53 protein-coding genes (1 of these 53 only partly in view) are annotated in these 56,364 nt (G+C 62.9%); 24 read left to right on the top strand and 29 right to left on the bottom strand.

Annotation, left to right across the window (positions count from 1 at the left end):
* Positions 1 to 298: 298 nt before the first annotated feature.
* The 3 genes from GM676_RS22930 to GM676_RS22940 all read right to left on the bottom strand — a co-directional run bounded on the left by GM676_RS22930 (position 299) and on the right by GM676_RS22940 (position 3,131).
* Entirely contained in the window at positions 299 to 1,663 is a 1,365-nt protein-coding gene (locus GM676_RS22930; RefSeq protein ID WP_155466355.1) for a hypothetical protein, read from the bottom strand.
* 134 nt (positions 1,664 to 1,797) lie between these two features.
* Entirely contained in the window at positions 1,798 to 2,550 is a 753-nt protein-coding gene (locus tag GM676_RS22935) for a KfrB domain-containing protein (RefSeq protein WP_155466356.1), read from the bottom strand.
* A complete protein-coding gene (locus GM676_RS22940; RefSeq protein WP_155466357.1) occupies positions 2,547 to 3,131 on the bottom strand; it encodes a hypothetical protein in 585 nt (194 codons plus the stop codon). Before GM676_RS22940 ends, GM676_RS22935 begins: the two co-directional genes overlap by 4 nt.
* A gap of 141 nt (positions 3,132 to 3,272) precedes the next feature.
* Between GM676_RS22940 and GM676_RS22945 the strand changes: the two genes are divergently transcribed.
* Positions 3,273 to 4,337, top strand: coding sequence for a redoxin family protein (locus tag GM676_RS22945; protein ID WP_155466358.1), 1,065 nt, complete (start codon positions 3,273 to 3,275; stop codon positions 4,335 to 4,337).
* On the opposite strand, the gene GM676_RS22950 is transcribed toward GM676_RS22945, so the two are convergent.
* The 3 genes from GM676_RS22950 to GM676_RS22955 form a co-directional block, all read right to left on the bottom strand.
* Positions 4,334 to 4,825: an arsinothricin resistance N-acetyltransferase ArsN1 family B gene (locus GM676_RS22950; RefSeq protein ID WP_155466359.1), complete on the bottom strand. Its 492-nt coding sequence runs from the start codon at positions 4,823 to 4,825 to the stop codon at positions 4,334 to 4,336. The genes GM676_RS22945 and GM676_RS22950 overlap by 4 nt on opposite strands.
* Positions 4,826 to 4,929: 104 nt before the next feature.
* Positions 4,930 to 5,052, bottom strand: coding sequence for a hypothetical protein (locus tag GM676_RS32640; RefSeq protein ID WP_267875663.1), 123 nt, complete (start codon positions 5,050 to 5,052; stop codon positions 4,930 to 4,932).
* A gap of 46 nt (positions 5,053 to 5,098) precedes the next feature.
* Positions 5,099 to 5,365 carry a hypothetical protein gene (locus tag GM676_RS22955; protein WP_155466360.1) on the bottom strand — a complete coding sequence of 89 codons (267 nt, stop codon included), beginning with the start codon at positions 5,363 to 5,365 and terminating at the stop codon, positions 5,099 to 5,101.
* Positions 5,366 to 5,483: 118 nt separating this feature from the next.
* Here GM676_RS22955 and GM676_RS22960 point away from each other — a divergent pair, with 118 nt between their 5' ends.
* Positions 5,484 to 5,978 (top strand): hypothetical protein, encoded by a 495-nt coding sequence (locus GM676_RS22960; RefSeq protein WP_155466361.1) that lies wholly within the window; start codon positions 5,484 to 5,486, stop codon positions 5,976 to 5,978.
* 118 nt (positions 5,979 to 6,096) lie between these two features.
* Positions 6,097 to 8,079: a glycoside hydrolase family 97 protein gene (locus GM676_RS22965; protein WP_155466362.1), complete on the top strand. Its 1,983-nt coding sequence runs from the start codon at positions 6,097 to 6,099 to the stop codon at positions 8,077 to 8,079.
* A gap of 31 nt (positions 8,080 to 8,110) precedes the next feature.
* On the opposite strand, the gene GM676_RS22970 is transcribed toward GM676_RS22965, so the two are convergent.
* The 3 genes from GM676_RS22970 to GM676_RS22980 form a co-directional block, all read right to left on the bottom strand.
* Complete coding sequence (locus GM676_RS22970) at positions 8,111 to 10,207, bottom strand: putative bifunctional diguanylate cyclase/phosphodiesterase (protein ID WP_170304346.1); 2,097 nt, start codon at positions 10,205 to 10,207, stop codon at positions 8,111 to 8,113.
* A 100-nt stretch (positions 10,208 to 10,307) separates the two neighbouring features.
* Entirely contained in the window at positions 10,308 to 11,921 is a 1,614-nt protein-coding gene (locus GM676_RS22975) for an ABC-F family ATP-binding cassette domain-containing protein (protein WP_155466364.1), read from the bottom strand.
* Positions 11,922 to 12,034: 113 nt separating this feature from the next.
* Positions 12,035 to 12,469, bottom strand: a complete 435-nt coding sequence (locus GM676_RS22980; protein WP_155466365.1) for an ester cyclase — start codon at positions 12,467 to 12,469, stop codon at positions 12,035 to 12,037.
* Between the two features lie 94 nt (positions 12,470 to 12,563).
* Between GM676_RS22980 and GM676_RS22985 the strand changes: the two genes are divergently transcribed.
* The 4 genes from GM676_RS22985 to GM676_RS23000 all read left to right on the top strand — a co-directional run bounded on the left by GM676_RS22985 (position 12,564) and on the right by GM676_RS23000 (position 15,652).
* Positions 12,564 to 13,481, top strand: a complete 918-nt coding sequence (locus GM676_RS22985) for a LysR family transcriptional regulator (RefSeq protein WP_155466366.1) — start codon at positions 12,564 to 12,566, stop codon at positions 13,479 to 13,481.
* 110 nt (positions 13,482 to 13,591) lie between these two features.
* Positions 13,592 to 14,596 carry a M14 family zinc carboxypeptidase gene (locus GM676_RS22990; RefSeq protein ID WP_155466367.1) on the top strand — a complete coding sequence of 335 codons (1,005 nt, stop codon included), beginning with the start codon at positions 13,592 to 13,594 and terminating at the stop codon, positions 14,594 to 14,596.
* On the top strand, positions 14,593 to 15,357 hold the full coding sequence (locus GM676_RS22995) for an alpha/beta fold hydrolase (protein WP_155466368.1): 765 nt from the start codon (positions 14,593 to 14,595) through the stop codon (positions 15,355 to 15,357). Before GM676_RS22990 ends, GM676_RS22995 begins: the two co-directional genes overlap by 4 nt.
* Positions 15,358 to 15,370: 13 nt before the next feature.
* On the top strand, positions 15,371 to 15,652 hold the full coding sequence (locus tag GM676_RS23000) for a YkgJ family cysteine cluster protein (RefSeq protein ID WP_155466369.1): 282 nt from the start codon (positions 15,371 to 15,373) through the stop codon (positions 15,650 to 15,652).
* A 24-nt stretch (positions 15,653 to 15,676) separates the two neighbouring features.
* Here the strand turns inward: GM676_RS23000 and GM676_RS32645 are convergent, their stop codons facing one another.
* Entirely contained in the window at positions 15,677 to 15,799 is a 123-nt protein-coding gene (locus GM676_RS32645) for a hypothetical protein (protein ID WP_267875664.1), read from the bottom strand.
* A 123-nt stretch (positions 15,800 to 15,922) separates the two neighbouring features.
* Here GM676_RS32645 and GM676_RS23005 point away from each other — a divergent pair, with 123 nt between their 5' ends.
* Together GM676_RS23005 and GM676_RS23010 are read left to right on the top strand one after the other, a co-directional pair.
* Positions 15,923 to 16,819 (top strand): LysR substrate-binding domain-containing protein, encoded by an 897-nt coding sequence (locus GM676_RS23005; RefSeq protein ID WP_155466370.1) that lies wholly within the window; start codon positions 15,923 to 15,925, stop codon positions 16,817 to 16,819.
* The gene (locus GM676_RS23010) at positions 16,816 to 17,523 is read left to right on the top strand and encodes a substrate-binding periplasmic protein (RefSeq protein ID WP_371866346.1); all 708 of its coding nucleotides are present in this window, start codon (positions 16,816 to 16,818) and stop codon (positions 17,521 to 17,523) included. Before GM676_RS23005 ends, GM676_RS23010 begins: the two co-directional genes overlap by 4 nt.
* Here the strand turns inward: GM676_RS23010 and GM676_RS23015 are convergent.
* The 4 genes from GM676_RS23015 to GM676_RS23030 all read right to left on the bottom strand — a co-directional run bounded on the left by GM676_RS23015 (position 17,497) and on the right by GM676_RS23030 (position 24,507).
* Positions 17,497 to 19,716 (bottom strand): glycoside hydrolase family 3 N-terminal domain-containing protein, encoded by a 2,220-nt coding sequence (locus GM676_RS23015; RefSeq protein ID WP_155466371.1) that lies wholly within the window; start codon positions 19,714 to 19,716, stop codon positions 17,497 to 17,499. The two genes, GM676_RS23010 and GM676_RS23015, sit on opposite strands and share 27 nt — an antisense overlap.
* Positions 19,713 to 21,614: a glycoside hydrolase family 2 protein gene (locus GM676_RS23020; RefSeq protein ID WP_155466372.1), complete on the bottom strand. Its 1,902-nt coding sequence runs from the start codon at positions 21,612 to 21,614 to the stop codon at positions 19,713 to 19,715. Before GM676_RS23020 ends, GM676_RS23015 begins: the two co-directional genes overlap by 4 nt.
* Before the next feature lie 10 nt (positions 21,615 to 21,624).
* A complete protein-coding gene (locus GM676_RS23025) occupies positions 21,625 to 23,445 on the bottom strand; it encodes a hypothetical protein (protein ID WP_211923281.1) in 1,821 nt (606 codons plus the stop codon).
* A 66-nt stretch (positions 23,446 to 23,511) separates the two neighbouring features.
* On the bottom strand, positions 23,512 to 24,507 hold the full coding sequence (locus tag GM676_RS23030; protein WP_155466373.1) for a LacI family DNA-binding transcriptional regulator: 996 nt from the start codon (positions 24,505 to 24,507) through the stop codon (positions 23,512 to 23,514).
* An 86-nt stretch (positions 24,508 to 24,593) separates the two neighbouring features.
* On the opposite strand from GM676_RS23030, the gene GM676_RS23035 reads away from it, so the two are divergent.
* The 3 genes from GM676_RS23035 (at position 24,594) to GM676_RS23045 (ending at position 30,121) form a co-directional block, all read left to right on the top strand.
* Positions 24,594 to 25,406, top strand: coding sequence for an NAD-dependent epimerase/dehydratase family protein (locus tag GM676_RS23035; RefSeq protein ID WP_155466374.1), 813 nt, complete (start codon positions 24,594 to 24,596; stop codon positions 25,404 to 25,406).
* Between the two features lie 72 nt (positions 25,407 to 25,478).
* Entirely contained in the window at positions 25,479 to 27,620 is a 2,142-nt protein-coding gene (locus GM676_RS23040) for a glycoside hydrolase family 88 protein (protein ID WP_229262831.1), read from the top strand.
* Positions 27,621 to 27,733: 113 nt separating this feature from the next.
* Positions 27,734 to 30,121 carry a TonB-dependent receptor gene (locus tag GM676_RS23045; protein WP_155466376.1) on the top strand — a complete coding sequence of 796 codons (2,388 nt, stop codon included), beginning with the start codon at positions 27,734 to 27,736 and terminating at the stop codon, positions 30,119 to 30,121.
* Between the two features lie 69 nt (positions 30,122 to 30,190).
* On the opposite strand, the gene GM676_RS23050 is transcribed toward GM676_RS23045, so the two are convergent.
* Complete coding sequence (locus GM676_RS23050; protein WP_170304348.1) at positions 30,191 to 30,451, bottom strand: DUF4351 domain-containing protein; 261 nt, start codon at positions 30,449 to 30,451, stop codon at positions 30,191 to 30,193.
* A gap of 76 nt (positions 30,452 to 30,527) precedes the next feature.
* Positions 30,528 to 30,749, bottom strand: a complete 222-nt coding sequence (locus tag GM676_RS23055; RefSeq protein ID WP_155466378.1) for a hypothetical protein — start codon at positions 30,747 to 30,749, stop codon at positions 30,528 to 30,530.
* A gap of 187 nt (positions 30,750 to 30,936) precedes the next feature.
* Here GM676_RS23055 and GM676_RS23060 point away from each other — a divergent pair, with 187 nt between their 5' ends.
* Both GM676_RS23060 and recQ read left to right on the top strand, forming a co-directional pair.
* Positions 30,937 to 31,776: an undecaprenyl-diphosphate phosphatase gene (locus tag GM676_RS23060; protein ID WP_155466379.1), complete on the top strand. Its 840-nt coding sequence runs from the start codon at positions 30,937 to 30,939 to the stop codon at positions 31,774 to 31,776.
* A gap of 23 nt (positions 31,777 to 31,799) precedes the next feature.
* Entirely contained in the window at positions 31,800 to 33,620 is a 1,821-nt protein-coding gene (recQ, locus tag GM676_RS23065) for a DNA helicase RecQ (protein ID WP_155466380.1), read from the top strand.
* Here the strand turns inward: recQ and GM676_RS23070 are convergent, their stop codons facing one another.
* The 3 genes from GM676_RS23070 to GM676_RS23080 form a co-directional block, all read right to left on the bottom strand.
* Positions 33,621 to 34,073, bottom strand: a complete 453-nt coding sequence (locus GM676_RS23070) for an STY0301 family protein (RefSeq protein WP_155466381.1) — start codon at positions 34,071 to 34,073, stop codon at positions 33,621 to 33,623.
* 2 nt (positions 34,074 to 34,075) lie between these two features.
* Positions 34,076 to 34,465, bottom strand: coding sequence for a BPSL0067 family protein (locus GM676_RS23075; RefSeq protein ID WP_155466382.1), 390 nt, complete (start codon positions 34,463 to 34,465; stop codon positions 34,076 to 34,078).
* A gap of 82 nt (positions 34,466 to 34,547) precedes the next feature.
* Entirely contained in the window at positions 34,548 to 35,474 is a 927-nt protein-coding gene (locus GM676_RS23080; protein WP_155466383.1) for a helix-turn-helix domain-containing protein, read from the bottom strand.
* 103 nt (positions 35,475 to 35,577) lie between these two features.
* Here GM676_RS23080 and GM676_RS23085 point away from each other — a divergent pair, with 103 nt between their 5' ends.
* The gene (locus tag GM676_RS23085; protein ID WP_155466384.1) at positions 35,578 to 36,498 is read left to right on the top strand and encodes a DMT family transporter; all 921 of its coding nucleotides are present in this window, start codon (positions 35,578 to 35,580) and stop codon (positions 36,496 to 36,498) included.
* Here the strand turns inward: GM676_RS23085 and GM676_RS23090 are convergent.
* On the bottom strand, positions 36,463 to 37,296 hold the full coding sequence (locus tag GM676_RS23090; protein WP_155466385.1) for an oxidoreductase: 834 nt from the start codon (positions 37,294 to 37,296) through the stop codon (positions 36,463 to 36,465). The genes GM676_RS23085 and GM676_RS23090 overlap by 36 nt on opposite strands.
* A 101-nt stretch (positions 37,297 to 37,397) precedes the next feature.
* On the opposite strand from GM676_RS23090, the gene GM676_RS23095 reads away from it, so the two are divergent.
* Genes GM676_RS23095 through GM676_RS23110 form a run of 4 tightly spaced genes read left to right on the top strand, consistent with a single transcriptional unit; the run spans position 37,398 to position 41,148 of the window.
* On the top strand, positions 37,398 to 38,282 hold the full coding sequence (locus tag GM676_RS23095; protein ID WP_155466386.1) for a LysR substrate-binding domain-containing protein: 885 nt from the start codon (positions 37,398 to 37,400) through the stop codon (positions 38,280 to 38,282).
* Between the two features lie 32 nt (positions 38,283 to 38,314).
* The gene (locus tag GM676_RS23100) at positions 38,315 to 40,195 is read left to right on the top strand and encodes an amidohydrolase (RefSeq protein ID WP_155466387.1); all 1,881 of its coding nucleotides are present in this window, start codon (positions 38,315 to 38,317) and stop codon (positions 40,193 to 40,195) included.
* Between the two features lie 30 nt (positions 40,196 to 40,225).
* Positions 40,226 to 40,735 carry a hypothetical protein gene (locus tag GM676_RS23105; RefSeq protein WP_155466388.1) on the top strand — a complete coding sequence of 170 codons (510 nt, stop codon included), beginning with the start codon at positions 40,226 to 40,228 and terminating at the stop codon, positions 40,733 to 40,735.
* A complete protein-coding gene (locus GM676_RS23110; protein WP_155466389.1) occupies positions 40,732 to 41,148 on the top strand; it encodes a hypothetical protein in 417 nt (138 codons plus the stop codon). Before GM676_RS23105 ends, GM676_RS23110 begins: the two co-directional genes overlap by 4 nt.
* Here the strand turns inward: GM676_RS23110 and trmB are convergent, their stop codons facing one another.
* Positions 41,149 to 41,829, bottom strand: coding sequence for a tRNA (guanosine(46)-N7)-methyltransferase TrmB (gene trmB / locus GM676_RS23115; protein WP_155466410.1), 681 nt, complete (start codon positions 41,827 to 41,829; stop codon positions 41,149 to 41,151).
* A 210-nt stretch (positions 41,830 to 42,039) separates the two neighbouring features.
* Here trmB and GM676_RS23120 point away from each other — a divergent pair, with 210 nt between their 5' ends.
* Entirely contained in the window at positions 42,040 to 43,380 is a 1,341-nt protein-coding gene (locus GM676_RS23120) for a GH1 family beta-glucosidase (RefSeq protein WP_155466390.1), read from the top strand.
* Between the two features lie 193 nt (positions 43,381 to 43,573).
* Positions 43,574 to 44,857, top strand: coding sequence for an MFS transporter (locus GM676_RS23125; protein ID WP_155466411.1), 1,284 nt, complete (start codon positions 43,574 to 43,576; stop codon positions 44,855 to 44,857).
* Here GM676_RS23125 and GM676_RS23130 read toward each other — a convergent pair.
* Positions 44,823 to 45,869: an acyltransferase family protein gene (locus GM676_RS23130; protein ID WP_155466391.1), complete on the bottom strand. Its 1,047-nt coding sequence runs from the start codon at positions 45,867 to 45,869 to the stop codon at positions 44,823 to 44,825. The two genes, GM676_RS23125 and GM676_RS23130, sit on opposite strands and share 35 nt — an antisense overlap.
* 137 nt (positions 45,870 to 46,006) lie before the next feature.
* On the opposite strand from GM676_RS23130, the gene GM676_RS23135 reads away from it, so the two are divergent.
* Both GM676_RS23135 and GM676_RS23140 read left to right on the top strand, forming a co-directional pair.
* Complete coding sequence (locus GM676_RS23135) at positions 46,007 to 47,044, top strand: sensor histidine kinase (RefSeq protein WP_155466392.1); 1,038 nt, start codon at positions 46,007 to 46,009, stop codon at positions 47,042 to 47,044.
* Entirely contained in the window at positions 47,035 to 47,790 is a 756-nt protein-coding gene (locus GM676_RS23140; protein ID WP_155466393.1) for a LytR/AlgR family response regulator transcription factor, read from the top strand. The genes GM676_RS23135 and GM676_RS23140 overlap by 10 nt, the downstream gene beginning before the upstream one ends.
* On the opposite strand, the gene GM676_RS23145 is transcribed toward GM676_RS23140, so the two are convergent.
* The 5 genes from GM676_RS23145 to GM676_RS23165 all read right to left on the bottom strand — a co-directional run bounded on the left by GM676_RS23145 (position 47,787) and on the right by GM676_RS23165 (position 53,546).
* Complete coding sequence (locus GM676_RS23145) at positions 47,787 to 48,020, bottom strand: hypothetical protein (protein WP_155466394.1); 234 nt, start codon at positions 48,018 to 48,020, stop codon at positions 47,787 to 47,789. The two genes, GM676_RS23140 and GM676_RS23145, sit on opposite strands and share 4 nt — an antisense overlap.
* 67 nt (positions 48,021 to 48,087) lie before the next feature.
* Positions 48,088 to 49,224, bottom strand: coding sequence for a TMAO reductase system periplasmic protein TorT (gene torT, locus GM676_RS23150; RefSeq protein WP_155466395.1), 1,137 nt, complete (start codon positions 49,222 to 49,224; stop codon positions 48,088 to 48,090).
* Positions 49,221 to 50,036 carry a substrate-binding periplasmic protein gene (locus tag GM676_RS23155; RefSeq protein ID WP_155466396.1) on the bottom strand — a complete coding sequence of 272 codons (816 nt, stop codon included), beginning with the start codon at positions 50,034 to 50,036 and terminating at the stop codon, positions 49,221 to 49,223. The genes torT and GM676_RS23155 overlap by 4 nt, the downstream gene beginning before the upstream one ends.
* A gap of 22 nt (positions 50,037 to 50,058) precedes the next feature.
* Entirely contained in the window at positions 50,059 to 50,964 is a 906-nt protein-coding gene (locus tag GM676_RS23160) for an alpha/beta hydrolase (RefSeq protein WP_155466397.1), read from the bottom strand.
* A 119-nt stretch (positions 50,965 to 51,083) separates the two neighbouring features.
* Complete coding sequence (locus GM676_RS23165; protein WP_155466398.1) at positions 51,084 to 53,546, bottom strand: TonB-dependent receptor; 2,463 nt, start codon at positions 53,544 to 53,546, stop codon at positions 51,084 to 51,086.
* Positions 53,547 to 53,782: 236 nt separating this feature from the next.
* Between GM676_RS23165 and GM676_RS23170 the strand changes: the two genes are divergently transcribed.
* Positions 53,783 to 55,357 (top strand): tryptophan halogenase family protein, encoded by a 1,575-nt coding sequence (locus GM676_RS23170; RefSeq protein WP_155466399.1) that lies wholly within the window; start codon positions 53,783 to 53,785, stop codon positions 55,355 to 55,357.
* Here the strand turns inward: GM676_RS23170 and GM676_RS32370 are convergent, their stop codons facing one another.
* Together GM676_RS32370 and GM676_RS23175 are read right to left on the bottom strand one after the other, a co-directional pair.
* Entirely contained in the window at positions 55,358 to 55,543 is a 186-nt protein-coding gene (locus GM676_RS32370; RefSeq protein WP_229262827.1) for a hypothetical protein, read from the bottom strand.
* Positions 55,513 to 56,364, bottom strand: the 3' portion of a protein-coding gene (locus GM676_RS23175) for an MFS transporter (protein ID WP_229262828.1). It continues 138 nt past the right edge of the window; 852 of the gene's 990 nt are visible here — the last part of the coding sequence; the start codon falls outside the window, past its right edge — the gene reads right to left on this strand; its stop codon occupies positions 55,513 to 55,515. Before GM676_RS23175 ends, GM676_RS32370 begins: the two co-directional genes overlap by 31 nt.

Genomic DNA, 56,364 nt, shown 5'->3' on the forward strand with positions numbered 1-56,364 from the left:
GCCTCCAGAGCAACCTTGGCCTTGAACTCCGCCGTGTGTACCCTGCGTTTTTTGCCTTCACTCATGCGCTATCATCCTTTCACGGACGACAGCTTAAACCACCGTCTCAAATTCGGGGGCCACTATATTGTAAGTGCATGATTTAGCTAACCTGCAATTGCCACTGTATTTGTCGCGCGACGATTGCGTGACCAATTGTCAAAATAAGCTCACAAATCATCAAAGTTGCCCCAAAAGATCTCCAGAAACTCCGTTCCGTCCTATCAGCAAACGAACAAGAGAGTTTTGGTAAAGGCTATCAGTGATCTATTTTGCGCTGATGCTGGCGACGAATTAGCCGAAAATAGATTCTGGCTTTTCTCATCTGACCCCGTCCCCAAACCATATATCGCCTCACTGCGCTGAAGCAGTAGCGAGACAGTAGCAATGCAAGGGACCGAAACTGCTTGAGCAAATACAGACTGCGGCGGGACTCTGTTTCTGTTCGCAGATGCATGGCCAACAGCTTAACCGTAGAGATGGCAATTTTCCCGCCCACCACCAGGGAAAACAATAAGTAGTAAATCCATCGATAATGCTTGGCATTGAGATCCTCACTGACCTTATTCAGCAATTTCTCCTGGCGTTCACGAAGGGCGACCAAAGCTGGAACAATACATTCACTGGAAAGAGCGGCGGTTTCGCCTATCTGATCACTTTTAATTTTTCCACGGAGCGGCTCAGGAAACGCAAAACAATACTCGGCCGGCGTCATAAGGCAACGTGCCGACTGAGTGAGTTGCCATACTCCCGGCCCAAGTTGCTTGATCGGACAGATTATTGCGTTATAGGACATAATCTCAGTTCTTATAGCGGCCACCTCCGTTGGCTCAACCCTGCGCCCATATACAGAATAAACATCCGAAGCCGATCTAGGCCCGAACTCGCGATAAAGCTTGGCGCCTTGTGTCGAATAATCCAGCAGCTTTTGCTGAACATTGGCGGCCCAACGACATGAAGCACTGTTTTGTTGTTGATTAGCGCTGCACCACTGATCATAAGTAATTGCTTGCCTCGACAAATACGCGCTAGCCTGTTGCACGGTACTCACACTGTCTTGCAAATCGCGGGAGTGCTCGCCGACTTGAGAGTCAGCCACAAAAAATATCGCCGCGACAACACCGGACACACACCAAAAATGGTCGTACACATGGCCGAAATTTTCCCCCAATCGTAATAGATCGCTGAGAAGTATCAAACCGCTCCAACCAGCAAGCACCCCTAAACCAAGCAGTGGCGAAATCCCCCAGCCGCTCCCCAATACGCCATTGCCACTAATGACAAACGTATCCGGGATCAGGGGCATTACCGGCCATAACGACAGCAAATTCAGCACGCCGGGCAAACACAACAACAAAATCGCCAATGCAGCGCCAGTCTTGCGACGCAATATATAGCCAGCCAGGACTATCGACATGGACAACGCCAAGGTCAGCACGACCAACAAGCCCATAATTGGCAACAACGCCTGTCCGGGCGACCAATAGCTCGACATGACATGGCCACCACCATCATATTCGACAAAGCTGGACGACCTTATGCCCATGCCTTCGAGACTTTGCTGAACATTCCATGATGCTCCATAAATCAGCAAAAAATATGGATAGAAGAAGGTTGTCAACATAGGCTATCCCGCCCATTCACTCGTGGTCCAAACTGCTCAAAGATATACAGACAAGCCACTGGGACGGTGTCAATTTAATCGCGTGCCGCGAAACCGGAGCGTTCAACGCCCGGCTCCCTTGCCGCTACCGTCTGCTAGCTCTTGTGCGTGACCACGTTGGCTCGCCCGCCCCGATATTGCACTGTACACAGGTCACCCAACGCTGGAACGTAGTCTATCTGTTTAGTCTGATGGGAGACGATTTCATCACCGGCCGTCATCTGCTGCACCACTGTGGCCGACACACCAACGATGTTCCCCGTATACCTGCCGTTCGCCACATCGATATGGGCAAGTTGATGTTCCGGCATCTCCGCATACAGGCTATCGATACACGCCACGATGCGGCGCGAGCGCAGTAAATCGTCGGCGGGATTCGGCACAGAGGCCGCCAGTTGCAGGACGCGGTTGCGGTCCACCATATAGTGCTCAATCATGGCACGCACAAACTCCATGTCTTTCTCACGGGCGGCGGCAACTTTGGAAACAAACAGATCATGCGGATCCAGACACAGGCCCGTCACCGTCTGCCCTGCTGTGCCGTATGCGACGATGTTGACCAAGCGGCCCTTCCAGCCTTTTGCCAATATCGCTGTATTTTCCGACACTGGGTCTGCGTAAATCCCATGCGTTTCATGGAATTGGCTGAGTTCACCAATTGAGTCCAGTTTATCCGTTTGCATCGGCTTATTCTTCGCGATCAAATCGGCTTCCGTGGACCACAGAAACTCTGCTGGAGCATTCGGATACTTGCCGAGGATGGACTGCGAGCCGATAACAATAAACTGATCATCGCCAACAATTTGCGCCGAGGCCCGCAACAGATGCTGGAGTTGTTCGATATTCAAATAGCCTCCACCTCTGCTTGCGTCAGCAACCCCGCATATGGGGCCGACTGGCGCAGGCGGTTCGATTTTTCATCCAGCCCCGTCAAGACCGCCAGCACCTGCTGGTCCGTCCCTCTGGTCAGCAACTCACGCCATTCCTCGAATGCAGATACCCAGACTCCATTTTTTTGCCAGCGCTCCATATTCTCCAGACTGCGTTGACGAATGACAGGCACCGCAAATTTTTCAGTAATGAGCCGGGCCATGACAAGTTTCCGGCGATCCTGAAGGTCCTGTTTGTTAGGCGTGCTGGACGGCATGCCAAGTTGCACAGTAATGCCGCCGATCGTCACCTCGCGACGCACACGACGTCCGAGACGCTGCTGTATCTGCTCGATACTCTTTTCCACTTCACGCACGGTCGGGCGCATATATAGCCCATACCCAGCACGCATCAGCACCTGCTCACGTTGCAGCTCACTCAGCGCGCGACTCAGTTGGCGGTAAGTGCCTCCAAGTTTCGCAAAATCGTCGCGAAGGAAAACGTCATGGCGGGATTTCTTGATCGTGTTTTTTAAACGCTCTTTTAGCGTGGTTTCCATGTCACACCTTGTCAACATAGGACGTTCGATGTCCCATGCTGACATAATGCGCTTTGCCGGTCAAGAATCTACCCGATCGGGAGATGGCAGGCCGCCAAGGCGAGACTACAATCGGCCAGACTCAACGAACCGCCATCCCCCATGCAAACCAAGAACATCCTCGCCGCCGCCTGCGCGGCCGTCATGCTGGCGATTGCCGGTGCGCCTACGATTGCCGCCGAGCCGCCCTACCGCAGCAACCTGCCGGTCGAAGGCCGCTTAGCCGGCTTCACTGGCGCTACCACTTGGCTCAACTCGGCGCCGCTGACGCCGCAGCAGTTGCGCGGCAAGGTGGTGCTGGTCGATTTCTGGACGTACTCGTGCATTAACTGCATCCGCACCGTGCCCTACATCCGCGCCTGGGCCGAGAAGTACCGCGAACGCGGGCTGGTGGTGGTCGGCGTGCACACGCCGGAATTCAAATTCGAGGAAGACCTGGTCAACATCAACACCGCCGTCGGCCGCTTCAAGATGGATTATCCGATCGCCGTCGACAGCCGCCAGCAGATCTGGCGCGCGTGGGGCAATCAGTACTGGCCGGCGCTGTATCTGGCCGATGCCAATGGCATGCTGCGCCATCACCAGTTCGGCGAGGGTGGCTACGACAAGATGGAGCGCGCCATCCAGTCGCTGCTGGCCGAGGCCCGTCCCGGTCCGGTCGACACCTCGCTGGTCAATCCCGTCGCCAACGACGAGCAAATGCTGCCCGACCTGGCCAGCCTGAATTCAGGCGAAACCTACGTCGGCTATCAGAAGGCGGAAAACTACCGCGCCACGCCCAAGCTGCGCGAAGACCGTTCGCAGATGTATGCGGTGGACAAGCTGCCCCTGAACCAGTGGGGTCTGTCCGGCCAATGGGTGGTCGGCGGCGAAAGTGCCGTCTCCGACGAGACCAATGCCGGTATCGCTTACCAGTTCAGCGCGCGGGACCTGCATCTGGTCGCCGGTCCCGGCGGCGCCGGCCGCAAGGTGCGGATCAAGGTCACGCTCGACGGCCGGGCGCCGGGCGCCGATCATGGCGCCGACATCGACGCCGACGGCAACGGCGTGATCGACGCCACCCGCCTGTATCAGCTGGTGCGCCAGTCGGGCAAGGTGCGCGAGCGCCGCTTCGAAGTGCGCTTCCTCGACAAGGGCGCCGAAGCCTTCGCCTTCACCTTCGGCTAATTTAACGTCTTTTGCCAGTAGCCCACATCCAGCCAGCGGCCGAACTTGAAGCCGACTTCGCGGAAGTGGGCCACCTTCTCGTAGCCCATCTTCTCATGCAGCGCGACGCTGGCGGCGTTCGGCAAGGCGATGCCGCCGATGACCAGATGGCAGCCGCACGCGGTCAGCCGTTCAAACAGCGCCGCGTACAGCGCGGAGCCCAGGCCCTGCCCCGCGCTCCCGGGCGCGAGGTATACCGAGCTCTCGACGGAAAAGCGATAGGCATGGCGCACGCGCCACTTGGTGGCGTAGGCGTAGCCCACCACCTTGCCGTCACGCTCGGCCACCAGCCACGGCAAGCCGCCGCCCTGCACATCGGCGATGCGCTGCGCCATCGCGGCATCGGTGACCGGCTCCTCCTCGAAGCTGATGGTGGTGTTGGCGATGAAGGGGTTGTAAATGGCGGCTATCGCCTTGGCGTCGTCGGCGACGGCGTCACGAATCTGCATGGCTGCTCCCGAGTTTTCTAGCATGCTAACAAAAATGGCCCGTCCGCACTGAGCGCGATTTTGAGCGCGCTCAGGCCGACGGGCCATTTTTCAGTCAGCGGCGCTTAGCAGCAGAGCAGCATCTTGATGCAGCAAAGCGCATCGCCGCAGCAACCGGCGTTGGCGGCCAGCGCCATGGCCGAACTCAGAAGCAGGCCGATGGCCACTACAAATTTGGTGGTTTTCATGATGTTTCCTTATTGAGTGAATGGGACGGTTGCGGGGATGACGTGGTCAGTCCGGCGGCGTCCACACTTCCTCATACGGATCGGACAAGCGCGTCGTCACCGGCAAGGCGTACACCGGCGCCGCGCCCAGCGGCAGCACCGCGGCCTGGCGATTGAAGGCCATGGCCGGCGCGGGGGGCGCGCAGCCCATGTCGATGCACTGGCTGATATCGCATGCCGCCGACGGACAGCACTTGTGCATCGAGGCCATCGCTTGGGCGGATGAACTCAACACAAATACCAGCAGCAGGAACAGGAAACGAAGTCGGCGCATGCCGGTATTGTACGCCGCGTTGCGCGAGCACGACTAAACATCTCCTCAAATGCAGAGTTTTATTGAAAAGCAATCTGCAAGTCAGTACATTTTTCAGAAAAATTCGAAAGGAGACATTATGCACACCCGTCGTAAATTCATCGCTTCCGTGGCCAGCCTGGCCGCCGCATTGCTGGCCAAACCCGCGCTGGCCCAAGCCCAACCCTTTGTCGTGTACGACGACGAACTGAAGAACGGCTGGCAAAGCTGGAGCTGGGCCAAGGTCGATCTGGCCGTGCCGGCTGGCGGCGTCAAGCCGATCAAGGTGCAGGGCGATCCGTGGAGCGCGCTGGCGCTGCACCACGACGCCTTCCCCACCGCCGGCTACACCAAGCTCACCTTCGCCATCAACGGCGGTGGTCAGGGCGGCCAGACGTTGATGGTGAAGGTCATGATCGACGGCAAACCGGTCGATTCCAACTTCACTATCCAGCCCAAGGCCAAGACCTGGACCCAGGTCGAAGTCCCGCTCAAGGAGCTGGCCGCCGAAGGCAAGACCATCGACGGCATCGCCTGGCAGGGACAGGCCAACGCCTACAGCCCCTACTACATCACGCGCATTCAGTTCGAGTGAAGCGTGCGGGCTGTTGCGTCACGGGTGAATAAACATACCGGCGCTTGGTAAATTTCATAATTGCGGCGCCGCGTTGCTGATTGCACAATGAGGGCATAAGTAAAATCCCGGAGACCCCATGTCAGATCACATCCGCGCCGCAAGCCTGCTGGCGCTTATCACTTTGGCCGCGTCGGCCCACGCGGAAACCGTCACCGTCAAATCGCCCGATGGGCGCAACGTGGTGGCGGTTGACAGCGACAAGCTGACCTACACTGTCAGCCGCGATGGCAAGCGCATCATCGAACCGTCGCCGCTGGGCCTCAATCTGGACATCGGCGCCATCGGACCGGGCGCGAAGCTGAGCGGACATGCGGAACGCAGCGTCAAGGATACGTACGACATCGTGGTAGGCAAGGCGCGCAGCGCGCCCGATCATTTCAACGAATCGCAACTGGCGTTTGCCGCCAACGGCAAGGCGCCGCAATTCCAGCTGCTGGTGCGCGCCTACGACAACGGCGTGGCCCTGCGCTACGTGGTGCCGGAGCAGCAAGGGCTGTCCAGCTTCAAGGTGATGAGCGAAGCCACCCAGTTCAACTTCGCCAAGGATTACGAGTGCTGGGGCGCCAACATGGGTCGCTTCGACACCAGCTTTGAAGCGGAATACGACAAGATCAAATCGTCCGGCATCCGCAATTTCCACAACTACATCGCACCGCTGGTGTGCAAGACCGGCGCCGGCGCTACCACCTTCGCCATCGCCGAATCGGATGTGAAGGACTATCCGGGCCTGTTCCTTTCCGGCCGTGGCGATGCGGGTCTGGGCGTGATGGTCACGCTGCCGCCGCGCTTCGACAATAACCGCGATTTCCGCTTCCGCCAAACCGTCTCCGCGCAAGTAGCCCTCAAGGGACAAGGCTTCCAGACGCCATGGCGCGTGGTAATGCTAGGCGAGGCGCCGGGCGACCTGACCGCGTCGTCGCTGATCCCGACACTGGCGGCGCCGTCGCAAATCAAGGACACCAGCTGGATCAAGCCATCCAAGACCTCGTGGGACTGGTGGAACGACTGGGCCGTCAACGTGCCGAATGCGGGCGTCAACACCGCCACCTACAAGGCCTTCATCGACTTCTCGAAGGAGATGAAGCTGGACGATATCCTGATCGACGAAGGCTGGTCGGTGGGCAGTGATGTCGAGCCGAATCCAAAAGCCGACGTCACCCGCGCCAAGCCGGAGATGGACATGCCGGCCCTGATGCAATACGCCAAATCGAAAGGCGTGGGCGTGTGGCTGTGGGTGCAGTGGCAGCAATTGGACAACCAAATGGATGCCGCCTTCAAGCAGTACGCCGCCTGGGGCATCAAGGGCGTGAAGGTGGACTTCATGAACCGCAACGATCAAGAGATGGTCGATTGGTATCACAAGGTACTGAGCAAGGCCGCCGAGCATAAGCTGATGGTCGACCTGCACGGCGCTTATCCACCGAATGGCCTCAACCGCACCTGGCCGAACTACATCACGCAGGAAGGCGTGCTGGGAGCAGAGAACAACAAGTGGAGCGCGCGCATCACCGCCACGCACAACGTCACGCTGCCGTTCACGCGCATGATCCTCGGCCCGATGGATTACACGCCGGGCGGCTTCCACAACACCACGCCGCCCACCTTCGCCCATCGCAACCACGAGCCGCAGGTGATGACCACGCGCGGCCAGGCCGTCGCCATGTACGTGGTGTACGACAGCCCGTTCCAGATGGTGTCCGACAGCCCGGCCGCGTACAAGAATGCCGACGGCTCGTGGGCCGATGGCGCGGAGTTCATCCAGACCGTGCCTACTTCATGGGACGAAACCCGCATCCTGTCCGGCGACATCGGCCAGTACATCGTCTCCGCCCGCCGTAAGGGCGACACCTGGTACATCGGCGCCATGACCAATGAAGCCGGCCGCACGCTGAAAGTGCCGCTGTCCTTCCTCGGCAAAGGCTCGTACCATGCCCGCCTGCTGCAAGACGGCGCCGACGCCAGCCACCTGAAATCCAGCGACGCCAAAGTCAACGCCACGCAGAGCATCACGCTCAAGCTGGCGCCGTCCGGCGGCGCGGTGGCGGTGATCAAACCGTAAGGATACAGCGCCAGCCGGGTCGCGCGCTCACTCAGGGCGCGGCGGCCGGCGCGGCCAGGAACATGCGCTCGAAGGTCAGCGCGTCGACCGCCCGGCTGTAAAAATAACCCTGGCCCTGCGGGCATCCGGCGTCGTTCAGGAAATCGGCTTCCTGCACGGTTTCCACCCCTTCCGCCACGGCGGCAATCGACAGGCTGCCGGCCAGCCCCAGCACCGCGCGCAGCAAGGTCTGGCGGCGCGACACGGCATGGTCGATGCCGTGCACGAAACTGCGATCGATCTTGAGTATATCGATCGGAAAATCGGCCAGATAACTGAGGCTGGAATAGCCGGTGCCGAAATCGTCTATCGCCAGCGACACGCCGATGCCTTTCAGGCGCTGGAGCAGGGCCTGGGCGCCCGGCATGTCGCGCATCAGCGCCGACTCGGTCAGCTCCAGTTGCAGCGCCGCAGGATCGAGCGCGGCGCGCCGCAAACAGTCGCTGAGATAGTCGGCAAACCCGGTCTGGCGCAATTCCAGCGCCGAGACATTGATTGCCACCGCGCCCGGCAGTTGCCCGGCGTGTTGCCAGCGCTGCGCCTGCCGGGTGGCCTGCCGCAGCACCCAGCGCCCCAGCGGAATGATCAAGCCCGACTCTTCCGCACTGCGGATGAAGCGGGTCGGATCAACCCAGCCCCAGGCGGGATGCTGCCAGCGCAGCAACGCTTCGCAGCCGCACAGGGCGCCGTCGCTGAGACGGATCTTCGGCTGGTAGAACAGCTCAAACTCGCTGGCGCCGAGCGCCTGGCGCAAGCCGTTCTCCAGTTGGCGCCGCTCGATCGCGTTACTCAGCAATTCGGGCTGGAAGAAGCGCCAGCCGTTGCGTCCGCCAGCCTTGGCGGCATGCAGCGCCGTATCCGCATGGCGCAGCAGCACGTCGCCACTGTCGCCATCGGCCGGGAACAGCGCCATGCCGATACTGCAACCGATATGGACTTGCTCGCCGTCGATCTCATGCGGCGCGGCCACGGCGGCACTGATGCGCTGCGCGGCGTGCGTCGCATCGAGCCGGCTGGTGCCGGGCGCCATCAGCACCACAAATTCATCGCCGCCCTGCCGGCTGATCAGGTCCACCACGCGAAAGCAGGCCCGCAACCGCGACGCCACCGACACCAGCAGCGCGTCGCCGGCGGCATGGCCCAGCGTGTCATTGACCAGCTTGAACTTGTCCAGGTCCAGATACATCACCGCCAGCGGCGCGTCATCCGCTCGCGCCTGCTCCAGGATCTGATTCAGGTGGCGCTGCGCGGCAAAGCGGTTAGGCAGGCCGGTCAAAAAGTCATGCCATGCTAGATGATCGACCTGGGCTTGCAGCTCGCGCGCCGTGGTGATGTCATGAAACACCATCACCACGCCGCGCACACGGCCGTCCGGGTCGGCAATCGGCGCGGTGGCGTCCTCGATCATCAGTTCGATGCCGTCAGGGCGGGTTAGCACGCAGTCCCCGCCGACCCGCACCACCTCGCCGCTGGCCAGCACCTGCAACACCGGATGCTCCAGCTTGCTCTGCGATTTGGCGTCGTGCAGCACCATCAGCTCATTGACCGGCATGTCGAGAATTTGCGCCAGGCTCAGATTCAGCAAACGGCGCGCCGCCGGGTTGCAGTAATCGACGCTGCCGCGCGCGTTGGTGCTGATGACAGCGTCGGCAATGGCGTCCAGCACGACTTTTCCATGGGCCTGGTCACCCATCTGGCGGCGGCACTGGCGCATGGCGGACACCACCGATGGCACCACTTGCCGCAACTGCTCCCGGCCGAGGGTGGAATTGACCAGATAAGCCACCGCGCCCAGCTTGAGCTCCTGCCGCGCCTGTAGCTGGGCGATATCGTGCGCAAGCACGATGACAGGGGAACCGCCACAAACAGCGCGCAGCGCCTCACCGAATTCCAACAGACTGTCTTGTTGCAGTGACGGACTAAGTAACACCAGGTCGGGCGGCGGGATGGCGGCACGGCCGAGCTCTGCCAGCGTGCAGGCAAACTGTAGCGTGATCACATCTTCAGCGCGGCACAGGGCGCCCAACGTCTGTTCAAGGTACGCGCGTTCGCTTGGGTCGCGTATCACGGCCAGCATATGGATGTCCATCTTGTTCCCTTCTCTCGCCGGTGTCCGCCACCTGCGATGACAGTAACACATTGGACCGCGCGTTTTCTCATGTATGCTGTATCGAACCGACAGTAAGCGTTCACTCCGAAACTGTTGTCATATGCCATCCGTCGGCGCCGCAGTGCAGGCGATGGCTCAGGCGCAGCGCCTGCATGAATACCTCATCGTGCGACACCACCAGCAACGCGCCCTGATACTGGCGCAGCATGGCTTCCAATGCTTCCAGCGAGGCCAGATCGAGGTGGTTGCTCGGTTCGTCCAGCAATAGCAGCTGCGCCGGCGGATGCGCGTACAGCGCGCAGGCCAACGCCACCTTCAAACGCTCGCCGCCACTCAGCGTGGCGACCGGCACGGCGGCCAGTTGCGCATCCAGTCCCATTTGCGCGAGGTGGGTGCGCAGTGCCGATTCGCCGGCCTCGCGGTTGGCGTCCAACAGATGCTGGATCGCTGAATGCCGCGGTACCAGTTGCGCCAGTTGCTGGTCCAGATAAGCCACCCGCGCGCGCACCTTGCAGCGCCCGGCCTGCGGCGCCACCTGCCCCGCCAGCAGCTTTAACAAGGTCGACTTGCCACAACCGTTCGGCCCCACCACACCGATGCGCTGCTGGCCAGTGATGGTCAGGCTGATATGGTGCGTGGCAGCGGGCGCATAGGGCAGCGCCACATCCTCCAGTTCCGCGATACGCAAGCGCGCCGCCTGCGGCCCTGTCATCGCGTGCATGGCGATGGCGGCGCAAGGCGCGACCTGCTGCGCGGCCTCGCGCACCCGCTGCGACAAGGTTTCCTGCTGCGCCGCGTGCCGCTGCCGCAGCTTGCCAGCGCTGCCTTCCGCACGGTTCTTTTGACCGCCCAGCAGGATCCTGGCCTGATTCGCATCGCGGCCGTCGCGCGCGCCCTTGGCGCTGCGCTGCGCCTGTCGCTCCTGCTGCTCCCGCATGATTTGGGCCTCACGCTTGCGTTCCAGCTTGCGCTGGTCCAGCAGACGCCGCGCGCTTTCTTCTTCGTTGCGTTTGCACTCGGCGTAGAACGAATAGCCACCACCATAGCTACGCAAGCCGAGTGAGGACAGCTCGACAATGCGTTCCATCTCCTCCAGCAGTTCGCGGTCGTGACTGACCACCAGCAGGCCATGCGGCCAGCGCTGCAACTGCGCCATCAATGCGAGGCGGTTGGCGCGGTCCAGATGGTTGCTCGGTTCATCAAGAATAAGGAAGCTGGCTTCGGACAGCCATGCCGCGATCAACGCCACGCGCATCGCTTCGCCGCCGCTCAGCGCCGCCGCCGGCGTATCGGGACGCAGGTGCGACAAGCCGTTGCGGTCCAGCTCCTGCTGCAAGCGATCGCGAATATCCCAGCGTTCCCCGACGGCGTCGAAATCGGCCGGGTCGGCGCTGCCGTTCTCGATGCGCGCCAGCGCCGCCAACGTGGAGTGCACACCGGCCAGCGACGCAACCGTGCCCTCCTGCGAGATGTACTGCGACAGGTAATGCAGCGTGCCGCTACGCACGATGCGGCCGGATGACGGCGTCAGTTCGCCCGCCATCAAACGTGCCAGCACACTCTTGCCCGCGCCATTGCGGCCAACAAGACCGGTACGGCGCTGGTCGAAAGCTTCGTTCAGTTTCTGGAAAAGCACACGGCCGTCGGCCAGCGTGAAGAAGACGCCTTCCAGCGTCAGACAGGTATTCGTCATGGTGAAGCCCAATAATGATGTGTCAAAACCGTCCCGGCGGGACTGGTGGTTAAGCGGACAACAACATTAATTGCGCATCGGACGAATACCTCATGTGTGAAGCGCCAAATATATCAGCGTGGCGGCCACGCGTCCACCTGATTCAGCATCGCGAACCAGTCTTCCAGATGCCAGGTATGGGTGATGCGATCCTCCGTCAGGCAGTGGAACTCGTGAATGGCAATGGCGATCGGCTTGCCGGTGGCGGGAATGCCGAAGAATTCGCCGCGATGCGTGCCCGTGATCTGCGCCCGTACCGCCGCGCGTCCATCGCGGCCGAAGATGTCGTGGATCGTGATCTTCACGTCCGGGAAGGCTGCAATGAACATGGCGACGATAGGCCGCATGCCTTCCCTGCCCGGCTGCTGGCCAGGGCCGAGCGGAATGTCCTGCCAATCCTCAGTCACCGCCAGGTCGAGCAGATCGGGATTCTGCTCATTGAAGGCACGGTAGAGGTTTTCGATTGCTTGCTGCTGGGCCGTGGTCAGGCCGTTTTCCTGCATGGTCATGATGTGTTCCTAAGTGAGCGATTGACCCGCTCACTGTAGCGCCGCAGCGGCACGCAAGTCCAATCGATAATGGATATGCGGTATTATCCATTTCATGGATCTTTATGGAATCGACCTTAACCTGCTGGTGGCCTTCGACGCGCTGATGTGCGAGCGTAACGTCACACGCGCGGGCGTGCGCATCGGCCGCACGCAACCGGCCATGAGCGCGGCGCTGTCGCGACTGCGCCTGCTGCTGAAAGACGATCTGTTCGTGCGCAGCGCCAGCGGTTTGCAACCGACGCCGCGCGCGCTGGAACTGGCCGTTCCACTGGGTGAAGCGCTGGCCAGCATCCAGCGCACGCTGGAATTCACGCAGGAATTCGATCCGCATCGCTCTCACATACGCTTCACGATTGCGATGTCCGATCATCCGGCGTTCACCATGCTGCCGGCCTTGCAGAAGCGGCTGTCGCAACTGGCGCCCGGCATCACGCTGCGCATCCGCTCCTTCACCGCGCGCGACGACGCCCTCGCCCTGCTGGATGCCGGTGAGGCCGACGCCGCCATCGGTGTACCGGGCGGCAGCACGCCGCGCATTCCCACCCTGCCGCTGTTTGAAGAACGCTTTGTGTGCGTGGCGCGCAAGAAGCATCCGCTTACAAAAAAGAAGATGACGCTGGATGCCTTCCTGGCATGCCAGCATCTGCTGGTATCGCCGGAAGGCGACGGCGTCGGCCACGTCGACACCGTACTGACGCAGCTGGGGCGCAAGCGCGCCATCGCCGTCACCCTGCCGCAGATGTATGCGGCGCCCGCCATCATCGCCAACAGCGATCTGCTGGCGACGATGATGGAAGGCGCGGTGCAAAGCAGCGGCTTGCGTGACCAGCTTGCGCTGCTGTCGCTGCCGAAGGAGATCGCGCTGGCGCCGGTACCGTTCGTGTTGCACTGGCATCGCCGCAACGACGTCCATCCGGCCCAGCGCTGGCTGCGCCAGCAAATCGCGCTGGTGTGCGGGCGCAGGGCTTAGGACCTTCCGGACTGGCCTGCCGTCCTTCCGCGAAACGCCGCGCCAATTGGCGGCGACGGCGGACTGGCAATAGGCTACACTATGCATCACATCTTTTTGCGTCGCCCGCCATGCCCGAGAAGAATCTGCCCGAACTCATCACCCTCAAACGCCTGATTGACGAAGGCGGGCGGCATCTCGAAGTTGGCACTTCCTGCACCGTGGCCATGGACGGCCGCCAGTTCCCGGTCTACACCATCGCGCTGGGCAATCCGAGTCCGGACGTGCCGGCGCTGGGCTTCTTCGGCGGCATTCATGGGCTGGAGCGCATCGGCACCCAGGTGGTGCTGTCGTTCATGGAAAGCCTGCTGGCGCGGCTGCGCTGGGACGCCACCTTGCACCAGCAACTGGAGTCGATGCGGCTGGTGTTCATGCCGCTGGTGAACCCGGGTGGCATGTGGCAGGCCACGCGCTGCAATCCGCAAGGCGTGGACCTGATGCGCAACGCGCCTTTGAGCGCCATTGAAAAAGTGCCGTTCATGCTGGGCGGGCAGCGCTACAGCCATCACCTGCCGTGGTATCGCGGTGCGGATGGCGCGCCGATGGAGCCGGAAAGCCGCGCCGTGTGCGAGATCGTGGAGCGCGAGCTGCTGTCGCGCCAGTTCAGCATGGCGCTCGATTGTCACTCGGGCTTTGGCCTGCGCGACCGCATCTGGTTCCCGCATGCGCACACCAAAACGCCAATCCCGCACCTGGCCGATATCGGTGCGCTGGAAGAATTGTTCAGCACCGCCTACCCGAATCACAACTACGTATTCGAGCCGCAGAGCCGCCAGTACCGCACGCACGGCGACCTGTGGGACTACCTCTACCTCAACGGCAGCAACGTGTTCCTGCCGTTGACGCTGGAGATGGGATCGTGGCTGTGGGTGAAAAAAAATCCGCGCCAGATCTTCGACCGTATCGCCATCTTCAATCCCACCGCGCGCCACCGCCTGCAACGCGTGCTGCGGAGGCACCTGATCCTGTTCGACTTCCTGATGCGCGCCGCCAGCAGCCATGGGCGCTGGACGCCGGAAGGCATGGCGCGCAAGGTGCAGCACCGCCGCGCGCTGGCGCAGTGGTATCACTCATGAGTAGCTGGGTCCTGCTGCGTGGGCTGATGCGCGAACAACGCCACTGGGGGCGCTTCCCCGGCGAGTTGGCAGGCCGACTGCCGGACGCGCACATCGTCACACCCGACCTGCCAGGCAACGGCCGGCGCCACGCCATGCGCAGCGCCACCAGCGTGGCGCAGATGGTGGAATTCTGCCGCGCCGATTTGCGCGCGCGCGGCGTGCAAGCGCCGTACTCCTTGCTGGCGCTTTCACTGGGCGGCATGGTGGCGGTGGAGTGGGCCAGCCGCTATCCGCAGGAGCTGGCGCGCTGCGTGCTGATCAACACCAGCATGCGTCCGTACAGCCGTTTCCACCAGCGGCTGCGCTGGCAGAACTATCCGGCCATCCTCAAGCTGATGGTGCGCGGCGGCGTGCAAAACCAGGAACGCCTGATCCTGCGCCTGACCAGTCGCAGCGGCGATGCCGCCGAACGCGCCGGCCTGCTGGCGCGCTGGCTGGATTACCAGCGCGAGTTCCCCGTCACGCGGGCGAACGCGCTGCGCCAGCTCTGGTCCGCCGCCCGCTTCCGCGCGCCGGCGCGCAAGCCCGCCGTGCCGCTGCTGATCCTGAGCAGCGCCGGCGACCAGTTGGTCGACCCACGCTGCTCCGCGCGCCTTGCCCATGCATGGCAAGCGCCGCATGCCATCCATCCCAATGCTGGCCACGATCTGCCGCTGGACGACGGCCCGTGGGTGGCGCAGGAAGTCGCAAAATGGCTGGCGTCCGCCGAAGCGCGGTAAAATAACGCCCCTTATGAATCCGACCGCCTCCACGCTGGAGTGCCGGCCGAACTGCGGCGCCTGCTGCACGGCCCCCTCCATCACCAGCCCCATCCCCGGCATGCCCAACGGCAAGCCGGCCGGTGTGCGCTGCGTGCAACTTGGCGAAGATAATCGCTGCCTGATTTTCGGCCGTCCGGAGCGGCCGGCGTTCTGCGCCGGCTTGCAGCCATCGGCGGAAATGTGCGGCGCCAGCCGCGAACAGGCCATGCGCTGGCTGGATGCGCTGGAAAAAGCCACCGCGCCGCACGCTTAAACCCCTCGACCGCGGCATGCCGGGTCAGCGCAGCGTCACCAGCTGCGCCAGCATCTTCATCAATTCCGCTGAAAATTTAGGCATCAATGGCTCCTTGGCGGGAGCCGGGCAAACAGCCTTGCAGGCCGGGGCGGCGGGTTGGGACATGGCACTCTCCTTCAAAGAAAACTTGTTCATGGAGTTTTCACTGCTTATGGGGTATATTTTCCGTCAGCCTTAAAATGTTATCAAACGAGTTATTTTCGCTATTTGAATAAGAAATCCTAAGTCATGGCAAAACCACTGCGCTCCCTTTCCGGCCTGCTCGATTTCGATTGCGCCGCGCGTTGGGGGAGTTTCAAACTGGCCGCGCAGGAATTGCACAAGACGCCCGCCGCCATCAGCCTGCAAGTCAAGCAGCTGGAGGAGGCGCTCGGCTTCGAGCTGTTCGTGCGGCATCCGCGCCACATCACGCTGACCGAAAAGGGCCAGGAGCTGGCCGCCACCGTGCGCCGCACGCTGGCCGAATTGAATACCAAGGTCGCCGCCCTGCAAACCGGCGACGACGAAAGAATCCTGCGCATCTCGACCACGCACTCGCTGGCGATCAAATGGCTGGTGCCGCGCATCGCCCGCTTTACCCAGCGCCATCCGGAACTCGATATCCGCATCGACTCCAGCGACCAGTTGGCGGACATGGATGACGGCAGCACCGACATCGCGCTGCGCACCTATGACGTGGTGCCCGGCGATCCCGGCCTGCTGTTCCATGATCGGCTGGTGGCGGTGTACAGCCCGTCCTTGCTGGCGCCCGGCGAAAGCGAGATCACGCTGACCGACCTGCACCGCTATCCGCTGCTGCACGAATTCACTACCGACACCTGGATCGCGCTACTGCGCCAGAACAATGCATTGAAGGGCAAGTACAACTTCTCGCGCGCCTATACCAACTTTGCGGTGATGGTGCAATCGGCGGTGGCAGGGCAAGGCATCGCGCTGGTGTCGCACGCCATCGCCAGCGAAGACCTGCGCAGCGGCATCCTGAAAATGGTGAAATGCGAGAGCGCGCCTTATGGACGCGGCTACCGCATCATCGTCAGCCGCGGCAAGCCGGGCATGGCCAAGATCGCCCATTTCTGCGACTGGCTGCGCGAAGAGGTGGCCGAAATGCAGAAAGGGCTGCTGTGATCATCGCATCCCTGGCGGCCACGCTGCTGCTGGCCGTCGCATCGGCGCAGGCCGCCGATAAGGCGCCGCTACGCTACATCGAAAAAGTCGACGGCCTGCTGACCTCCGGCTATCAGCCGCCTTCCGTCTTCCAGGACAGGCTGGGCGCGGCGCTGGCGCGCCAACTCGGGCGCCCGGTACAGTACGTGCAGTTGCCGCGCACGCGCGTGATGGGCGCGCTGGAAGCCGGCGAGGGCGATATCCTGTGCAGCTATCTGCCGGAATGGCTGCCCGGCGATGTCGACTGGACCGCGGCTTTCATCCCGATCAGCGAAGTGGTGCTGACATCGCCGCGCGTCAAGCCGCCCGCCACCGTGGCCGATTTGCGCGGCAAGCGGCTTGGCACGGTGCTGGGCTTCCGTTATCCGGAACTGGAAAAGGTCGTGGGGCAGGACTACAGCCGCGACGATGCGCCATCGAGCGCGCTGTCGGTGCGCAAATGGCTGGCCGGGCGTTTCGATCATCTGGTCGCGCCGCGCAATGTGGTTGAGCGTTATCTGGCGGACGGCCAGCTGCCGCCCGGCTCCCACATGCTGACGGTGTACGAGGTCAAGGCCAAGTGCGTCGTCTCGCGCAAGAGCCGGATCGGCATCGCTGAATTTAACAGCGCCATCGAAGCGCTGGAAAAAAACGGCGAGCTAGCGAAGATACTCAAGCTGCGCTGACAGGCGGATATCGTCCGAGGCGCTGCCCACCATCAGATGGAAATCGCCCGCTTCCGCGCCCCACTTCAACTGACTATTGAAGAAGGACAGCGTATCGCGGTCAATGGTGAAGCTGACGCGCCGCGTCTCGCCCGGCTTGAGGTGGACCTTCTGGAAGCCTTTCAACTCCTTCACCGGCCGCACCACCGACGACACCATGTCGCGCAGATAGAGCTGCACGATCTCCGTGCCTTCCACCTTGCCGCTGTTGGACAGATCGAAGGACAGCGTCGCCTTCTGGGTGCCCGCCAGTTTGGGGCTGCTCAGCGTCAGGCCGCCGTATTTGAAGTCGGTATAGCTCAGGCCATGGCCAAAGGCGTAGCGCGGCGTGTTGACCGAATCGATGTAGGCCGATTTGTAGACCACGTTCTTCTCGTCCGTCACTGGCCGGCCGGTGTTGTACTGCGCGTACGACAGCGGAATCTGGCCGACGCTGCGCGGGAAGGTGATCGGCAGCTTGCCGGAAGGGTTGTAGTCGCCGAACAGCACATTGGCCACCGCGTTGCCGCCTTCGCTGCCAGGGAACCAGGCGTAGACGATGGCATCGGCCTTGTCGGCGATGGTGTTGAACACCAGCGGGCGGCCGGCCAGCATCACCACCACCACCGGCTTGCCGGTGGCCTTCAGCGCGCTGAACAGCGCTTCCTGCTGGCCCGGCAGCGTGATGTCGGTACGCGACTTGGCTTCGCCGCTCATGTCCCAGGTTTCGCCCACGGCCAGCACGATGACGTCCGCTTTTGAGGCCGTGGCGACGGCGTCGGCAAAGCCTTCACTGCTGGCGCAACCGGGAGCGCAGGCTTGCGCATAGCTGATCTCCGCCTTGCCGGCGTGGCTGCGGATGCCTTCCACGATGCTGACCACTTTGGCACGCTCGCCCTGCACCACCCAGCCACCTTCGAGGTCGCGCTGCGAATCGGCCAGCGGGCCAATCACCGCGATGCGTTTGGCCTCGCGCGGCAACGGCAGCAGCTTGTTCTCGTTCTTCAGCAGCACGATGGATTTCTGCGCCACGTCCAGCGCGGCGGTACGGTGCGACTGATCGCTCAGCACCGCCTTCTCGCGGGCGGCGTCGGAGTACCGGTATGGATCGTCGAACAGGCCCAGTTCAAACTTCTTGTAGAGGATGCGGCGCACAGCGTCGTCCAGTGTGGCCATCTTCACCTTGCCGGCTTTGACGGCGGCTTCCAGATGCTGGGTGTAGGCATAGCCCTCCATGTCCATGTCGCTGCCAGCGTTGATGGCCTTGACGGCGGCGTCGGACAGATCAGCCGCATAACCATGCGGCACCATCTCGCGCACCGAGCCCCAATCGCTGACCACAAAGCCCTTGTACTTCCACGCGCCTTTCAGAATGTCGCGCTGGAGCATGGCGTTGCCGGTGGCGGGAATGCCGTTAAGCGTGTTGAAGGAGTTCATGAAGGTGGCGGCGCCCGCATCAGTGGCGGCCTTGAACGGCGGCAGATAGACCTCATGCAGCTGCTGCTCGCTCATGTCGACCGCGTTGTAGTCACGGCCCGCGATGGCGGCGCCGTAGGCTGCAAAATGCTTGGCGGTGGCCATCACGCTGTCGGTGGCGCCCAGCTTCCTGCCCTGGAAGCCGTGCACGCGCGCGGCGGCAATTTGCGAGCCGAGGTAAGTGTCTTCGCCCGCGCCTTCCATCACGCGGCCCCAGCGCGGATCGCGCGCCACGTCCACCATCGGTGCGAAGGTCCAGTGGATGCCGGCGGCCGCCGCTTCCCTGGCGGCGATGTGGGCGGACAGCTCGATCGCCTCCATGTCCCACGAAGCGGCTTCGCCCAGCGGCACCGGGAACACGGTCTTGTAGCCGTGGATGACATCAAGGCTGAACAGCAGCGGGATCTTCAGGCGCGATTGCAGCGCCAACGCCTGGATTTCGCGCGTATCGGCCACGCCGGTCACGTTCAGCATGGAGCCAACCTTGCCGGCGCGGATGTCGGCCAGCTTGTCGGCGTAGGCGCTGCTGGTCGGACCGGTGAACTGGCGCCCGGAGAGCTGATGTAGTTGACCGACCTTCTCGGCCACCGTCATCTGCTTCATCAGGTCGGCGACCTTGCGGTCGATCCGGGCGTCCTGCGCATGCGCGGCAAGAGCGAATGCCGCGCCGATGGCGGCTGCGATGTGTCGTGTCTTCATTTGTACTGTTGTTGTTTTTGTTCGTAATAGGATTTCAGCGTGTAGAAGGCTTGCTTCTTCTTGCCGGTCTCGGAGATCAGGCCCTTGCGGTTCCAGTAGTCCTGGAAGTAAGGATGGGGGCGGCGCGGCGAACGGAAGTCAGTCAGCACCCACGGCGTCATGCCGCGCAGGCCGGGAATCGCATCCAGCAGTTTGAAGGTGTTCTTGTACAGCTGGTCCTGATACTCCTCGCTCCACTTGGTGTCGGTGTCGGCGTGGTAGCCGCCCAGCGCATCGGCGCCGAACTCGGTCACCAGCACCGGCTTGTTGTAATTGACCTTGAAGGAGAACTTCATCATCTCCTTGTTGTTGGACCAGTACCAGCCGGCGTACTGGTTAAAGCTGGCGAGGTCGATCTTGTCGGCCAGCGGATCTTCCACCGTCACCACGTCGCCAGTGCGATGCACCTCCAGCGCCGCGCCCACCAAACGGGTGCGGTCCAGCGAACGCACGGTATCGGCCAGCTTGCCCATGAACTCCGTGCGCACAGGGCTGACCGGCGTCTCGTTACCGATCGACCAGATGATGACGCTGGCGCGATTCTTGTCGCGTACCACCAGATCGGTCAGCTGCTGCCTGGCGTTGGCGTAGACTTCCGGCTTCTCCCACGAGATGGTCCAATACACCGGCACCTCGGCCCACACCAGCAAGCCCATTTCGTCGGCCAGTTTGATCATCTCTTCGCTGTGCGGGTAATGGGCCAAGCGGACGTAGTTGCAGTTCATGTCCTTGGCCCATTGCAGCATCATGCGCATATCGCCTTCGCCACGCAGGCGGCCGGGGATCAATGGATTCTCGTCGTGCAGAGAAATCCCGCGCAGGAACACGGATTTACCGTTCAGCAGAATATCGTGACCGCGCGTCTCGATGGTGCGCAGGCCGATGCGGTCGTTCAGAGTATCGGTGGCGCCGGCGATGGTCACGTTGTACAGCTTGGGATCTTCCGGCGACCAGTAGCGCACCTTGTTCTTCGGCAGCGCGATGCTGACGGCGGCGCGGCCATTGGCGTCGGTGCGCACGGTGGTTTTCACGCCCAGCTCCGCGATGGAGACGGTGACGTCCTGCGCACGCCTGGCGCCAGCCAGTTGCACATGGCCTTCAATGCGTCCCATGTCGCCCTTGGCCAGCTGGATCTGGTAATCCTCGATGTAGGTGTCAGGCGTTTCAGCCAGCAGCACGTCGCGCGTGATGCCGCCGTAATTCCACCAGTCCGTGTTCACAGTCGGGATATCGTCCTGATGGCGCGTGTTGTCGGCCTTGACCACCACCGTGTTCTCGCCTTTCAGCAGGCGGCCGGTCACCTCGAACTGGAATGGCGTGAAGCCGCCCTTGTGGCTACCCAGCTTCTTGCCGTTCAGGTAGACGTGTGCTTCGTAATTGACCGCGCCAAAGTAGAGGAAGTAGCGCTTGCCATCCTTGGGTGCGGCGTTGAATTTCTGGCGCATCCAGAGGGTGCCTTCGTAGAATTCCAGTCTGGCCGCCTGCGAATTCCAGTCGCCCGGTACCGCCAGCGTCGGCGAGCCGTCGAAGTTGTATTCGACCGCATCGTCCTTGTCTTTCGGTTTGCGGTCATCATAGAAACCGCCGGCGCCGGTCGGCGACTGGTCGAATGGCTGGCGGCGATAGTTGTAGAAGCCCGTCTCGTAAGGATCGATGATGTAGCTCCAGCGGCCGTTCAGCGACAGCGGCTGGCGCCCATAGATATTTTGCAGCGTGGGCGGCTGCCTGGCCAGTTCGGCACGCGGGCTGGCGCCCTTGTTGGCATGCGCCTGTCCCGGCGCCTGATCGTCCTGCGCGCCCGCCGCAAAGCTCGCGGTCAGGCAGCTTGCTAACAGCAGCAGCTTCCACACTTGTCGCATCCATGTCTCCTTATTGGTATTTAATGGTCCACTTGATCGTCAATGGTTCCCTCATGGTCAGCTTGCCGGTGCTGCATGTGACCAGTGTCTTCATCGGCCCATATGGCGCCATGAAGTCCTTGTTGCCATTGGTCGGCGCGAATTCGCATTGCTGCAAGCCGCTGACACTGTACTCCTTTACCGCGCCCTGCGCGAACGTCACGGTATTGGCCTTGATGCTGGCCTGATCCGAGAACGAGGCGAATTCCAGAGTGATCTTGTCCACGTCCTGCGCACCCACCGGCGTGTAGACGTCGGTGCGGGTCATCACGCCATGTTCCAGCGTGTAGGTGGTACGCAGTTTGATGCAGCCATCCTTGACTGGCGAGCGCTTGCCCAGGCGATCCAGTTCGTCCTGGCGGTACGAGACGGTATAGCGCTTGCCGTCCTTGCCGGTCTTGATGTCCTTGATCCACGCGGCGCCGATCAACTGCGCGCCATCCGCCATGGTAAACCTGGGCAGCAGTTGCGCATGCGCGCCGCCGCTGTCGGCCACGCCGGATACGATGTCGGGCGCAAACGGCAGCGGGTAGTAAGGGCTGTTGTCATGCTGGCTGATGCCGCCGTTGATCATGTTCAGGCTAATCACATGCGGACCGTCGCGGAAGATGGACAGCGCGCGGTCATATTCTCCCTGTGCGAAGGTGGTGGTGCTGAACTGCGGGCGGTTCTTGTCCAGCCACGCCTGCAAATCCGCCTTCGGCTGCACGTCCTTGAAGCCGGCCTTGTTCCACGTATCGTTGGTGTAGATCAGCTGGTGCAGCAGCGAGAAGTTCTCGCCCAGGATGCGATGCTTGCCGCGATAGGTATCGGTACGACGCCCCTTGCCCCACATATCGAGCGAGTGCATGGCCGGGTCGTACCAGAAGTTCATGTAACGCTCGGCGATGCGCGACGAGAAGGCGTAGGCGTACTGCTTCTCTTCCGCCGTCAGCACGTCGAGGTAGGCCGATACCGACAGGATCTCCACCAGCGCCGTCTCGCCATATGGCCCGAGGCTGCGGCCGAAGCTGAATCCCTGGCCTTCGGCATTGGCGACGTTGAGCGCAATGTCGGCCGCCTTGCGCAGCAAGCCTTTCAGTTCCTCGGTTGGTTGCAGGCCGGTTTCCAGGAAGCGTTCGCAAATCTCCGCGATCAGCAGGATGCTGTAGCGGTCGAAGCGCCCTTCGCCGTCGGTCTCGTCGGAGAAACCGAATTTTCCGGAGTATTTTTTGTAATGGGTAAGCATTTTGTCGAGCAGGACTTTGCCCGCGCTGTCGTCTTCCCAACCCATCATCATGCGCAGGCGCGCGATGCTGAACGCCACGCCGTAGTAATTAGTCGGCAAGTTGATCAGATCCCACTGCGGCGTGACGAAGGTACGCCAGTCCAGCTGCTTGCGCAGCTTCTCCAACGTGGCCGGGCTAACGGCGCGCTCCAGCAGGCCGGCCTCCTTCAGCTTCACCAGCGTGCCAATGTAGTAGTAGATGCCCCAGGTATGGTTGTCCATGCCGACCGTCATGTCGGCGATGTCGCGATAGTCCTTGAGCTTTTGCTCCAGCGACGGATCGTCCCTGGCGGTATTGAGCAGCACGTGGCCCAGGCCCGCCGCCACCTTCCCCGGCAAGAATTTGTCGCCGCTCTTGAACGGCGAGGCGCCGTCCAGCACCATGTTCTCACGTTCCGCCACCAGCTTCCTGAAGAAGAAATCCAGTTGCTGGTAGGCGTTGTCTTGCACGATGCGGTTCATCGGCGCGGCCGATGCGGAAGCGCAGGCGGCCATCACCGCCATGGTCAGGGGAAGGAATTTCATGTCGTCTCGATTGTTATTGGAAAACGTTTTACAAATAGTAGGCGATTTTGCTTCTAAGGTAAACACTTACAGGTGGCGATTGCAGGTGGAATGACGCAGCACCAGCTGCGGTTCGATGATGGTGGAAGGGGCCGCCGGCTTGCCGTCTATCTGCGTGAGCAGCTGCTCCATGGCCGCCGCGCCCATGCGCTCACTTCGCAGATCGACCGTGGTTAAAGGCGGCAAGGTGTAGCTGCCGAAATCGATATTGTCGAAGCCCGCCACCGAAATATCTTCCGGCACGCGGAAGCCCAGTGTCTGGGCGGCCTTCATGAAGCCCATGGCCATCAGGTCGTTGTAGCAGATCAGTGCATCGGGATGGGTGGCACCCAGCATGATGGAGGAACTCATGCGCTCCCCTTCCTGTGCCGTCGGTGCGCCACCGTCGTACACGGCCAGTTCCAGCCCGGCCGCCGACATGCATTCGCGGATGCCGGCCAGGCGCTCCTCATCGCGGCGCGATTTGCCGAAGCCAAGGTAGGCGATATGCCGGTGCCCCAGCGCCAGCAGATGCCGCGTCAGCATGGCCGCTCCACGGTGATCATCGCCCGCCACGCAGGGAATCTCATGCCGCGTCAGACGGCCAAGAAATACCAGCGGCTTGCCCAGATCCGCCATCCAATCGCGCTCCGATTCCGGGATACGCGAGATGACGATCATGCCGTCCACACGGCGGCTCAGCGCTTCCAGCAGCGGGCGTTCGCGGTCCGGGTTTTCTTCGGTATCGACCAACAGCACGTTGTAGCCATGCGCCTGCGCTACACGGTTGGCGCCCTTCACCACGCTGCTGAAGTGCGGATTTGCCACGTCCAGCACCGACAGGCCAATGCTGTGCGTGCGCCCCGTAATCATCGACTGCGCCAGCGGATTGGAACGGTAGCCCAGCTCCGCGATCACCCTGGTAATGGCCTGTTCCACCGCCGGCGAAAAGCGCTGCGTGCCGTTGACGAACTTGGACACCGTCGCGGTGGACACGCCGGCGCCGGCCGCCACGTCGCGGATGGTGGGAACGGGCTTTTTCATGAATCGATTGACCTCGGGGCGAATTTGGTTATACTGCTGATTAAACGTTTAACCACAATACCCTCACCATCCCATAAAAGCAACCCATGACCACTACCAAACCATTCAAACGCATCCTGCTGACCGGCGCCGGCGGCGGCCTTGGCACCGTCCTGCGCGAACGCGCCAAGGCCTGGGCCGACATCGTCCGCCTGAATGACGTGAAAGACCTCGGCCCGGCGGGCGAAGGCGAGGAAATCGTTATCGGCGACCTGGGCGACCGCGACAAGGTCATGCAAATGATGGAGGGCGTGGACGCCGTGCTGCACTTCGGCGGCATTTCGGTGGAAGACAAGTTCGAGCCGATCATGAACGCCAACATCCTCGGCCTGCACCACCTGTATGAAGCCATCCACAAGTGCGGCGTCAAACGCGTGATCTACGCCAGCTCCAGCCACGTGGTGGGCTATTACAAGACCACCGAACTGGTGGACGCCCACATGCCGCTGCGTCCGGACGGTTTCTACGGCGTATCGAAGGCCTTTGGCGAAGCGCTGTCGCGCTACTACTACGACCGTTTCGGCACCGAGACCGTGTGCCTGCGCATCGGCTCCTCGTTCCCGGAGCCGAAGAACCCGCGCATGATGGTTACCTACCTGGCTTACGACGATCTGGTGGAACTGATCCGCTGCTCGCTGTTCACCCCACGCGTGGGCCACACCATCACCTTCGGCACCTCGAACAACGCCACCAAGTGGTGGGACAACAAACATGCGTCGCACCTGGGCTATGTGCCCAGGCACAGCTCCGCCGAATTCGCCGGCCACTTCCCGGATAGCGCAGACTATCCGGCGGCCGGCGACGCGCCAACCATCTATCAGGGCGGACCGTTCGTCACGGCTGGCCCCATGTACAAATAATACAAATAACCGGGACAACACCACATGACATCATCGCATCTCCGCATTGCTGTATTGGCTGCCGTGGCAGCCATGTTCCACACCGTGCCTGCCGTTGCGGCCGAAACGCCCGCCGTACAAGCGGCTGCGCCATCGGCCGCCATCAACCCGAAAGCCGTGCTGTCCACCATGGAGCGCGTGGCCGACTGGCAGCTGGCCAATCCGAGCAAGCACCGCCCGGACGACTGGACGCAGGCGGTGGGCTACAACGGCATCATGGCGCTGGCGAATATCTCCGGCAGCAGCAAGTACCGCGATGCGATGATCGCCATGGGCGAAAAGAACAACTGGAAGCTCGGACCCAATCACTACCACGCGGACGATCATATCGTCGGCCAGACTTACGCCGAGCTGTATCTGCAAACGCGCGATCCGAAAATGATCGCGCCGCTGCGCGCCAGCTTTGACGACATCCTGAACAACCGCCGCACCGGCACGCTGGAATTCACCGTCAAGGGCAACCAGGATCGCTGGTCGTGGTGCGACGCGCTGTACATGGCGCCACCGGCCTGGCTGCGGCTGTGGGCCATCACCGGCGACCAGCGCTATCTCGATTTCGCCATCAGCGAGTGGTGGGTGACCTCGGACTACCTGTACGACAAGGAAGAACACCTGTACTTCCGCGACTCCAACTACTTCGACAAGCGCGAAGCCAATGGCAAGAAGGTCTACTGGAGCCGGGGCAACGGCTGGGTGATGGGCGGCCTGGTACGCGTGCTGCAATACCTGCCGGAGCATCATCCTGAGCGCCCGCGCTTCGTCCAGCAGTACAAGGACATGGCGGCCAGGCTGCTCACGCTCCAGCAGGACGATGGCCTGTGGCGCGCCAGCCTGCTCGACCCGGGCACCTATCCGATGAAGGAATCGAGCGGCTCGGCGCTGTACACCTACGCCTTTGCATGGGGCGTGAATCAGGGCCTGCTGGACGCCAAGGCTTTCAAGCCCGCGGTGCAGAAAGCATGGGCCGCGCTGGTGGCCAATGTGCAGACCGATGGCAAGCTGACGCACGTCCAGCCTATCGGCTTGGCGCCAAAAGTCTTTGATGACAATCTCACCGAAGTGTATGGCGTCGGCGGCTTCCTGCTGGCCGGCAGCGAGGTCTATCGCATGGCGGTGCTGGAAAAAGCCAGGCCACAAAAGGTGAGCGTGACCAATCCCACCGACGGCGTGCGCGGCGACGAGCTGGCGGAAGCGACGCTGGGCGCGGGCATCGGCAAGCCGGTGGTGATGGATGCCGCCACCTCGGCCATCGTCAACTCGCAGGTGATCGGCAAGCAGATCGTCTTTCCGGTGCAGCTGGCCGCCAACGAAACGCGCCGCTACCTGGTGCTGCCGGCCGATAAGCTGGGCGCCGTGCCGCCGGCCGACGTCAAAACCCACGCGCGCTTCGTGCCCGAGCGCCTCGACGATTTCGCCTGGGAGAGCGACCGCACCGCGCATCGCGTGTACGGCCCTGCCATCATCAAGGACCCGAAAGAGCACCTGATCTCCAGCGGCGTGGACGTATGGGTGAAGAAGGTGCGCACGCCGGTGATCGACAAATGGTACAAGCGCGGCGAGTATCACCACGACGAGGGCGAAGGTCTGGACTACTACAGCGTGGGCCAGAGCCGTGGCTGCGGCGGCACCACCATCGTCGCCGATGGCAAGCTGCATAACTCGTCCAACTTCACCAAATACAAAGTGCTGGCCGACGGCCCGCTGCGTTCCGTGTTCGAACTGACCTACGCCGGCTGGGACGCGGGCCATGGCCGTACGGTGTCCGAAGTCAAGCGCTTCTCGATCGACGCCGGCTCCAACATGACCCGCGTTGAAACGCGTTTCGCCAGCAACCGCAAGGCGCCGTTGCAGGTGGGCGTGGGCATCGTCCAGCGCGAAGGCAACGGCCAGTACGCCACCGATGCCGGCGGCTGGGCAAGCTACTGGGAACCGGCGCACGGCGAAGACGGCAGCACCGGCTGCGGCGTGATCCTGCCGGGCAGCGCGCAAGGCTTCGAGGTGATCGACCGGCAGCAGCTCACGCTGGGCACGGCGCAACCGGGCCAGCCCTTCGTCTACTACTTCGGCGCCGGCTGGAGCAAGAGCGGCGACTTCGTCGATGCCGACGCGTGGCAGGCCTATGTGCGCGGCTATGCGCAAAAGTTGAAAGCCCCGCTCAAGGTCAGCAGTCAATAAACGCCCCGCCGGCAGCCACGCGGCTTCCGGCGGATTTTTTTAACCATAGGTGGAAGCGATTCCACAATCTAGTTGAAGCATCACAAAACCATAACATTCACTGGAGACACCACATGCAAGCGAAACAACCTGAACTGCGGCGCATCACCGCCGCCGTGATCCTGGCCCTGCTGGCCGGCGGCGCCCTTGCGCAACAGGACGACAATGGCAAGCTCGAATCGGTCATCGTCACCGCCAACAAGCGCGCGCAGAATTTGCAGGACGTGCCAGCCTCGATCACCGTGCTGAACGACGCCGTCCTGCAACGCGCCAACGTGCGCGACCTGGAAGACGTGCCGGCCCTGTCGCCGGCGCTGACGCTGTCCTACGGCACCCAGCCGGGCAACTTCAGCATCAATATGCGCGGCATCGGCACCTTCTCGCTGGGCATCGGCGTGGAGGCGGACGTGGCCGTGATTGTCGACGACGTCCCGCTCGGCATGCAGGCTGGCGCCTTCAAGGATCTGGCCGACGTCGGCCGCATCGAGGTGCTGAAAGGGCCGCAAAGCACGCTGTTCGGCAAGAGCTCGATTGCCGGCGCGATCAATATCACCACCAAACCGATCGGCGGCGCCTGGAAAACCAACGCCACCAGCTACGTCACCAACGACGATGAATGGCGCGTCGGCTTCAGCACCGGCGGTTCGGTGTCGGACACCCTGCGCCTGCGCGTGGCCGCCAGCAAGACCAACTTCGACGGCACGCTCAACAACCTCACCACCGGCAAGAAGCTCAATGGCAGCAAGGGTGATAACCTCAGCGGCAAGCTCGAATGGCAACCGCTGGAGCAACTGACCCTGACGCTGACGCCGCACTACAACCGCACCGAGAAGTTCTGCTGCTCGAACGCCTTCACCGCGATGTCGCCGGGCGCGCTGTACCGCAACGCGCCGCAGCTGCCGCCATCGGTGGTGCTGGCCGGCATCCACATCAGCCCGGACAACCGCGACGTGCGCAATGACTATCCGACCGGCGGCAAGTTCCACGACGCCGGCACCGGCGTCAAGCTGGACTGGGCATTTGACGACAACAGCGCCTTGAAGGGCCACACCCTGAGCTCGATCTCGTCCTACAGCAAGTATCACATGGACGACTATCAGGACAACGACAACACCGATGTCGACATCCTGCCTTTCCTGTTCCTGCCCAACGGCCAGCCGACCGGCATGCATGGCGGCCTGTACCAGTACGGCTACTTCGACGTCAAATCGACCACCCAGGAATTCCGCCTGACCTCGCCGGACAAGGGCGCGCTGCGCTATGTGGCCGGCCTGTGGTACGGCAAGAACGCGCTGACGCGCGAGCTGACCAAGGCGCCACTGATCCAGGCCTATGGCACCGCCTATGGCGCCGATGCGTGGAATATCAGCAAGGCCATCTATGGCCAGGGCTCGTGGGACTTCCGCCCCAACACCAGCCTGATCCTCGGCGCCCGCTACAACGACGAGGACACCGGCTACAACTTCCGCCGCTACACCGTGCCGCCGCAAGTCAAGGCCCTGACCGAGTTCTACACCAAGGGCGACAACGACAAGAGCAGCACCTACAAGCTGGGGCTGGAGCATCGGCTGAACAAGGATGCGATGGTGTACGCCATGGCCTCCACCGGCCACAAGGGCAAGGCCTACGACCTGACCTCGGGCTTCACCTCGGCCACCGCCAAGTTGCCGGCGGTGGCGCCGGAGACCGCGCGCAGCTACGAGCTGGGCTGGAAGCAAAGCCTGTGGGACAACCGCGCCATGTTCAGCGTGGCCCTGTTCCGCACCAACTTCAAACACTTCCAGCAATCGTCGAGCTTCTTTGACGACGACGGTACCTTCCGTACCGGCCTGAACAGCATCGGCGGCTTGCGCACGCAGGGTCTCGAAGTGGAAGGCAATGTGCGGGTGACGCGCGAACTGCAACTGAACGGCAGCTTCGCCTACACCGAGGCCACCATCCAGGAATTTGAGAACGGCCCGTGCTACAACGTGGTGAACGCGGCCGGCACCGGTAGCACGCCAGGACCGGGCTGCGCGCAGAATCCGAAGTACAACAACACCTTCGTGCAGAACCTGGCGGGCAAGACCTTGCCAAATGCGCCGAAAGTGAAAGTGAACCTGGGCGGGCAATATGATGTGATGCTGCCATCGGCCAGCTTCAACGGCTTCATCGCCGGCTCCACGCGCTACCAGAGCCGCACGCAGTTCTCGCTGAGCCAGGACCCGAACACCATCCAGGGCGCGTATGCGATCACCAATCTGAGTTTTGGCGTGAAGGACAAGCGGGACCGCTACAAGGTGACCTTCCTGGTCAACAACCTGTTCGACAAGCGCTACGCGACCGGTCTGAACAACGCGATCGCGAATGGGACCTGGAGCCCGAAGGCGCCGAACACGCCGGTGGCGGTCAACACCACGGAGTGGATGCCGCCGCGCGACTTCCAGCGCTACTTCGGCGCCCGTCTCGACCTCACCTTCTAAAGAGCATCTCCCTCGCGACTCCGCTGGTGAGTCGCCCTTCCGCCCTCGTAGCCCGCTGCGGGGGCTTTTTTATTGGAAGACCTGCTTCAGCGATTGCGCCGAGTTCAGCGCATCGCTCCACGCCTCCACCTGCGCCACACTGGCCTTGGCCAGCTTCTTGCGGACCGTCTGCGGCAACGGCCCGAAGCGCTGCGCCAGCAAGCGCTCCAACAGCGCCACAGCGCCCTCCTTCCGCCCCCGATCCAGCCCTTGCTCGATACCTTGCTCAATGCCTATCTTGATGCCATCGTTCATAATCATTTGCTCCAGCGGAGTCAATAACTTTCTCATCTCATGCTCCTTTTCCAGACCGTGCACTACTTGCAAGTAACGCCTTTCTTGCGGCTCAGGCAGAACAATCATCCAGTTAATCACCTTGAATAGTAAAAGTATGCGCCTCTCGCTCCAGCGATGCTGGAACAGTAATCCAGAGCTTCGCCAGCTCCTTGTCGCGCAAGCGCGGCCGCTTGCGCCAGTCGACGCGCTCGCTGAAATCGGGAAAGTAAAAGTCCAGGAACGCGCGCAAAGCGTGCGAGATCACGGCTTTCCAGGGCAAATCGTAACGGGTGGACAGGGCGGCATTCTGCATCCGCCCAGTCTGCACCCGCGCCACGCCAACCTATATGACGCACTTCAAAGCCCGTCCGGATTGCCGGCCGACTGGATTACCGTTGAGTGAGATTCATAAAATATTAACTTTGGCATGGTAAGCTTCGACCCCGGTAACCTCCCTGCCGCTCCTTATATTTCCCAACTGCACGTTAAATACTGAATTCATGGATATCGTTCTCGCGCTGAAAGCCATCATCATGGGCCTGGTTGAAGGCTTCACGGAATTCCTGCCGATTTCCTCCACCGGCCACCTGATCCTGACCGAGCACCTGCTGGGCTTCCACGGCATGGAAGAAAAAATGAAAGTGTTCGAGATCGTCATCCAGGCCGGCGCCATGCTGGCCGTGATCTGGGAATACCGCGCCCGCATCGCCGCCGTGCTGGCCGGCCTGTTCAGCGACAAGCTGCAACAGCGCTTCGCCCTCAACGTCGCGATCGCCTTCCTGCCGGCCGCCATCCTCGGCCTGGTCTTCGCCCACGCCATCAAGGCCGTGCTGTTCGCGCCGGTGCCGGTGGCGCTGGCCTTCATCATCGGCGGCTTCGTCATCCTGTGGGTGGAAGCCCGCGAAAAGAAAAATCCGGCCATGGCCCGCATCACCTCGGTCGACCAGATCACCCCGCTGGACGCCCTGAAAATCGGCCTGGCGCAGGCGTTCGCGCTGATCCCCGGCACCAGCCGTTCCGGCGCCACCATCATGGGCAGCATGATCTTCGGCTTCTCGCGCCAGGTGGCCACCGAGTTCTCGTTCTTCCTCGCAATTCCGACTCTGCTCGGCGCTACGGTATACTCTCTGTACAAGGAACGCGCGCTGCTGTCGGCCGCCGACTTGCCGCTGTTCACCGTTGGCACCATTTCCGCCTTCATTTCAGCCTTCCTGTGCGTGCGCTGGCTGCTGCGGTACATCAGCTCACACACCTTCACCGTCTTTGCATGGTATCGCATCGCCTTCGGCCTGCTGGTGCTGGCAACCGCTTACACCGGAGCCGTCACCTGGGCGGAGTAATTTTATAGAGCAGTAGTAGCATCATGAATCATCAGGACAACAACGAACGCGCCCTCCATCTGCTGCAAACCGTCTTCGGCTACCCGGCCTTCCGCGGCCAGCAGGGGGAGATCGTCAGCCACGTGGCCGGCGGCGGCGATGCGCTGGTCCTGATGCCCACCGGCGGCGGCAAGTCGCTGTGCTACCAGATCCCGGCCCTGCTGCGCGACGGCGTGGGCGTGGTGGTGTCGCCGCTGATCGCGCTGATGCAGGACCAGGTCGACGCGCTGGAAGAAGTCGGCGTGCGCGCGGCCTTCCTGAACTCCACCCAGTCGTATGAAGAGGCCAGCCGCATCGAGCGGCTGGTGCGCACCAACCAGCTGGACCTGGTGTACGTGGCGCCCGAGCGCCTGATGACGGAGCGCTGCCTGAACCTGTTCCAGGATTCGCAGATCTCGCTGTTTGCCATCGACGAGGCGCACTGCGTGTCGCAATGGGGGCATGACTTCCGGCCCGAGTACATCAAGCTGTCGGTGCTGCACGAGCAGTTCCCCAACGTGCCGCGCATCGCGCTGACCGCCACCGCCGATCCGCAGACGCGCGCCGAAATCGTGCACCGCTTGCAGCTGGACGACGCGGCGCAATTCGTGTCCTCCTTCGACCGTCCCAACATCCGCTACCAGATCGTCGAAAAGGCCAATGGCCGCAAGCAGCTGCTGGACTTCATCACCACCGAGCACGGCGGCGACTGCGGTATAGTCTACTGCCTGTCGCGCAAGAAGGTGGAGGAGACGGCGGAATTCCTGAACGAGAACGGCGTGCGCGCGCTGGCCTATCACGCCGGCATGGAACACTCGGTGCGCGCGGCCAATCAGGCGAAATTCCTGCGCGAAGAAAACATCGTCATGTGCGCCACCATCGCCTTCGGCATGGGCATCGACAAGCCGAATGTGCGCTTCGTCTGCCACCTCGATCTGCCCAAGAGCATCGAAGGCTACTACCAGGAGACCGGCCGCGCCGGCCGCGATGGCGAACCGTCCAGCGCCTGGATGGCCTACGGCTTGCAGGACGTGGTGCTGCAACGGCGCATGATCGACGAATCCGAAGCCGATGAAACCTTCAAGCGGGTGCTGGGCAACAAGCTCGATGCGATGCTGGGCCTGTGCGAGACCCTGAGCTGCCGGCGTGTGCGCCTGCTCGACTACTTCGGCGAGAAGGCCGGCCCTTGCGGCAATTGCGATACCTGCCTGATTCCACCGGTGTCGTTCGACGGCACGGTGCCGGTGCAGAAACTGCTGTCGGCCGTGTACCGCGTCGACCAGCGCTTCGCGGCCGGCCATGTGATCGACGTGCTGCGCGGGCAGGAGACGGAGCGCATCAAGACCTGGCACCATGATTCATTGTCCGTGTTCGGCATCGGCGCCGACCGCAGCGAACAGGAATGGCGCGCGATCTTGCGGCAAGTGATCGCGCTTGGCCTGCTGACGGTCGATCACGAGCAATTCAGCTCGTTGAAACTGACCGACGCCGCGCGCCCGGTGCTGAAAGGTGGCCAGAAAGTGCAGTTGCGCCAGTACCAGAAACCGGTCAAGCAGAAACCGAGCCGCGCGGCCAAAGGCTATGTGGAAAGCGACCTGTCGGTACACGAACAGAAGATCTTCGATCGCCTGCGCTCCTGGCGCATGGGCACCGCGCGCGAGCACAACGTCGCCGCCTACATCATCTTCAACGACGCCACCCTGCGTGAAATCGCCAAAGCCCGGCCGATGGCGCTGGACGACCTGCGCGGCATCTCCGGCGTCGGCGAGAAAAAGCTCGCCTCCTACGGCGACGAAATCGTCGCACTGATTCAGGAGATGGATTAGTCAGCGGCAGGTGATATCAATCAACTGTGCTCCGGCTTTGGGGCTCGGGCGATAACTCACCGAACAGCTGCGATATCCGCCTGGCAGCCTGTGAGCCAAAATGATCTCGCCAGCCGCACCGCCATAAGAGCACGCCAGCCAGAGCCCATCGGCAAATTCGCCTTCATCAAATCGCCAGACCGAGACGGAGCGCTGTCTCTTCTCGGTAACAGAGTACGGTTTCAGATCTGCACGCTTCTCCGGCGGACCACTATTAAAGCCTGCCGCACTCAGTCGAAAATCACTTAGGACACTTGGTGCCCACCTCTCTAACATCGGATCAACCTTTATTGTCGCTGCCGGAATGACGTCCGGGCAAGTTAAGGGAGATACCTCAGCTGCGAGCACAGGTGCAGGTACTACTAGCACGGCTACCACGACCAATCGCAGGCATTCGTTCAGGTTAGTCTTCATGATCAGTGCTCAATCACAAAGAAGGCATCGGCATTATTGCTCGGATTTTTAAAGCTACCATCTTTATTCGTCCCTTGGGACTCAAGAAACCTCTCTGAGATTCGAGGCTTCTTTTTATCGTTCCACTGGTCCATAACGTAGATGCCATTGATCGCTTGGCGCAGGAAGAATGCCGCGTGATTTCCATGCTTCTGGTTTGGGTAGCGACCATGTTTGAAGGTCGCAATTGCCGTCCCTTTGCGTATCATCTGGTTGCCAAGCACGGCTTCACCTTGGCGCCAGCCACTGGTTGGACCGGCATCGGTGTAGTGCTGAATCAGCACTGCACATTGATGCGTCCCTACCTTGGCACTGCCTTCCAGCTTATCAACTTTCGAATATACGTATGACATGACAGTCTCCTTTGATAGCGCGAACGCCCACTATCGCCCATTGGGCGCAAGGAGAATTTGATCAGGCTCAGACGCGGAGAAACTAGGCAAGCAGGATGCTGCGGTAGCGGCTGGGCGCGGTGCCGATGGCGGCGCGGAAGCGGTGGCTGAAGTGGCTCAGGTCCGCGTAGCCGCAGGCGTCGGCGATTTGTTGGAGGGATTGGTCCGTGGTCTTCAACAGCACACGCGCGTGTTCGATGCGGCGCGAGGCGATCCATGCCGAGGGCGACATGCCGAATGAGACTTTAAACATGCGCACCAGATGAAACTCCGACATGCACGCCAGCACCGCCAGCATGCCCAGTGTGATGTTCTGCGCCAGATTCGCTTCGATGTAGTCCGCCAGCCGCCGCCGCACCACCGGCGCCAGTCCGCCGCGCACGCGCGCCTGCTGCAAGGGCGCCGATTGCGCCAGCAGCAGATGGCTCAGCGCTTCGTGCGTCACTTCGTTGGCACGCAGTTGCGCATCGGGGCCATCCCACGGCATGTCGGCCAAGGCGGCGCACAGATGGCCGATGCGTTCGTGCTCGAAGTAGGTGCGGTCAGCCAGCGTCAGCTCACGCGGCTCGCGGTCCAGCTCCACCACGGCGCGCCGCGTGAAGTGCTGCGGCAGGAAGTAGATGTGCATGAAGTGCATCTGCCCGCGCACGGTCCATGACGATTCGTGCCAGTCCGGTAAAGTGCACAGCCGCTTCGGCGCGCCATACAGGCCCGGAAGCTCGGTGCGCTCGGTTCGATGGCCACCGTCCAGGTAGTAGGACAGCGTGTGGTGGCCCGGCTGGTTGTAGCTGGTCTCGGCCACCGGCGTGTCGCGCCGCCAGATCGCCACGGCCAGTTCGTCGCCCAGCCAGGCAAAACGCTCCAGCTGCGCATCGGTCTCCGACATGGTCTTGAAGACGGAGTGCGACAACTGCCCGTCCGGCAGTGAGGACAGCAAGGTGGCGGGCAGGTTATTGGCGCGGGAGGACATGAATAAAGTCTAGCACGCAGCGCCGCCAACGCGCTGGCGGCGGCACGATATGCGCAATTTCAGACAAGTCGCCTCGCCGCCCGGCCGTCATGCTGACAACACTATGAATATGTTCCTCTACCTCCTCACAGTCCTGATCTGGGGCACCACCTGGATCGCCATCACTTTCCAATTGGGCGTGGTACCAGCGCCGGTATCGATCGCCTATCGCTTCTGGATCGCCGCCGCCGTGCTGTTGGCCGGCCTGCTGCTGACGCGCCGCCCATGGTGGCCGCCGCGCCAGGCCTGGCCTTACCTGTTCGCCCAGGGCATGGCGCTGTTTTGTTTGAATTTCCTGTGCTTCTATTACGCCAGCCAGTGGGTTACCAGCGGCCTCGAAGCGGTAGTGTTCTCCACCGCGCCGCTGTGGAACGCCATCAATGGCCGCATCTTCCTCGGCCGTCCGATCAAGCCGCAGGTGATGCTGGGTGCCCTGCTGGGCCTTGGCGGCATCGTGCTGCTGTTCGCGCCGCAGATGGCCGGCCACTGGCACGACAGTCACACCCTGCTCGGCCTCGCGCTCACGCTGGGCGGCACACTGTGCTTCTCGTGCGGGAATCTGCTGTCCAGTCGCATGCAGGCCATGAACCTCGGCCTGACACCATGGCTGACCAACACCTGGGCCATGCTGATCGGCTCCACCACGCTGGGCGTGGCGGCGCTGGCGATGGGCATGCCGTTCACTATTGATCCCGCGCCGCGCTACCTCGGCGCCTTGCTCTACCTTGCCATACCTGGCTCGGTGATCGGCTTCACCGCCTACCTGATGCTGGTCGGCCGCATCGGCCCTGACCGCGCGGCTTATTCGACGGTGCTGTTCCCCATCGTAGCGCTGACGGTGTCCACGGTCTACGAAGGCTACCACTGGACGCCGCTCGCGCTGGGCGGCCTGGCGCTGGTGCTGGCGGGGAATCTGCTGGCGTTCCTGCCCGCCTTGCCGCGCCGCGGCTTAGCCGTCGATGCGGGTGTCGGCAGCCAGCGCTGACCATGCGTGCAGATCGCGCAGCATTTGCTCCGCATGGTCGCGCACCATGTCCACCGCGTCCTGCCCCAGTTGCAGGCGCAGTGGCGTGACCTCGGCGCGCAGCGCCACGTCCAGCGCAGCAGCCGCCTTGGCCGGATCGCCTTCCTGCGTCTGGTCCATGTCGCGCGCGAAGGCGCGGGTGGCGCCCACCGTATCGGCATAGGCGGCGATCTCCGGCAGCTGTCGCATCGCCGCGCCGGCCAGGTTGGTGCGGAACGAGCCTGGCTCCACAATCACCACTTTCACACCGAACGGCGCCAGCTCCAGCGCCAGCGCTTCCGAGATGCCCTCCAGCGCAAACTTGCTGGCCGAGTAGGCGCCAAAGCCCGGCATCGACAGCTGCCCGCCCAGACTGGAGATGTTCACCACCGCGCCGCTGCCCTGTGCGCGTAGGCGCGGTGCGGCGGCGCGCATGACGTCCACCGCGCCGAAGAAGTTGGTGTCCATGATGGCGCGCAGTTCGGCGTCCGAGGTTTCCTCCACCGCGCCGACCACGCCGTAGCCAGCGTTATTGATCAGCACATCGATACGTCCAAAACGCTCGTAGGCGGCGTCGATGGCGGCTTGCGCGGCGCCGGCCTTGGTCACGTCCAGCGGCAACGCCAGCACGCGCTCCGGCGCCACCGCCACCAGTGCCTCCAGCTTGCGCGTATCGCGCGCCGTGGCGACCACGCTGTGGCCCTGTGCCAGCGCATAACGCGCAAACGCCTCGCCGAAGCCGCTCGACGTGCCAGTGATGAACCAGATTTGCTTTTCCATGATGATCTCCGTAAGTGGGTGGTTGATGGAGCCATCTTGCGCTTTTCCGATTAAACGAAAAAGTAGCCTAGTTCGCATAACTTATGCGATATGATTCATGAATGAACCTGCTCATCCACTTGCCAGTGATCGCCGCCGTCGCCCGCCACCGCAGCTTTGCGGCGGCCGCCGCCGAACTGGGACTCGGTCCGTCCGCCGTCAGCCACGCGGTGCGCGTGGTGGAGCAGCAGCTCGGCATGCCGCTGTTCGCCCGCACCACCCGCAGCGTGGCGTTGACCGAGGCCGGCGCGCAATTCCTGTCGCGCGCCCTGCCCGCGCTGGACGCCATCGATGAAGCGGCGGCCGAACTGCGCGCCGCGCGCGGCCAGGTCAGCGGCGTCCTGCGCATCAACGCGCCGCGCATTGCCGGTCCGCTGGCCCTGCGCGCACTGATGGTGGCGCTGGCCGAGAAGCATCCGCAGCTGATCATGGAAGTCACCAGCGACGATTCGCTGGTGGACATCGTGGCCGGCGGCTACGATGCCGGCGTGCGCCTCGGCGAAATGATCGCGGAGGACATGGTGGCCGTGCGCCTCACGCCCCCTTTCAAGGCCATCGCCGTGGCCTCGCCGGCCTATCTGAAACGCGCCGGCACGCCGCACACGCTGGCCGACCTGCGCAAGCACAATTGCATCGGCTACCGCCTGCTGCGGCGCGGCGCCGTCTACGATTGGGAATTCATCGACAGGAAGGCCACGGTGGCCGTTGCGGTGGACGGCAGCTGCCGCGTGAGCGACCCGATGTTCGCGCTGGACCTGGCGCTGGACGGTGTCGGCATCGCCTATCTGTTCGAGCCCTTGGCGCGTCCGCACATCGAGAGCGGCGCGCTGCAATGGCTGCTGCCCTCGCACGCGCTGCCGGAGCCGGGGCTGTTCCTGTACTTCCCCCGCCGCGCACAGGAAGCGCCCAAGCTGCGCGCGTTGATCGATCTGATACAAGCGCGGTAAGATCACCCATCCAACTCACTGAGGCCGACCGCATGAAACGCATCGTCTTAGCAGCAGCACTGATTGCAGCCAACACGCACGCCGCCGACAAGCCGGCCGACACGGTCTACCGCAACGGCTACATCTACACCGTGGACGACAAAGACAGCGTGCAACAGGCGCTGGCCGTGCGCGGCGGCCGCATCGTCTACGTCGGCGGCAACGATGGCGTGAAGGCCCTCACCGGCAAGAAGACCGAGGTGATCGACCTGCAAGGCCGCATGCTGATGCCGGGCCTGGTCGACGGCCATATGCACCCGCAATCGGGCGGCAGCCGCCTGCTCAATTGCAGCCTGAATTACGAGCCGCTCACGGTGGCGCAATTCCAGGCGCGCATTCAGTCCTGCCTCGATAACGATAAAAAATCCGGCGCCGACCGCTGGCTGGTGGTGGTCAACTGGTTCCAGCAAGGGATGCTGCCGGATGGCGTGGAAACCACCGCCGCCACGCTGGATGCGCTCAGGACCGAACGTCCCGTCATCGTGCGCTCGTCCTTCGGCCACTCGGCGCTGCTGAACGCCAAAGGTATCAAGACGGCGAAGATCGAGCGCGATACGCCGAATCCACCGGGCGGCGTCATCACGCGTGACGCGCAAGGCAACGCCACCGGACTGCTGGAAGACGCCGCGCAGGATCTGGCGATGAACCTGCTGCCGCCGCTGACGGTGGCCGAAAACCTGGCCGCGTCCAAGGCGGCGCTGGCGGCCATGCGCCAGCAGGGCATCACCACTTTCCTTGATGCGTACACCGATCCGGAAACCATGACCGCCTTCCGCGACCTGCAACAGCAGGGCAAGCTGACCGCGCGCGCACACTTCGCGGTACTGATCGATCTGGATAAGGGTGCGACGCCGCAAAGCGCGGTGGCGGATTTGCTCAAGCAGCAGAAGCAGTTCAACCAGGGGCCGACCAGGGTGGCGCCGTCGATGCAGGTACGCCACGCCAAGCTGTTCATGGATGGCGTGATTTCGGCGCCGGCCTTCACCGGCGCCATGATCGAGCCTTATCTGGTCAACAAGGGCACGCCGGAGAAGCCGGACTGGCAGCCAGGCCCGCACAACGGGCCTGCCAGCTACTTCTCCGCCGAATCCTTGCGCGCCACCTTGAAAGAGCTGGCGCACGCGCATATCGATCCGCACATCCACGTCGACGGCGACCGCGCCGTGCGCGAATCGCTGGATGCCATTGAGGAAGTCCGCGCCACACCGGAGGGCAAGCGCATGCGGCCCGCGCTGGCGCACGATGAAATCGTCGCGCCGGAAGACTACACCCGTTTCGCCAAGCTGGATGTAACGCCGGTGCTGTCCTTCCAGTGGGCCAAGCCGGCGCCGGACACCGTGGGCGCGTTGAAGGATTACATGGGCCCCAAGCGCTACGCTCTGGTGGAGCCGCAAGCGCTGTTGCTCAATGCCGGCGCACGCATCGCCTATGGCAGCGACTGGCCGGTCGATCCGCTGGATGAGTGGTTCGCGCTGAAAGTCGGCGTCACCCGCACCGCCGCGCCCAACGCCGGCAAGGAGTACCAGGGCACGCTGACCGCTCAACCGGGCCTGCCGCGCGCCGCCGCCCTGCGCGCCATCACGCTCAACGCCGCTTACACGCTGCGGCAGGAAAAGGATACCGGCTCGCTGGAAGTGGGCAAGCTGGCGGACCTGATTGTCCTCGACCGCAATTTCTTCACCATCCCGGCCGAGGACATCGCCAACATCAAGGTACTGCAAACCATGGTGGGCGGGAAAATCGTCTATCAGGCTAAGAGGTTGTTTCAAAATGCACGCAGCGAGGCGCGGCGACGAAGACAGTGCAGCTTGCACGGCAAGGAGCCGCAACGAAGCTGCGGGCTTTTTGAAACGACCTCTAAGGGCATGCGGTAAGATATCGGCCTTTGTATAAACAGACGCGCCATGACCCTCGCCATTTCCCTGTTGATCATCATCGCCACGGCGGCCGTGGTGTACGCGATCATCAAGACCAATCCGAACCAGCCCAAGCCGCTGCCGCTGCCGGGCGGCGTGCCGTATGAGCCCAAACTGCCGGATACCGCGCCCGCGCTGCACTGGTCGGACGGCGGCTGTTTCATGGTGGAGGTGATGACCGAGTCGCGCTACCAGCCCGCTTTAAAAGCGCTGGCAGGAGAACATGGCGACCAGGCAGCCGCCACGCGGTACGTGGCAACGCTGATGCCGGACGATCATAACGCCTACGAGAATGAGGCGGTGGCGGTGTTCATCGAAGGCCGCATGGTCGGCTATCTGTCGCCGAAGGCGGCCATCAAGTTCCGCGAGCTGCTGCGCAAGAAGGAAGCCAAGGGACAGCTCAGCACCACCGACGCCCAGGTACGCGGCGGCGCGCTGTGGGAAGGCAAGCGCTTGCAGTACGTGGTGGTGCTGGACGTGGAGCCGCTGGAGAAATGATGATTCCCCCGGCCCGCCTCGCCGCAGCATGGGCGGCCGCCGCGATGGCCGCCGAGGCGCAAGCAGCTGCTTCGCCGCTGATCGTGCACTACAACGAGCGCTCACCGTATCACTACACCGAGCGTGGCGTGCCGCAGGGGCCTGCCATCGCCAAGGTGGCCGGGGCACTGGCGGCGGCGCATATCCGCTACACGCTGCGCAGCACGCCCGCCAAGCAGCAGCTGGTGCTGCTGCAAAAGAACGAAGCGCCGGCGTGCATGCTGGCGTGGGTGGATCTGCCGGGTCGCGACGGCAAGGGTAAGCTATCGGAAAAAATCTACGACGAGCGCCGCCTGTGGTGCACCAAGGCGACGCCGGATGAGGTGATGCAGCGCATCGACGCGGCGCTGCACAACGCGGCGCCACCGAAGTGATTACTTCTTGGTGAAGACCAGATCCCACACGCCATGGCCCAGCTTCAGGCCGCGGTTTTCAAACTTGGTCAGCGGGCGATACGCCGGTTGCGGCGCGTAGCCGTCGGCGGTGTTCTGCAAGCCCTCTTCCGCGCTCAGTACTTCCAGCATCTGCACCGCATAATCTTCCCAGTCGGTGGCCAGGTGAATATAGCCGCCCACCTCCAGCTTCCGCACCAGCTGCTTCACGAACGGCGCCTGGATCAGGCGGCGCTTGTTGTGGCGCGCCTTGTGCCAGGGGTCCGGGAAGTAGATATGCACGCCATGCAGCGAGCCATCCGGAATCATGAAGTTCAATACTTCCACCGCGTCGTGCTGGATGGCCTTCAGATTGGTCAGCCCCTGCTCGTTGATCAGCTTGAGCAGGCTGCCCACGCCCGGCGTATGCACTTCCACGCCGATGAAGTCCTTCTCCGGCATCACGCCGGCGATGTGCGCCGTGGTGCCGCCCATGCCAAAGCCGATTTCCAGCACCACCGGCGCCTTGCGGCCAAACGCCTGCGCATAATCCAGCGGCGCCTTGGCGTACTCGATCAGGAACTTCGGTCCCAGTTCTTCCAGCGAACGCGCCTGCGCCGTCGACAGGCGGCCGGCACGGGTCACGAAGCTGCGGATGCGGTGTTCGGTCGGGTCGTACAGCATCGGCCGCGCTGGGCCGTCTTTAGGCGTTTCGGAAGACATGATAGGCGTGAACAGAATTTATTGAGGCGGCATTATATCAGGCTTAACCTCTTGTTTTTCCAAATCGATTGACACTCGCAGACAGTTGAGGTCTAATCGTCACCTGAGGCGTGAAATCGTTTTCAAACGTAGCAATGCCCTCCATTTCGATCCTGACAAACTTATTAAAAAATGACCGATTTCACGCAATTCCCACCCTCGTTCACCTGGGGCGTCGCCACCAGTGCATTCCAAATTGAAGGCGGCGCCAGCGCCGACGGCAAAGGACCATCGATCTGGGACACTTTCAGCCACACGCCCGGCAAAGTCATCGACGGCACCAACGGCGACGTCGCCTGCGACCACTACCACCGCTACCCTGAAGATGTGGCCATCATGGCCAGCCTGGGTGTGGACGCCTACCGCTTCTCGATGGCCTGGTCGCGCGTGCAGCCGCAAGGCAAAGGCGCCTGGAACGAAGCCGGCTGGGATTTCTACGACCGCCTGCTGAAGGAACTGGAAGCCAAAGGCATCGCCGCCCACATCACCCTGTACCACTGGGATCTGCCGCAAGGCCTGCAAGACGAAGGCGGCTGGCTGAACCGCGATACCGCCTACCACTTCGCCGAGTACGCGGCCGAGGTGGCACGCCGCTTCGGCAATCGCGTGAAAACGATTGCAACCCACAATGAGCCGTGGTGCACGGCCAACCTCGGCTACGGCAACGCGCAATTCGCGCCGGGCGTGGCCGACCTGAAACAATCGATCCAGGTATCGCACCACCTGGTGCTGTCGCACGGCCTGGCCATGAGCGCCATGCGCAAGGTCGGCAGCTCGGCCCAGCTGGGCATCGTCCTGAACCAGTGGACCGCCGATCCGGCCACCGACAGCGAAGCCGACAAGGCCGCCGCCGAATTCGAGTACTCGCGCTCGGTCGAATGGTTCATGGACCCTATCTTCAAGGGCAAATACCCCGAGTACGCGCTCAAGGTCCACGGCGACAACGCGCCGGTGGTGCAGGACGGCGACCTGGCCATCGCCCACCAGAAGATCGACTTCCTGGGCGTGAACTACTACTTCCGCGCCTTCTGCTCAACCGAAACCCCGCCGCGCCAGCCGGAGTGCAAACTGGGCAAGACCGACATGGGCTGGGAAATCTTCCCGGACGGCCTGACCGAACTGCTGCTCAAGCTGCACGCCGCCTACGAACTGCCGCCGATCTACATCACCGAAAACGGCATGGCCAATCCGGACACCATCGTCAACGGCGAAGTGCCGGACGAAGCGCGCATCGATTTCGTCAAGCGCCACCTGAAAGCCCTGAACGACGCCCGCCTGCAAGGCGTGAACATCCAGGGTTACTTCCTGTGGTCGCTGCTGGACAACTTTGAATGGAACTCGGGCTATGCCAAGCGTTTCGGCATCGTCCACGTGGACTACGCCACGCAGAAGCGCACCTTGAAACACAGCGCGCTGTGGTATCGCGACTACCTGATCCAGCAGCGCCCGCAGAAGACCGCGCACGCCGCCTGAGCAACGCAACAGTAGTACCGCCGCCGGTCCTGGCCACAGGACCGGCGGCATCCATTCAAGCCGGCCGCAGAGCTGGTGCTACACTCCGACCGAGAATAACGAGGACGACACTATGACCACCGCGCAAAACGTGCAGCAAGAGCTGCCGGATCAGCAGTCTCCGGGCGCCCAGCCGCCATCCCTGTTCCGCGCCATGTTCGCGCGCGGCACGCCCATGCTGTGGGTGCCGAGCGGCTATTTCGCCATGGCGCTGACCTACATGATGCTCACCAGCGTGACCTCCATCATGTTCAAGAACCTCGGCATGGACAATGGCCAGGCCGCGCAATACGCCAGCTACCTGATCCTGGCGTACACCATCAAGCCGCTGTTCGCGCCGTTTGTCGAAATGTACCGCACCAAGAAATTCTTCGTGCTGGCGGCGCAGTTGATCGTTGGCGCCGGCTTTGCCGGCGTGGCGCTGGCGATGTCGCTGCCGGATTACATGATCATCATGGTGGTCCTGTTCGGTGTGCTGTCGCTGGTGGGCGCGACGCAGGACATCGCCTCGGACGGCGTCTATGTCACCGCGCTGGACACCAAGACCCAGTCGCTGTTCTGCGGCATCCAGAGCCTGAGCTGGAACATCGGTCCCATCGTCGCCTCGGGCGGCATGGTGTATCTGAGCGGCTGGCTGCACACCCACTACTTCAAGCACCAGGCCGGCGTGTTCGGTCCGGAGTGGATCGACTCGTGGCGCATCATCTTCTTCATCGTGGCCGGCATCACCATCCTGACCGCGCTGTGGCATATGCGCGTGATGCCGGAAGGCGCCAAGGCCGAGAACGCGCCGAAATCGGTGGCCGAAGCGGCCTTCATCCTCAAGGATTCCTTCGTCACCTTCTTCCAGAAGCGCGACGTCTGGCTGATGGTGGGCTTTGCCTTCGTGTTCCGCCTGAGTATCGGCCTGCTGGAAAAAATCGGCCCCTTCTTCATGGTGGACCCGGTGGCGCAAGGCGGCCTGGGTCTGTCGAACGAGATGCTGGGCCTGATCTACGGCACCTACGGCCTGATCGCCGTGCTGCTGGGCTCCCTGCTGGGCGGTATCTTCGTGGCGCGCCGCGGCCTGCACAAAACCCTGTTCATCCTGTGCTGCGCGGTCAACATCCCGAACGTGACGTTCCTGCTGATGTCGATTTACCAGCCGGACAACCTGATCATGATCTGCGCCGGTGTGGCGGTCGAGAAGTTCTTCTTCGGCTTCGGCTCGGTGGGCTTCATGATCTACCTGATGCAGCAACTGGCGCCGGGCAAGTACACCACCACCCACTACGCCTTCGGCACCGGCCTGATGGGTCTGTGCATGATGGTGACCGGCGTGGTCAGCGGCCACCTGCAACAGCTGCTGGGCTATGTGCACTACTTCTGGCTGGTGATGGCGGCCACCATTCCATCCTTCCTGGTTACGTGGTTCGCGCCGTTCCACAATAAGGAGTAAGCGGAAACCACGCCGCCCGCAGGCGCATGCAGGGCTGCTCGACCAGACGGTAGAGCAGCCAGCCGCCCGCCACACCGGCCAGCATGACCAGCGCGATGCCGGGTGCGCCATGCTTGTCGATTCCCATACCTTCCGACACCACCTTGAACAGCGGCTTGTGCGCGAGGTAGATCGCATAAGACCACAGCGCCAGGCTTTCCGCACCGGGCACGCGCACGCGGCCCATCGGTCCCAGCGCCGCCAGCACCAGCAAGCCGAAACTCATCGACAGCAGCGTGAAGCCGAAGGCGGTGATGAACAGCGTTTCATCCTCAAAGTGCGCCAGCAACCAGATGCTCATCGCCAGCCCCACTGCCAGCAGCAGCCGGCCATGCCGCAGGATGCGCTCATACAGCGGCTGGTGGTAGTGCTTCAACATGGCGATCGCCACGCCCGGCAGCAATTCATCGAAGCGCGCAAAGCTGGAGTAGTACAGTTCCTGTGAAAACGGCGTGCGGCCGTCGCTCCATGCCTGCGCGCGGAACGCGATGGCGGCGCACACGGCCAGCGTCATCGCCAGCCACGCCCAGCGCGGACGACGCAGCAGCAGGAAGGCCAGCGGCAGGATCAGGTAAAACTGCTCCTCGATGCACAGCGACCATGAGTGGGTGAAGGTCTGGCCGTATTGCAGGCCGAAGTTCTGCGTAAAGGTCAGGAAGCGCCACAGCGGCGCGGTGGCGCTTCCTGCCAGCACCGCCGGGAATAGCCAGTACGCGGCCAGCACCACATAGTAGTTGGGCAGGGTGCGCAGCAGGCGGCGGCCGAAGAAAGTCGCCAGCGGTACGCGCTGCGCCACGATCTGGTTGCCGATCAGGTAGCCGCTCAACACGAAAAACAGATCGACGCCGGCCCAGCCGACGCGGCCCGGCGCGCCGAAGTCGCTGCCGCCGGCCACCACGCCGTAGTGGTACATCAGCACCAGTATGATGGCCAGCGCGCGCAAAGTGTCCAGGCCGTGTATCCGCGAAGTCATGATTTCCTTTTCTGTGAATGGGAACGGCGATTCTGCCGCCGCCGCGCCGCTTCGGCAATCCGCTGTGGGACGAAAACCGGAATCGGCGTGACGCGCGCCCTCAAGCGGCGTAAAGCCCCCTGCTATACTCGCTGCCGATGAATACTTCCCCCGTCTACGCCGCCGCCAGAATGCTGGCACTGAACGTGCTGGCGTGGATTGCAATCAGCGCCATCGGCGCCTATGGCGCGGCCACCGCCAGCGGCTACCTGCGCCTGTGGCAGCAATGGTGCATCGACTACGTGCCGATGATGGCCCTCAGTTCCGCGCTGTGCCTCGCCCTGCTGCGCTGGCCCACGCTGTTCGCCTCGTGGCGCAAGGTGCTGATATTGTTCGTGGTGGTGATGGTGCTGTTCCCGCCGCTGCAATGGCTGTACCTGGACTGGGTGCGCGAGAGCGATGCCCTCGGTCTGCAAAGCGTCTACCTGGCGCGCCTGCGCATGCGACGCTTTAGCTGGTTCATCACCGGCGCCACCTACGCCATCATCGTCGCCATCGGCAACTGGCGGCTGGCGCGGGCGCGCGAGGTGGCCTTGCTGGGAATGTCGCTGGCACTGGAGCAGCAGCGCATGCTGGCGCTGCGCGCGCAACTGGAGCCGCACTTTATCTTCAACGCGTTGAACGCCATCAGCGCCCTGGTGCGCGACGGCGACAAGGCGGTGTCGCTGCAAGGCATCAGCCGCCTGAGCGACTTGCTGCGCTACGCGCTGTCGGCCAGCCTGCGCGACGCCGTGCGGCTGGGCGAGGAGTTGCAATTCGTGCAGGACTACGCCGACCTGCAACGCCTGCGCTATGGCGAGCGCCTGCAACTGCACGTCCAATGCGACGATCCGCAACTGCACGAGGCATCCTGCCCGCCACTGCTGCTGCAACCACTGATCGAGAACGCGCTGCGCCACGACCTCGATTGCCACAATGGCGCCAGCGATATCCGCGTGCGGATCGCGCAGCAGGACGACCTGCTGCTGATCAGCGTCTCCAATCCGATCAGCGCCCACGCGCCGGCCAATCCCGGCACCGGCCTGGGTTTGCAGAACACGCGCGAACGCCTACGCATCTTCAATCCAGCGGCCGCGCTGCACGCCGATCAGCGCGGCGAACGCTTTTACGCGGAGATCCAGCTGCCATGGGAGTGATCCGCTACCTCATCGTCGATGACGAAGCGCCCGGCCGCACCAATCTGCGCCTGGCGCTGGCCGCGCATCCGGACTGGCAACTGCTGGCCGAATGCGACAACGCCGCCGCAGCACGCGGCACGCTGGCCGAAACACCGGCCGATGTGATCTTCCTCGATATCCAGATGCCGCGCGAAAGCGGCCTGGAACTGGCGCGTGAACTGAGCCGGCTGGCGTCGCCGCCGCTGATCGTCTTCGTCACCGCCTACAACACCCACGCGCTGGATGCGTTTGAAGTGCACGCGCTGGATTACCTGCTCAAGCCCATCGACGACCGCCGGCTGGCGCAGGCGGTCGAGCGCGCCGCCTCCATGCTGGCCTACCGCCACAGCGACGGCTACCGCGACGCCCTGCGCAACTATGCCGCCGCCGCGCAGCCAACGCATGCCGAAATGCTCAGCGTACGTTCGGTAGGATACATAGAGCAGATCCGGGTGGCGGACATCCTGTGGCTGCAATCGGCAGGGAATTATGTGGAACTGCATCTGGCGGCGCGCATGGTACTGCACCGCATGCCGCTGGCCCGGCTGGAGCAGCTGCTGCTGCCCGGCGAATTTGTGCGCGTGCACCGCAGCGCCATCGTGCGGCAGACGCAGATCAAGCGCTTGTCGGTGGTGGGCGACGGCCGCTACGAACTGGCGCTGGCCTGCGGCGCGCGCCTGGCCGTCAGCGAACGCCATGTGCAGGACGTCCGCGCCCGGCTTTAAGCTTCGCCGGCCAGGGAGCGCAGGTCTTCCTCGCGCACACGGCGCTCGGGCGCCAGCACGCGGGCGATCACTTGCGGATTCAGCCCCATGCTCTGCAACAGCTCCACCGCGCCGGGCGTGCCGACGTCGCGCTGCACCTGCAACGCCTGCCGAACGATAAAATCATAGGAATGCCAGCCAGCGGTGTCCGACGTTTGCGGCCGCTGGCGCCTGTCGTATTCCGGTTTCATGACGACCTCCTCATTTTTCACCCGCATAGAGTAACGCAAGATGGGGCCGGATGCGCGTACGGTAGGCTTATTCCCTGGCCGGGTCGTGCGACAGCACCACCTTGTAGCCGTCCGGCGCCACCGAGGTATCAAACGGATAGCTGCCGAGGTTTTGCTGATCCAGCATGCCCAGCTTGATGAGAATGGTGTGCGGCTGCTCCTTGTTGCGCCCCTCCAGCAGGTTGACCGCCGCGTTGATCGCCACCCGCGCCTGGCTCACGCCCTTGGTGTCGGCCGCCGCGTAGATTTCCTTGCTGCGGATGAGGTGAGCGATCTCGCCGGTCAGGTCATAGGCCACCACGCGGATCTTGTCGGCCAGGCCGGCCGCCTTGATCGGAGCCAGCGCCGCCGGCGCGCAGCCGGTGCAGCCCAGCAGGTAGTCGAGCCGGTTGCCATGCCGCGCCAGGATGCGCCCGGTCAGCTGCGCTTGCAGCCCGCGCTCGCTGTCGCCATAGCGGATATCGAGAATGTTGACTTCAATCGGCGCTTCCTGCGCGGCGATGCGCGAACCGTCCACCTCCCCTTTCACCCAGCCCGCGCCCATCGGCCCGGGCAGCAGAGCCACGTTGATCGACTTGAGGCCGCGCTGTTGGGCATCGCGGATGGCCCAGCGCATGGCTTCCTGACCCATGCCGCGCAGCGAAGTGGTAACTTTCAGATTCAGGTCATCGCTGCGGCTGTCGTTGGCCAGTTCCAGCACCGGGATGCCGGCCGCGCGCGCCCGCGCGATGGAATGGTTATTGGCCGTCATGCTGATCGGCGAGATGACGATGGCGTCATATTTGGCGGCGATGGCTTCGTCCATCTTTTGCAACTGGCCTTGCAGATCGTCGTAGCCGGTGGCGGGCAGAATGTCGGCCGCCACGCCCAGCCTGCGCGCCTCGCTGATCACGCCATAGGCGCAGCCGCTCCAGTAAGGGTCTTTCATGTGCGGGAACAGGAAGGCGATGCGCCAGCGCTTGCTGGCATGCGCGGCTGGCGCGTACTGGCCCAGCACCACGCGGCCGCTGGCCAGCGCATCGTCGGCCGTGCCGTTGGGCTGCACCGGGCGGAAGATCGACTGCACCGGGATCGGCGCGAACCTGGCGCCCGGCTCCGCCAGCGCCGGCAGCGTCGGCCCCATGCATGCGGCCAGCAACGCCAAGCTTAAAACGGGTTTCTTCATGGTCCGGTCCTGTGTTTGTCGCCGCATGCCGCCGGCGCGCGCGCCGCGCTCTCGCCCAGCGGCACCAGCACACCGTTGCGCGCGCCCAGCCGCGCCAGTTCACCCGAGCGCACCATCTCGTTGAACAGGGCGTTGTAGCGGTCGCGCACCGCGCTGAATTTGGGATCGCGCGGGAAGGCCAGATAACCGTCCAGTTGCGCAATGTCGGGACACAGCGCCGTCAGCGACTCGGCCAGATGCAGGCCGTCGATCAAACCGGTGCTGTTGCGTTCATTGGTGGCCAGCAGATCGACCCGGCCCATGGCCAGCATCTGCAAGCCGTTTTCCAGTTGCGGCACTTCGCTCACATCCAGCTGCGGGCGCACCAGGTCGAACTGGGCGCCGTAGTGCCAGCCACGCACGGTGGCGATGCGGCGCGACTTCAAGGCCGCCAGCTCGCCGCGCCACGGCAGCTCGGCGTCGCGGCGCGCGTAAAACACCATGCGGTCGCGGTAAAAGCCATGATCGAGGAAGGAAAAGCGCGCCATCCGCTCCGGCGATTTATAAGGCCCGATCAAAATGTCGGCCTGCGCCCGTTCCACCATGGCTTGCGCGCGCGGCCAGGGATAGAGCTGAAACAGAATGGTATCGCCGGCGCGCGCGGCCAGCGTGCGCAACACGTCCACGCCCAGTCCCTGCCACTGGCCATTGGCGCCCTGTTCGAAGATGTGGCTGAAACTGGCGCCGACCGCTACTCTCTGCTCCGCATGGCTCTGTTGCGGCGCGCTGGCGCCCAGTATGACTGACAGCAGAAGAGAAATGGTCTTTCGCATAGTGCTTTTATACTAGCACGAGCTAGCGCAGATACCGACGCAGGAACGCCACGCTGGCATCGACCGTCGGCTGTAGCCAAGGATCGAACAGCCAGAAAGAGTGCGGCGTATCGGGCAGGATCAGCTTTTCGCTGGCCACGCCGGCTTGCGCCATCCGCGCCATCATGTCCTCGCGTCCGGCCGAGAAGCGCGGCTGCCCGCTGCCGATGAACAGCACGGCCGGCATGCCGGGACGAACATAACGGATCGGCGAGGCTTCGCGCCACAAGGCCGCTTGCTCGGCATAGCGGCCGCCAAACCAGGCGCCGGCGGAGGAAGGTTTTTTTTTCGGATCGTCCTCGTACTGGAGCGCCAGCTCGCTGGTAAAGTCGGACAGGCCGTCGATATTGACGATGGCTTTGACGCCCTCCCCGGTCACGCCGGCCAGCGCGGCGATCTGGCCGCCGGCCGAACCACCGGCCAACGCCACCCGTTGCGGATCGATGTGCAATTCGTCCGCATGCTCGCGCACCCAGCGCACGGCCGCCTGCACATCCTGCACCGCCGCCGGATAGCGCGCCTCGCCGGACAGGCGGTAGCTGACCGTCACCGCCGCAAAGCCCTGTTGCGCCATGCGCAGCGCCATCGGCACGAATTCCGAACGGTAGCCGGACTTCCAGCCGCCGCCATGCACGAACACCACCGCCGGCAAGCGTTCGCCGGCCGGCAGATAAGCATCGAGCCGGAGACAGCGCGCGCCGCGCTGCGCATACACCTGGTCCGCCACTTTGCGCACGCCGGCCGGCAGCATGGCGTCGGCGATGCGGATCTGCGGATATTCCTTGACCAGCTTATCGTAGGTATGAGGCGCGTCGTAGGTGTTGGCGGGATCGGGTGGCGGTTCAACACAGGACAGCGCGGCGGCAAGCACGGTACTCAGGAAAGGCATCGGGACCTCGGCAAATAACTCAGGTTCCGAGTATGGCATAAAAAAAACCCCTCGGCCGGTAAAGGCGCGAGGGGTTGTAAGACCACAGACAACACTGGACTACATGAAAAACTCTTTGCTTAGAACGAGCGGCCCACGTTGATGCCGAAGGTACGTGGCGGCAGGTACTGCGCTTGCCACGGACCGTTGGCGTTCATGGCGCTGGTCTTGATCTTGCCGTCTTCGACGTTGCGGACGAAGGCGTCGAAGTACCACTTGGAGTTGGCGTCGTAACGCAGACCCAGGTCGGTACGGTTGTAAGCCTTCTGGCGATCCGGCTCACCCAGGTTGAACACGCTCAGCCAGCTGGCGGTTTCGTAGTGGGTGCTGATGCGCGGGATCAGCGTGCCGTCGGCCAGCGCGAAGCTATGCTGGTATTGCAGCTGGGCGCTGAACTTCGGCGAGTGCGGCATGGTGTTGCCGGTCACGTCCAGGCAGGTGCTGATGCCAACGATCGGGCAGGCCGGCAGGTTGTAGTCGTTGGAACCGCCGATCAGGTGCTTCAGCTTGGCGTTGGTGTAGGCGGCGGTCAGCTGCACGCGGTCTTCCGGCGTGATCTTGGCGGCGATCTCGGTTTCCAGGCCCCACACGGTCGCGCCTTCGGCGTTGTTGGTGGCCAGGCCGCGGGTGCCGTCAGGATTGGTGATCGGCGCGCTGAACTGGAAGCCCTTGAACTTGGAGTAGTAGGCCGAGTTGTTCATGCGGACTTTACCGCCGAGGAAGGTCGACTTCGAACCGATCTCGTAGTTGGTCAGCGTCTCGGAACCGTATGGACGGCCACCATCCTGCAAACCGCCCGACTTGTAGCCGGTCGATACCGACGCGAACACCATATTGTTCTTGTCGATGTCGTAGGTCACGCGCGCCAGGCCGGTCAGCTTGCTGTCGCTGTAGCTGCCGCTGTTGAACGAGTAGGTGGTGAAGCCGTTGTTGCCGCCCGGGACCAGCGGGTTCATCGATGGGCTCACCGGCACTTGCGGTACATCGTAGTTGCTCCAGCCGTTGCCGGTGCCGCCGATGTTCTCGCGCTTGTCCGAGGTGTAGCGGAAGCCGCCGGTCAGGTGCCACTGGTCGTTCACGTTCCAGGTGGCCTGGCCGAAGGCCGCTTTCGAATCCACGGTCTCCTTCGGCTGGATGAAGGAACCCTGCCAGCTCACGGTGCCGATCTCGGTGCCGTTCATGATCGGAATGTCGAAGCGGATGCCGTTGTCTTCGTTGGCGTAGTACAGGCCCAGCAGCCAGTCGACGTCGCGTTTGCCGGTCGACATGATCTCCAGCTCATGGCTGTAGTTCTTGTACTTGGACCAGACGGTGTTGTTGGCCTGGTAGCCGGCGTTGCCCGGAGCGCCCACGGTGGTGAAGCTGGTGGCCGGATTGGCGCCGCCATCCTGGTCGAAGGTCGACGAACCGTTGAAGCGCGAGTAGCCGGCGATGTAGGCCAGCGCCACATCGTTGTTGATCTGGTAGTCGACGCGGCTGCGCACCGAGTTGGAATCACGGTTGACGTTAGGCGCGGTGTCGATCAGGGCCGACCAGAACTCCTGGCCTGGACGCTGCTGCTGCAACAGGTTCATGTTGGGCGTGCCGCGGTCGACGTAGTGCTCGTACGAGATGTTCCACTTCAGGTCGGCCGATGGCTGCCACAGGAAGCTCAGGCGCACCGCGCTCTGGTCCTGGGCGTTGTACTTCTGGCCGTTGCGGATGTAGCTGTTTTCGTTGATCGGCTTGAAGGTGACCGGGTTGTTCGGGTGCTTGGCGTTCCAGTCGGCGATGCCCGGCGCGGCGGCGGCCTGCTGGGCGGCCAGCGATGGAATTACCGGCGCCTGGTAATCGACGTAGCCGTCGTGCTGCTCGTGCACCACGGACACGCGCATCGCCATGGTGTTGCTCAGCGGGATATTGAACGCGCCACGGGCGCCGATGCGGGTGTAGTTGCCGTAGCCGACTTCGAAGTTGCCGGCGTTGCTGCCGATTTCAGGCTTCACGGTCTGCATGTTGACCGCGCCGACGGTCGAGTTGCGGCCCCACAGCGTGCCTTGCGGGCCGCGCAGGACTTCAATCGCCTCCAGGTCGAACAGCAGCGCGGTCGCGCCTTCCGGACGCGGCGAGTAGATGCCGTCGACGAAGCTGGCCACTTCCGGGTCGGCGTACTCGGTCTTGGCCGAGTCGTTGCCGATGCCGCGCAGGGTCATGGTGATCACGCCGTGGTCGCCCTGGCCGGTGGCCGAGAAGCCCGGCACCAGATTGACGACGTCCTGGATGGTTTGTACGTGGTTGTCATCCAGTGCGGCGGAGTTCAGCGCGGTCACGGCCACCGGGGTTTTTTGCAGCGAGGTCGTGCGCTTCGTCGCAGTAACAAACACTTCGGTGATTTTGCCGGCTTCCGCCGGCGCGGCTTGTTCCGCGGCCGGCGCTGCGGCGGCAGTGGCGACCTGGGCTTCTTCAGCGTGGACTACATTGGTGCCGGCCACCAGGGCGAGGATGGCCATCGAGATAGGGGACAGCAGCAAGCGCTTCCCGGACTGCGGTACGTGGACGTTCATAAGTCTCCTTTGCGTAGCGATCGCCGAGGGGGAGGGCGGTGCTACCATTTATCGTGGAAAACGATTTCATGTTGTGTGAAAACGATTTCAATTTTCATGAAAACGTTTTCTGTATTTGTGAAATCGATTTCATAGTACATAATTCAGATCACCGATGTCAAATTAAAAATTGTTGCAGCGTTGTATCGCCGGCCTCCGCCTTTTGCGGGACCTCTGCCTCGGAGACACTTCATAGTATGAAAACGTTACCAAAACATGGCGTCAAGAACGTCCTGATCGTCGGCGGCGGCACCGCCGGCTGGCTCACGGCCTGCTTTTTGGCCAAACAACTGGGCACCGGCGCCGATGCCGATGCGGTAAACATCACGCTGGTGGAGTCGAAGGAAATCGGCATCATCGGCGTCGGCGAAGGCACGTTCCCGTCGATTCGCGGCACGCTGGCGACTATCGGCATCGATGAGGCGCGCTTCATCCGCGAATGCACCGCCACCTTCAAGCAGGGCATCCGCTTCGACCACTGGGTGCGTGCACCGGGCGCGCCGGGCGCCGACCACTACTTCCATCCATTCAGTGTGCCCAGCCAGCGGCCTGGCGGCCCGGAACTGCTGCCCTACTGGCTGCAAGGCGCGGCCGGCAAGGACGTGGCGTTTGCCGCCGCCGCCACCATGCAGAAACGCGTGGCCGATGCCTCGCACGCGCCCAAGCGCCCCAGCGACGGCGACTTCATGGGACCGCTGAACTACGCCTACCACTTCGACGCCGGCAAGTTCGCCGCCCTGCTCTCCACCCACGCGCAATCGCTGGGCGTGAAGCATGTGCAGGCCACGGTGGAACGGGTGTCGCTGGATGACGATGGCGCCATCGGCGCGGTGCACACCAAGGAGGAAAGCCAGCTGACGGCCGACCTGTACATCGACTGCACCGGCTTCCGCGCGGCGCTGATCGGCGATGCGCTGGGCACCGCCTTCCGCAACATCAACGACGTGCTGTTCGTCGACCGCGCCTTGGCGATGCAAGTGCCGTACGAGCAGCCGGATGCGCCCATCCCCTCCTACACCATCGCCAGCGCGCATGAAGCGGGATGGACCTGGGATATCGGCCTGCATGACCGCCGTGGCATCGGTTATGTGTATTCGAGCCGACATACCGACGACACCCGCGCCGAGGAAATCCTGCGCGGCTACATCGGCAAGCAGGCGGAAGGCCGCAACCCGCGCCAGCTCAAGCTGAATGTCGGCTACCGCGACCAGCACTGGGTGAAGAACTGCGTGGCGGTCGGCTTGTCGGGCGGCTTCCTGGAGCCGCTGGAATCGTCGGGCATCGGCCTGATTGAAACGGCGGCATATCTGGTCAGCTATCTGTTCCCGCACGATGGCGATTTCGAACCGGTGGCCAAGGTGTTCAACGAGATGATGAAGGCGCGCTACGAGCGCATCGTCGACTTCGTCAAGCTGCATTACTGCCTCACGCAGCGCAACGACAACCCGTTCTGGATCGATAACGCCGATCCGGCCAGCATTCCGGATTCCTTGAAGGACAAGCTGGCCATGTGGCGCAAGCGCGCGCCGCACCGCATGGACTTCGTGGTCGACTACGAAATGTATCCGCCGTCGAGCTGGCAGTATGTGCTGTACGGGATGGAGTTCGCGACCGACTTGTACGCCAACGGCAAAACCCTGCCGCGCACCGAGGAAGCGCGCAAGGAATTCGCCATGATCGCGCAGATGTCGCAGCGCGCCCTGGCCGACCTGCCCTCACACCGCGCCATGGTGCAATACCTGACGCAGCGCGCCGAACGCAAGATCGCCTGATTATGCCGGTCTGGTTGCCGCTCCCAGCCTGGCGCTGGCGGCGATCAGCAGCATGAAGCAACCCAGGCCGCCAAAGGCCAGGTTCAGACTGGAGGCATGCGCCACGAAGCCGATCAGCGCCGGCCCGGCCAGGATACCGGCGTAGCCCAGGGTGGTCACCGCCGCAATCGCCAGGCTGGCCGGCATGGCCTGCTGGTTGCCGGCCGCCGTGAACAAAATAGGCACCACGTTGGAGCGCCCAGTCCCACCAGCACAAAGCCCACCAGCGCCAGCGGCACCGTAGTCGCCAGCACCGACAGGAAGAAACCGGCCGCGCCGCACAAGCCGCCAAGCAGCAGCACATGCTTGCCGCCAAGCTTGCGCACCACACGGTCGCCGGTCAGGCGGCCCAGCGTCATCGCCACCGAAAACGCCGCGTAGCCGATGCCGGCACGGCTGGCGTCCAGCCCCTGCTCCATCGTCAACAGCACCGCGCTCCAGTCCAGGATCGCGCCCTCGGACAGGAAGGACAGGAAGCACAGCGCGCCGATGAAAATCACCGCGCCATGCGGCATCACGAACAACGGCCCCTCGCGCGCCGGGCCATCGGCGCCGTGCAGCATGTGCGGCGCGGCCAGCAACAGCAAGGCGGCCACCAGCAGCACGATGACAACGGCCGATGCGGTCGGCGTCACGCCTCCCCACAGCATCGCCGCCATCAGGCCGGCGCCGATAAAGCCGCCGGCGCTGAACAAGCCGTGGAAGCCCGACATCAGCGAGCCGCCGCTCTCGCGCTCGACGATCACCGCCTGCACATTCATCGCCACGTCCATCGTGCCGATCGAAGCGCCCACCGCAAACAGCGTGGCGCCCAGCAGCAGCGGGCTGGGTGCGAACGCCAGTCCTGGCACGAACAGGCAGACCAGCGTACCGGAAATCAGCATCACCAGGCGGCAACCGAAGCGCGCGGTCAGCATGCCGGTCAGCGGCATCGCCATCAGCGAACCGCCGCCAAGGCACAACAGCAG

It is taken from the genome of Duganella radicis (genome assembly GCF_009720825.1).
In the GTDB taxonomy this organism is placed as follows: domain Bacteria; phylum Pseudomonadota; class Gammaproteobacteria; order Burkholderiales; family Burkholderiaceae_D; genus Rugamonas; species Rugamonas radicis.

Coding starts and splice junctions, on each gene's coding strand:
- GM676_RS23170 (WP_155466399.1), top strand. CDS start 53,783: ATGAAAACGTTACCAAAACATGGCGTCAAGAACGTCCTGATCGTCGGC.
- GM676_RS23080 (WP_155466383.1), bottom strand. CDS start 35,474: ATGTCCTCCCGCGCCAATAACCTGCCCGCCACCTTGCTGTCCTCACTG.
- GM676_RS23015 (WP_155466371.1), bottom strand. CDS start 19,716: ATGAAGACACGACACATCGCAGCCGCCATCGGCGCGGCATTCGCTCTT.
- GM676_RS23025 (WP_211923281.1), bottom strand. CDS start 23,445: ATGAAATTCCTTCCCCTGACCATGGCGGTGATGGCCGCCTGCGCTTCC.
- GM676_RS22955 (WP_155466360.1), bottom strand. CDS start 5,365: ATGCGCCGACTTCGTTTCCTGTTCCTGCTGCTGGTATTTGTGTTGAGT.
- GM676_RS23050 (WP_170304348.1), bottom strand. CDS start 30,451: ATGAGAAAGTTATTGACTCCGCTGGAGCAAATGATTATGAACGATGGC.
- GM676_RS23090 (WP_155466385.1), bottom strand. CDS start 37,296: ATGGAAAAGCAAATCTGGTTCATCACTGGCACGTCGAGCGGCTTCGGC.
- GM676_RS23060 (WP_155466379.1), top strand. CDS start 30,937: ATGGATATCGTTCTCGCGCTGAAAGCCATCATCATGGGCCTGGTTGAA.
- GM676_RS23000 (WP_155466369.1), top strand. CDS start 15,371: ATGAATCCGACCGCCTCCACGCTGGAGTGCCGGCCGAACTGCGGCGCC.
- GM676_RS23155 (WP_155466396.1), bottom strand. CDS start 50,036: ATGCGAAAGACCATTTCTCTTCTGCTGTCAGTCATACTGGGCGCCAGC.
- GM676_RS23140 (WP_155466393.1), top strand. CDS start 47,035: ATGGGAGTGATCCGCTACCTCATCGTCGATGACGAAGCGCCCGGCCGC.
- GM676_RS22985 (WP_155466366.1), top strand. CDS start 12,564: ATGGATCTTTATGGAATCGACCTTAACCTGCTGGTGGCCTTCGACGCG.
- GM676_RS23125 (WP_155466411.1), top strand. CDS start 43,574: ATGTTCGCGCGCGGCACGCCCATGCTGTGGGTGCCGAGCGGCTATTTC.
- GM676_RS23110 (WP_155466389.1), top strand. CDS start 40,732: ATGATGATTCCCCCGGCCCGCCTCGCCGCAGCATGGGCGGCCGCCGCG.
- GM676_RS23160 (WP_155466397.1), bottom strand. CDS start 50,964: ATGCCTTTCCTGAGTACCGTGCTTGCCGCCGCGCTGTCCTGTGTTGAA.
- GM676_RS23130 (WP_155466391.1), bottom strand. CDS start 45,869: ATGACTTCGCGGATACACGGCCTGGACACTTTGCGCGCGCTGGCCATC.
- GM676_RS23100 (WP_155466387.1), top strand. CDS start 38,315: ATGAAACGCATCGTCTTAGCAGCAGCACTGATTGCAGCCAACACGCAC.
- GM676_RS23085 (WP_155466384.1), top strand. CDS start 35,578: ATGAATATGTTCCTCTACCTCCTCACAGTCCTGATCTGGGGCACCACC.
- GM676_RS22960 (WP_155466361.1), top strand. CDS start 5,484: ATGCACACCCGTCGTAAATTCATCGCTTCCGTGGCCAGCCTGGCCGCC.
- GM676_RS23105 (WP_155466388.1), top strand. CDS start 40,226: ATGACCCTCGCCATTTCCCTGTTGATCATCATCGCCACGGCGGCCGTG.
- GM676_RS23040 (WP_229262831.1), top strand. CDS start 25,479: ATGTTCCACACCGTGCCTGCCGTTGCGGCCGAAACGCCCGCCGTACAA.
- GM676_RS23055 (WP_155466378.1), bottom strand. CDS start 30,749: ATGCAGAATGCCGCCCTGTCCACCCGTTACGATTTGCCCTGGAAAGCC.
- GM676_RS23045 (WP_155466376.1), top strand. CDS start 27,734: ATGCAAGCGAAACAACCTGAACTGCGGCGCATCACCGCCGCCGTGATC.
- GM676_RS23165 (WP_155466398.1), bottom strand. CDS start 53,546: ATGAACGTCCACGTACCGCAGTCCGGGAAGCGCTTGCTGCTGTCCCCT.
- GM676_RS32640 (WP_267875663.1), bottom strand. CDS start 5,052: ATGAAAACCACCAAATTTGTAGTGGCCATCGGCCTGCTTCTGAGTTCG.
- GM676_RS22975 (WP_155466364.1), bottom strand. CDS start 11,921: ATGACGAATACCTGTCTGACGCTGGAAGGCGTCTTCTTCACGCTGGCC.
- GM676_RS23135 (WP_155466392.1), top strand. CDS start 46,007: ATGAATACTTCCCCCGTCTACGCCGCCGCCAGAATGCTGGCACTGAAC.
- GM676_RS23030 (WP_155466373.1), bottom strand. CDS start 24,507: ATGAAAAAGCCCGTTCCCACCATCCGCGACGTGGCGGCCGGCGCCGGC.
- GM676_RS22995 (WP_155466368.1), top strand. CDS start 14,593: ATGAGTAGCTGGGTCCTGCTGCGTGGGCTGATGCGCGAACAACGCCAC.
- GM676_RS22990 (WP_155466367.1), top strand. CDS start 13,592: ATGCCCGAGAAGAATCTGCCCGAACTCATCACCCTCAAACGCCTGATT.
- GM676_RS22950 (WP_155466359.1), bottom strand. CDS start 4,825: ATGCAGATTCGTGACGCCGTCGCCGACGACGCCAAGGCGATAGCCGCC.
- GM676_RS22930 (WP_155466355.1), bottom strand. CDS start 1,663: ATGTTGACAACCTTCTTCTATCCATATTTTTTGCTGATTTATGGAGCA.
- GM676_RS23145 (WP_155466394.1), bottom strand. CDS start 48,020: ATGAAACCGGAATACGACAGGCGCCAGCGGCCGCAAACGTCGGACACC.
- recQ (WP_155466380.1), top strand. CDS start 31,800: ATGAATCATCAGGACAACAACGAACGCGCCCTCCATCTGCTGCAAACC.
- GM676_RS23020 (WP_155466372.1), bottom strand. CDS start 21,614: ATGCGACAAGTGTGGAAGCTGCTGCTGTTAGCAAGCTGCCTGACCGCG.
- GM676_RS22945 (WP_155466358.1), top strand. CDS start 3,273: ATGCAAACCAAGAACATCCTCGCCGCCGCCTGCGCGGCCGTCATGCTG.
- GM676_RS23035 (WP_155466374.1), top strand. CDS start 24,594: ATGACCACTACCAAACCATTCAAACGCATCCTGCTGACCGGCGCCGGC.
- GM676_RS23070 (WP_155466381.1), bottom strand. CDS start 34,073: ATGAAGACTAACCTGAACGAATGCCTGCGATTGGTCGTGGTAGCCGTG.
- GM676_RS22970 (WP_170304346.1), bottom strand. CDS start 10,207: ATGGACATCCATATGCTGGCCGTGATACGCGACCCAAGCGAACGCGCG.
- GM676_RS32370 (WP_229262827.1), bottom strand. CDS start 55,543: ATGCCGGCCAGCCTGGCGATTGCGGCGGTGACCACCCTGGGCTACGCC.
- GM676_RS32645 (WP_267875664.1), bottom strand. CDS start 15,799: ATGTCCCAACCCGCCGCCCCGGCCTGCAAGGCTGTTTGCCCGGCTCCC.
- GM676_RS22940 (WP_155466357.1), bottom strand. CDS start 3,131: ATGGAAACCACGCTAAAAGAGCGTTTAAAAAACACGATCAAGAAATCC.
- torT (WP_155466395.1), bottom strand. CDS start 49,224: ATGAAGAAACCCGTTTTAAGCTTGGCGTTGCTGGCCGCATGCATGGGG.
- trmB (WP_155466410.1), bottom strand. CDS start 41,829: ATGCTGTACGACCCGACCGAACACCGCATCCGCAGCTTCGTGACCCGT.
- GM676_RS22965 (WP_155466362.1), top strand. CDS start 6,097: ATGTCAGATCACATCCGCGCCGCAAGCCTGCTGGCGCTTATCACTTTG.
- GM676_RS23120 (WP_155466390.1), top strand. CDS start 42,040: ATGACCGATTTCACGCAATTCCCACCCTCGTTCACCTGGGGCGTCGCC.
- GM676_RS23005 (WP_155466370.1), top strand. CDS start 15,923: ATGGCAAAACCACTGCGCTCCCTTTCCGGCCTGCTCGATTTCGATTGC.
- GM676_RS22980 (WP_155466365.1), bottom strand. CDS start 12,469: ATGACCATGCAGGAAAACGGCCTGACCACGGCCCAGCAGCAAGCAATC.
- GM676_RS23095 (WP_155466386.1), top strand. CDS start 37,398: ATGAACCTGCTCATCCACTTGCCAGTGATCGCCGCCGTCGCCCGCCAC.
- GM676_RS23075 (WP_155466382.1), bottom strand. CDS start 34,465: ATGTCATACGTATATTCGAAAGTTGATAAGCTGGAAGGCAGTGCCAAG.